The organism is Acidovorax sp. ST3, from assembly GCF_003231145.1.
In the GTDB taxonomy this organism is placed as follows: Bacteria; Pseudomonadota; Gammaproteobacteria; order Burkholderiales; family Burkholderiaceae_C; genus Acidovorax.
Genome location: NZ_QKVP01000001.1, coordinates 911,648 through 968,454 on the forward strand (window position 1 = coordinate 911,648; position 56,807 = coordinate 968,454).

Sequence of the window (56,807 nt, forward strand, 5' to 3'; positions counted from 1 at the left end):
TTTTCATGGTATTTCGCATCGGTTGGACGGGGACGACCCCCGTGCATGCATTGAACCGCTGCGGCCCCCACCCGGCCTTGCCTTACCTCAAGCCATCGGTAGTAACCCTTAGACCTAGATCAAGGAATACCCACTATCAGGCTGTGGACTTGCCCCGCAGGCGCTGCACCAGCGTCACCCCGGCCAGCACCAGGCCACCCGCCACGATGCCCACCACGGCGTTCAGCAGGTTGGGCACCAGCACCGCCCACAGCCCGCCCAACGGCCACTGCGCGGCCGCCGTACCTGTAGCCTCGACCGCGTGGTGCAGCACCGGCACTCCGTGCACCAGAATGCCGCCGCCCACCAGGAACATGGCAGCGGTGCCTGCAATCGACAGCCCCTTCATCAGCCAGGGCGCCGCGCGCAAGATGCCCGCGCCCAAGGCACGCGCCGCGCTGCTGGCCTTATTGCTGAGCCACAGGCCCAGGTCGTCCAGCTTGACGATGCCCGCCACCAGCCCATACACACCGATGGTCATGATGACCGCGATGCCCGACAGCACGGTCAACTGCTGCACAAAGGGCGCGGAGGCCACGGTGCCCAGCGTGATCGCGATGATTTCGGCCGACAGGATGAAGTCGGTGCGCACGGCGCCCTTGATCTTGTCCTTTTCAAACGCCACCAGATCCACCGCTGGGTTGGCATTGGCCTTGGCATGGCTCTCGCGTTCGGCCTCGTCCTCGTGCTGCGCGTGCAGCAGCTTGTGCGCCACCTTTTCAAAGCCTTCAAAGCACAGAAAGGCGCCCCCCACCATCAGCAGCGGCGTCACGGCCCAGGGCGCAAAGGCGCTGATCAGCAACGCGGCAGGCACCAGGATGACCTTGTTGATGAGCGAGCCCTTGGCCACCGCCCACACCACCGGAATCTCGCGCTCGGCGCGCACGCCGGTCACCTGCTGGGCATTGAGTGCCAGATCATCCCCCAGCACGCCCGCCGTCTTCTGCGCGGCCACCTTGGTCATCACCGACACATCGTCGGCCATGGCAGCGCTCTTCTTGGCCGCCACCTTGGTCATCAAGGCCACGTCGTCGAGGATGGTGGCGATGTCGTCGAGCAAAGCAAGCAGGCTGCCAGTGGCCATGAAGAGTCCTTGGGATGGGTCGTAAAAAAGCGGCCAACATGCCGCCGGTGTGCGCCGCACTATAGCAACGCACAGACACCCCAAGCGCCAGCAGCGGCGCCAGGTGTGCGTAGGAGAGCAGGAAAGCGCAGGCGACGTGCCCGCTCTGCCGCACCTCACCCAACGCGAGAAGGATGGTGCTAACCCTTGGCGCCTTTGGAAGCGTCCGCATGGAGGTCAAAAACCAGCGAGCGCAGCCACTGGTTCGCCGGGTCCTTGTGGAACTTGGCGTGCCAGAACATGTTGATGGCGATTTTGGGCAGCTTGACCGGGTGCGCCAGGTACCGCAGTTCAAAGGGGACGGCCATGCGCTCGGCCAGCCGCTCCGGCACCGTGGCCACCAGATCGGTGGACTGCAAGATGTGGCCCACGGCAACGAAGTGAGGCACTTTGAGTTTCACCTGCCGCTGCGGCGAGTGGTTGTCCAGTATCTCGTCCACCTGCCCATGGCCGGTGCCCGCAGAGACGATGGCCACATGGTCCGCACCGAAGAAGTCCTGCAGGCGGATCTTTTTCTGATCCAGCCGATGGCCTTTGCGAAACATGCAGACGTAGTTCTGCTCGAACAGACGGCGCTGAAAAAAGCCCGCCTTCAGCTGCGGCAGCAGGCCCACGGCCAGGTCCACCTGGCCCGACTCCATGGCGTCCTTCAGGTTGGTGGCCGTATTGCGCACGGTGCTGATGGTGACCGAGGGCGCGACTTCTTCGATGCGCTGCATCAGTTGCGGCAGAAAGTAGATCTCGCCAATGTCCGTCATGCCGACGGTGAAGCTGCGTTTGCTGGTGCGCGGGTCGAACGTGTTTCTGGCGTTCACGGCTCCATGAATCATGCCCAGCGCATACCCCACCGATTCCGCCAGTTGTTCTGCAAACGGCGTGGGCTGCATGCCGCTGGCCGTGCGGGTGAACAGCTCGTCGTCAAACAGCTTGCGCAGCCGCGCCAGCGCATTGCTCACCGCAGGCTGGCCAAGGCCCAGGTTTTCCGCCACCTTGGAAACCTTGCGTTCGGCCAGGAGCTGGTTGAAGACCACCAGAAGATTCAGATCAATGTCCTTCAGCTCCATCGATTGCCTCCGTAACTATTGATTTGGATGATATTCAACATTCACATCATCGCGTTGACTGATTTTCTCGCCGATCTGATCATCGCCTCCATCGACCCCTTCCCGGGGAATCGACCCACAAAAACATCAGAGACAACACCCGAGACAACGGACGATGGAAATCCACGTACGCCCCTTGCAGCGCACGCTCAACGTCGCTCCTGGCGCCAATCTGCTCGACGCGTTGCGCAACAACGATGTGCCGATTTCGCACAGCTGCATGGCCGGGCGGTGCGGCACCTGCCGCTGCAAGATCGTGGCAGGACAGGTGCTCGACTCAGGGCGCGAGGTCCAGCAACCGCTGACGGCACAAGACTCCTACGTCCTGGCCTGCCAGACCTTCGTGACGGAGCCCTGCACGGTAGAGATCCCCGAACCCGACGAAGTGGTCGTGCACACGGCACGCATCATCAAGGCCACGGTGGTGGCCATAGAAGATCCCACCCACGACATCAAGCGGCTGGTTCTCCAGCCCGCTAAAGCACTCGATTTTTCGCCCGGCCAGTATGCGCAGCTGCAGTTCACGCCAGCGCATGTGCGGCCCTATTCCATGGCGGGCACAGCCCAGGACGACATGCTGGAGTTCCACGTTCGACTGGTCCCGCAAGGCCGTGTCACCGGCTATGTGGCGAACGAGCTTCGCGTGGGCGATACGGTGCGCGTGAGCGGTCCGATGGGCTCTGCCTACCTGCGCCGCCAACACACAGGGCCCATGCTGTGCGTAGCAGGCGGCACAGGGCTGGCGCCGATTTTGTCCATCGTTCGCGGCGTGGTTGCCGCCGGCATGGGCAACCCCATCCACCTGTACTTCGGCGTGCGGTCCGAGCGCGATGTCTATGGCGTGGAATGGCTGCAAGCGCTACAGCGCCAGCACCCACAGCTTCAGGTGCACGTCGTGGTCGCGTCCGGCCCGGCACAAGGGCATCGCACCGGCCTGGTGACCGACGCCATTGCCCGGGACTGGCGCAGCCTGGAAGGCTTTCGCGCCTACCTCTGCGGCGCGCCGCCGATGGTCGAGGCCACTGCCTTGCTGGTAAGGCAAATGGGCGTGTTGCCAGAGCAGGTGTACGCGGATGCGTTTTATGCCAGTGGCACGTGAGCCCCACAAAACAACCCAGGAGACAGCAATGAGCACACCCGCCAAGGAAGTCTTTCCCAGCCAGATGCGATGGGAAACCGAAGGCAGCAGCCGAATACCGTTCATGGCCTACACCGGTGAAGACCTGCACAAGAAGGAGCTGGAGCGCTTCTTCTACCGGCAGCACTGGAACTATGTCGGGCTGGAGGCCGAGGTGCCGAACGTGGGCGACTTCAAGCGCACGGTAGTGGGAGAACGCTCGGTCATCATGGTCCGCGACGCGAGCGGTATCCAGGTGGTCGAGAACGTGTGCGCCCACCGCGGCATGCAGTTCTGCCGCGAGCGCCATGGCAACAAGAAGGACTTTGTCTGCCCCTACCACCAGTGGAGCTACACGCTACAAGGCGATCTGCAAGGGGTGCCCTTTCGCCGTGGCGTCAAGCAGGACGGCAAAATCAACGGGGGCATGCCAGCAGATTTCCAGACGGCGGACCATGGCCTCAACAAACTCAAGGTGGCCACCCGGGGCGGCGTGGTGTTTGCCAGTTTTGACCACGATGTGGAATCGCTCGAAAACTTTCTGGGGCCGGACATCCTGTCGTACTTTGACCGGCTCTTCAACGGCCGGCGCCTGACGATACTGGGCTACAACCGCCAGCGCATTCCGGGCAACTGGAAGCTCATGCAGGAGAACATCAAGGACCCCTACCACCCCGGCTTGCTGCACACCTGGTTTGTGACCTTTGGCCTCTGGCGGGCAGACAACAAGAGCGAGCTGAAGATGGATGCACGCCACCGGCATGCCGCCATGATCTCCACCCGGGGCCAAGCGGGAAAGGCCGAACAGGTCACCCAGGTGTCCAGCTTCAAGGAGAGCATGCAGCTCCACGACGCGCGGTTTCTGGACATCGTGCCCGAGCCCTGGTGGGGCGGGCCCACAGCGGTCATGATGACGGTGTTCCCCAGCGTCATCTTTCAGCAGCAGGTCAACAGCGTCTCCACGCGGCACATCCAGCCGGACGGGCACGGGGCCTTCGATTTCGTATGGACGCACTTCGGGTTTGAGGACGACAGCGCGGAGATGACACAGCGCCGTCTGCGGCAGGCCAACCTGTTCGGCCCGGCGGGGTTTGTGTCTGCCGACGACGGGGAGGTGATCGAGTTTTCGCAAGAAGGTTTTGAAAGCAAGCCCTACCACCGCGCCCTGGCCGAGTTGGGGGGAAAGACGGTGGAGAACACCGATCACATGGTGACCGAAACACTCATCCGCGGCATGTACGCTTACTGGCGTGAAGTGATGGAGGGCTGACCATGAGCACTACGCCCCACATTGCTTTTGATGATTACCTGGCCATCTCGCGCCTGTACTCCGAGTACGCACTGGCAGTGGACTCTGGTGACTGGGACCTGTGGCCCGAATTCTTCACGGAGGACTGCACGTACAAGCTGGTGCCCCGCGAGAACCACGAACGCGGATTCCCCCTCGCAACACTGCTGTTCGAAAGCAAAGGGATGCTCAAGGACCGCGTCTACGGCATCCGCGAAACGCTGTTCCACGACCCCTACTACCAGCGCCATGTGGTCAGCGCGCCCGTGGTCCTTGCCGCGAGCGAGAACCGTTTCGAGGCCCAGGCGAACTACGCAGTGTTCCGCACCAAGCTCTCGCGCGAGTCCACGGTGTTCAACGTGGGGCGGTACATCGACGTGATCGAACGCACCCCGGCAGGGCTCAAGTTCGCGACGCGCCTTTGTGTGTACGACAGCGAAATGATCCCCAACTCCATCATCTACCCCATCTGAACCACCATGAACGAAACCTCCTGGATCGACGCCGCCAGCGAAGCCGAAGTACCCGACGACGATGTCATCGGGTTGCAGGTGGGTGAGCACAACATTGCGCTGTACAAGGTGGATGGCAGTGTGTTTGCGACCGACAACATCTGCACCCACGGGCACGCGCGCCTGTGCGATGGCTTTCTGGACGGCCATGAAATCGAGTGCCCCCTGCACCAGGGGAAGTTCGATGTCCGCAATGGCAGCCCCACCTGCGCACCGGTCACCGAGCCATTGAAGTGTTACCCCGTGCGCATCGACGGAGGGCGCGTGTTTCTTCAGATGGACGACAGGGCATGAACCCCACCTGAAGAAAACTGTAGCCGCTGAACCTGCGGTGTTCAGCGGCTACTGATATCAAGCATGAGCACCCTGCAGCGCAGGGTGCCTCAGCCCATCACCCCACCCACTTGCGCGCGTTGCGCCAGATGCGCATCCAGCCGCTGTACTGGGCCTTGTCCTCGCTGGTCCAGCTCATCTGCACGTTGCGGAACACGCGCTCGGGGTGCGGCATCATGGCCGTGAAGCGGCCGTCAGCCGTGGTCACGGCCGTCAGGCCGCCCGCACTGCCGTTGGGGTTGAACGGGTACTGCTCCGTGGCGCGGCCGTGGTTGTCCACGTAGCGCATGGCGGCGATGGCCTTGTCGGCATTGCCACGGTACTTGAAGTTGGCATAGCCCTCACCATGCGCCACGGCGATCGGCAGACGGCTGCCCGCCATGCCTTGCAAGAACAGGCTGGGGGATTCGAGCACTTCCACCAGCGACAGGCGGGCCTCGAAGCGTTCGCTCTGGTTGGTGGTGAAGCGCGGCCAGTCTTGCGCGCCGGGGATGATGTCGGCCAGCTCGGCAAACATCTGGCAGCCATTGCACACGCCCAGACCAAACGTGTCCGTGCGGCCAAAGAAGCCCTGGAACTGGGCTGCCAGCACGGGGTTGAAGGTGATCGAACGCGCCCAGCCGATGCCCGCGCCCAGCGTGTCGCCGTAGCTGAAGCCACCGCAGGCGACCACGCCCTTGAAGTCTTCGAGCTTGACGCGGCCGGTCTGCAGATCGGTCATGTGAACGTCGTAGGCCTCAAAGCCCGCCTCGGTGAAGGCGTAGGCCATTTCGATGTGCGAGTTCACGCCCTGTTCACGCAGGATGGCGACCTTGGGTTTGGCAAGGCTCAAATACGGCGCGGCCACATTGTCAGCGGCGTCGAACGTGAGGTGCACATGCATGCCCGGGTCGGTGGGCTCACCTGCCGCCGCGTGCTCGGCGTCGGCGTTGGCGGGGTTGTCGCGCTGCTGGCAGATCTTCCAGCTCACGGCATCCCACACCTGGTGCAGGTCGGCCAGCGAGGCACTGAAAACGGCCTTGGCATCGCGCCACACCTGCAGCTCGCCCTTGCCCGCATCGATGGACGACGAGGCGGGGCGGGTCTTGCCGATGAAGTGGCTGAACTTGGACAGGCCGTGCTCGCGCAGGGTCTGCATCACCTCATTGCGCTCGCTGGTCTTGACCTGCAGCACCACGCCCAGTTCTTCGTTGAACAGGGCTTTGAGCGTGAGTTCTTCGCGGCGCGCGCTGACTTGGCCCGACCAGTTTTTGGCATCGCCCACTTCGGCGCGGCTGTCGCTGATACCGTCGCCTTCGGTCACCAGCAGGTCCACATTGAGCGACACACCCACATGGCCTGCAAACGCCATTTCTGCCACTGCGGCCAGCAGGCCACCGTCGCTGCGGTCGTGGTAGGCCAGGATTTGGCCCTTGGCGCGCAGTGCGTTCACCGCGTTGACGAGGTTGACCAGGTCTTTGGGGTCGTCCACATCAGGCACCACATCGCCGCTCTGGTCCAGCGTCTGGCCCAGAATGCTGCCGCCCATGCGGTTCTGGCCCTTGCCCAGGTCGATCAGCACCAGGGTCGTGTCGGCCTCGGTGGCGTCGAGCTGGGGTGTGAGCGTGCCGCGCACGTCGGACAGTGAAGCGAATGCGCTCACGATCAGGCTGACGGGGGATGTGACTTTCTTCTTGTCCGCGCCTTCACTCCACTGCGTGCGCATGGACAGGCTGTCCTTGCCCACGGGGATGGAGACGCCCAGCGCGGGGCACAGCTCCATGCCCACGGCCTTCACGGTTTCGTAAAGCGCGGCGTCTTCGCCGGGTTCGCCACAGGCGGCCATCCAGTTGGCCGACAGCTTCACGCGCGGCAGCTCGATGGGTGCGGCCAGCAGGTTGGTGATGGCTTCTGCCACGGCCATGCGGCCAGAGGCAGGGGCGTTGATGGCGGCCAGCGGGGTGCGCTCGCCCATGCTCATGGCCTCGCCTGCAAAGCCTTTGTAATCGGCCAGCGTCACGGCGCAATCGGCCACGGGCACCTGCCAGGGGCCGACCATCTGGTCGCGGTGGCTGAGGCCGCCCACGGTGCGGTCGCCGATGGTGATGAGGAAACGCTTGGACGCCACCGTGGGGTGGGCCAGCACGTCGATCACGGCCTTTTGCAGCGGCACGCCGGTCAAGTCCATGGGTGCGAATTCGCGTATCACGGTCTTCACGTCGCGGTGCATCTTGGGCGGCTTGCCCAGCAGCACGTTCATGGGCATGTCCACGGGCAGCTTCTGGTCTTCAGCCGTCGCAGCGGGGTCGTGCAGCACCAGCTGACGCTCTTCGGTGACGGTGCCGATCACCGCAAACGGGCAGCGTTCGCGTTCGCAGAATGCCTGGAACAGGGGCAGCGACTCGGGCGCAATCGCGAGCACGTAGCGCTCTTGCGACTCGTTGCTCCAGATTTCCTTCGGGCTCATGCCCGACTCTTCGAGCTGCACGGCACGCAGGTCAAAGCGTGCGCCACGGCCCGCGTCGTTGGTCAGCTCAGGGAAGGCGTTGGACAAACCACCTGCGCCCACGTCATGGATAGCCAGGATGGGGTTGGCCGCGCCCTGCGCCCAGCAGTGGTTGATGACCTCTTGCGCACGGCGCTCGATCTCAGGGTTGCCGCGCTGCACCGAGTCAAAGTCCAGCTCAGCCGCATTGGTGCCGGTGGCCATGGAGCTGGCCGCGCTGCCGCCCATGCCGATGCGCATGCCGGGGCCGCCCAGCTGGATCAGCAGCGAGCCTGCAGGGAATTCGATTTTCTTGGTCAGCTCGGCATCGATCACGCCCACGCCGCCCGCGATCATGATGGGCTTGTGGTAGCCACGCTGCACGCCGCCCACGTTCTGCTCGTATTCGCGGAAGTAGCCGTTCAGGTTGGGGCGGCCGAACTCGTTGTTGAAAGCGGCGCCGCCCAGGGGCCCTTCGACCATGATCTGCAGCGGGCTGGCAATGTGCTCAGGCTTGCCCACGGTGCTGCCCCAGAGCTTGGACACGGTGAAGCCTGTGAGGCCGGCCTTGGGCTTGGAGCCCCGGCCGGTGGCGCCTTCGTCGCGGATCTCGCCGCCTGCACCCGTCGATGCGCCCGGGAAGGGGGAGATGGCCGTGGGGTGGTTGTGCGTTTCCACCTTCATCAGCACATGCTGGGTGACGCTACTTTTCTGATAGCTATTAGCGCTTGATTCACTAGCGCTTGCGGCCATTTTGGCTACAAAACGCTCGACCTGATGGCCTTCCATGACCGAGGCGTTGTCCGAATACGCAATCACCGTGTGCTGGGGCGCCAGCTGGTGCGTGTTGCGGATCATGCCGAACAGGCTCTTGTCCTGCGCCACACCGTCGATGGTGAACTGGGCGTTGAAGATCTTGTGGCGGCAGTGCTCGCTGTTGGCCTGCGCGAACATCATCAGCTCCACATCAGTGGGGTTGCGCTTCAGGCCCGTGAAGGCGGTCACGAGGTAGTCGATTTCATCGTCGGCCAGCGCCAAGCCAAAGCGGGTGTTGGCGGCTTCCAGAGCCTTTCGTCCTTGTTCGGGGCCACCGGCCAGCACGTCCACATGCTCCATGGGGGCAGGCTGCAGTTCGGTGAACAGGGCTGCGGCAGCGCTGCGGTCGGCCACCACGGATTCGGTCATGCGGTCATGCAGCAGCGCGGCGACTTGGCCCAGTTGCCCGGCGGTCAGCTCGGGCGTCTTGCCCAGCAGGCCCGATTTCAGGCTGATGCGGTATTCGGTGATGCGCTCGACGCGGCGGATGGCGATGCCGCAGTTGCGCGCAATGTCCGTGGCCTTGGAGGCCCAGGGTGACAGCGTGCCCAGGCGGGGCGTGACGATGAGCACGGCGCCGTCTTCGGGGCCTGCGTAGGGGTCGCCGTAGGTCAGCAGCGCGGCCAGACGTTCTTGTTCGGCGGGCGTGGGGGCCGCATCGGTGGCGACCAGATGCACGAAACGCGCTGCAATGCCACTGATCTTGGGGTGGATCGCCTCCAGGGCGGGTTGAAGTTGCTGGGCGCGGAAGGTGCTGAGGGCGTTGCCGCCCGCCAGCGTGGTCATGTGCAAGGTCACGGTAGCGGCCTGTTGGGGGGTGTCAGGGGTAGAGGGTGGCTCCGGGCGCCAGCGTGCAACCAGCACCGGAGCCCTCCATTTTACCGGGCAAGCCCAGGCCGCCTGCGCGGCTGGGGGGCCGATGGGATAATTGCGGCATGAGCATCACCATCAAAAGCGCCGAGGACATCGAGGGCATGCGCGTGGCCTGCCGCCTGGCCTCCGAAGTGCTGGACTACATCACGCCGCACATCAAGCCCGGCATCACCACCAAAGAGATCGACCGCCTGGGCGCCGAATGCATGGCCCAGCAGGGCACCATCTCGGCCACCGTGGGCTACCAGCCGCCGGGCTACCCGCCCTACCCGGCCTCGCTGTGCACCTCGGTCAACCATGTGGTGTGTCACGGCATCCCCAACGACAAGCCGCTCAAGAAGGGCGACATCGTCAATGTGGACGTGACCGTGATCACCAAGCACGGCTGGTACGGCGACAACAGCCGCATGTTCCTGATCGGGGAATGCTCCATCGCCGCCAAACGGCTGTCAGCCCTGACCTTTGAAGCCATGTGGCACGGCATCGTGCAGGTCAAGCCCGGCGCACGGCTGGGGGATATCGGCCACGCAATCCAGAAGTTTGCCGAAGGGCACGGCTTCTCGGTGGTGCGCGAGTTCTGCGGCCACGGCATCGGCAAGAAGTTCCATGAAGAGCCGCAGGTGCTGCACTACGGCAAGCCCGGCACGCTCGAAGAGCTGCTGCCCGGCATGGTGTTCACTATCGAGCCCATGATCAATGCGGGCCGCCGCGAGGTGAAGGAACACGGCAACGACGGCTGGACCATCGTGACCAAGGACCACAGCCTGTCGGCCCAGTGGGAGCACACGGTGCTGGTCACGCCCACGGGGTATGAGGTGATGACGCTGTCGGCTGGATCGCCCCCCCTGCCGTCCTTTGTGACAGCCACCAAGACCTGACGCGGCGGCGGGGCCACCGGGTCCCGCGCCGCTGGCTGCCGCTTGCACAACTCTTGCATGGCTTTTTCATGGCCTCCCACGATACTTACCGACCATGACTGAACTCCATGCCCTGCGCGATGCCTACCGCAGCGACAAGGCCGCGCTGCTGGCGGCCATGCAATCCACCGGCGCATCGACGCGCGGTATCCGCGTGCTGCTGCGCAAGCTGTCGTCGCTGGCGGGCAACCTGCTGCAAACCCTGTGGCAGCGCGCCCAGCTGCCCAATGACATGGCCCTGGTGGCGGTCGGTGGCTTTGGGCGCGACCAGCTGTTCCCCTACTCCGATGTCGATGTCCTGCTGCTGCTGCCCGACGGCACGGCGCCCGAGGCCGGCAGCGCCTTGCGCACCAAGCTCGAAGGCTTCATTGGCAGCTGCTGGGACACGGGCCTGGAGATCGGATCGAGCGTACGCACCGTGGCCGAGTGCCTGGCCGAGAGCGCGGGCGATGTCACCGTACAGACCTCGCTGCTCGAATCCCGTCTGGTGTGCGGCAATGCCGCGCTGTTTGCCGAGTTCCAACGCCAGTACCGGGCGCAGATGAACCCCCAGGCGTTTCTGGTCGCCAAGACGCTGGAGATGCGCCAGCGCCACACCAAGTACGAGAACACGCCCTATTCGCTGGAGCCCAACTGCAAGGAGTCGCCCGGCGGTCTGCGCGACCTGCAGATGATCCTGTGGGTGTCCCAGGCGGCCGGTCTGGGCAGCAACTGGAAGGAGCTGGCTGCCAGCGGCATGGCCACGGCCTTCGAAGTGCGCCAGATCGAGCGCAATGAGGCGCTGCTCTGCCTGATCCGTGCCCGCCTGCATGCGGCGGCCGGGCGGCACGAAGACCGCCTGGTGTTCGACCTGCAGACGGCCGTGGCCGAGTCGTTCGGCTACCGCTCGCAGGCACCCGACGGCTCGCGCCTGCCCATGCGGGCCAGCGAAAGCCTGATGCGCCGCTACTACTGGGCAGCCAAGGCGGTGTCGCAACTCAGCCAGATCCTGCTGCTCAACATCGAGGAGCGCCTGAACCCATCGACCCACGAGCCACGTCCGATCAACGAGCGCTTCTTCGAGAAGGCGGGCCTCATCGAAGTGGCGAGTGACGACCTCTACACCCGCGACCCGCATGCGATCCTGGAAACCTTTCTGCTGTACCAGACCACGGTCGGGCTCAAGGACCTGTCGGCGCGCACCCTGCGCGCGCTGTACAACGCACGCGGCGTGATGGACAGCGCCTTCCGGCGCGACCCGGTCAACCGCGATGCCTTCATGCGCATCCTGCAGCAACCCTCGGGTATCACCCATGCCATGCGGCTGATGAACCAGACCTCGGTGCTGGGGCGCTACCTGTGGCCGTTTCGCCGCATCGTGGGGCAGATGCAGCATGACCTGTTCCACGTCTACACGGTGGACCAGCACATCCTGATGGTGCTGCGCAACGTGCGCCGCTTCTTCATGGCCGAGCACGCGCACGAATACCCGTTTTGCTCGCAGCTGGCGGGCGGCTGGGACAAGCCGTGGATTCTTTACGTGGCCGCGCTGTTCCACGACATTGGCAAGGGGCGAGGCGGCGACCACTCACAAATCGGCGCAGAGGAAGTGCGGCGCTTTTGCCGCCAGCACGGGGTGGACCGCGAAGATGCCCGACTCATCGAGTTTCTGGTGCGGGAGCACCTGACCATGAGCACCGTGGCGCAAAAGCAGGACCTGAGCGACCCGGATGTGATCGGCGCCTTTGCGCAACGTGTGGGCAACGAGCGCAACCTCACGGCGATGTACCTGCTCACGGTGGCAGACATCCGCGGCACCAGCCCCAAGGTCTGGAACGCCTGGAAGGGCAAGCTGCTGGAAGACCTGTACCGCGCCACGCTGCGCACCCTGGGTGGCCGTGCACCCGACGCAGCCGCCGAGATCGAGGCCCGCAAGCGCGAGGCACTGGTGCTGCTGGCGCTCAACGCCCTGCCCTTTGAAGCACACAAGGCGCTGTGGGCCACGCTCGACGTGAGCTACTTCATGCGTCATGACGCGGCCGACATTGCCTGGCACACACGCCATCTTTCGCGCCACGTGGGCGCGGCCAAACCGGTGGTGCGCGCCCGGCAGTCGCTGGCGGGCGATGGCCTGCAGGTGATGGTCTACGCCGCTGATCAAGCCGACCTGTTCGCGCGCATTTGCGGCTACTTCGACCGCGTCGGCTTCAGCATCCTGGACGCGCGGGTGCACACCGCCAACAACGGCTATGCGCTGGATACCTTCCAGGTGGTGGCCTCTTCGGCATCTGAACAGCCCGGGCACTACCGCGAGCTGACCCACATGGTCGAGAGCGACCTAATGCGCGTGATTGAGGAAGGCGGCCCGCTGCCCGAGCCCACCCGCAAGCGGGTATCACGCCGGGTCAAGAGCTTCCCGGTCGCGCCCCGCGTGACCCTGCGACCCGACGAAAAGGCGCAGCGTTGGCTGCTGGCTATCTCTGCCAGCGACCGTGCGGGCCTGCTGTATCTGGTGGCCCGCATCCTGGCGCAGCATCACCTGAGCGTGCAACTGGCCAAAGTGAGCACCCTGGGCGAACGGGTGGAAGACACCTTCCTCATCCAGGGCCCTGAGCTGCAGAACAACGCGCGCCAGATCCAGATCGAGACCGAGCTGCTGCAGGAACTGTCGTCCTGACCCGGCGGGCGTGGGTCAAGCGTGTAGGTCAGGCTCAGTCGTCCTCGTTGGCGCTGATCTCCGGGAACAGCACCTCGGTGAATCCGAACTGCGTGAAATCACGCACCCGCATGGGGTATAGCTTTCCGATCAGGTGATCACACTCATGCTGTACGACACGCGCATGAAAACCGTCTACCGTCCGGTCAATGGGATCGCCATACAGGTCGAAGCCTGTGTAGCGGATGCGTGACCAGCGGGGCACCTTGCCACGCAAACCCGGCACGGAAAGGCACCCTTCCCAGTCTTCTTCCTCTTCTGCCCCCAGAGGCGTGATCACCGGGTTGAGCAGGACGGTGGGTGGCACCAGCGGCCGGTTCGGATAACGCGGGTTGCGGTCGTTGGAGCCAAAGATGACCAGTTGCAGATCCACCCCGATCTGCGGTGCGGCCAGCCCGGCTCCGTTCACCGACGCCATGGTCTCGAACATGTCGCGCACCAGCTGGTGCAATTCATCGGTATCGAATACGGTCACTGGCTGGGCCACGCGCAGCAGGCGGGGGTCGCCCATTTTCAGAATGGTATGGATGGTCATGTCGTGAGGGAGTTGGATGCAGCACAAGCCGCTCGCGGGGCGGCATGCCATTCAGCATAACGCGCAGTACGACTCCACGGCGCTGCACGAGTTTGTGAATGGACAGGGCTGTTTTTCGATTCGGGCCCAATTTTGTGTATATAATCTAAGTCTTGTTCCTCGATAGCTCAGTCGGTAGAGCGCCGGACTGTTAATCCGTAGGTCCCTGGTTCGAGCCCAGGTCGAGGAGCCAAGAATTTGCAGGCCCTGCATGAGTAAAGCGGGGCCTTTCAATTAGTTAATCGATAGATACCGATCATTCCTCGATAGCTCAGTCGGTAGAGCGCCGGACTGTTAATCCGTAGGTCCCTGGTTCGAGCCCAGGTCGAGGAGCCAATCAAAAAGCCCTGCACTTCCGAAGTGCGGGGCTTTTTTTTCGCCATCCCCGCCGCGGCGTGGAAAACGCTGCATGCCAGACAATGGTGGATTTGCGCCCCCCCCAGCATGCCCCCACAACTGCCCTGGCTCGAACCCCACGCCCCCTTTCCCACACCAACCCTTGCGTGGGGGGAAGGCGATCCCGCGCCGGGCCTGCTGGCAGCAGGCGGCGCGCTGGATGTGGCCAGCCTGTGCGCTGCATATGCACAAGGCACGTTTCCCTGGTATGGCCCCGGGCAGCCCATCCTGTGGTGGGCACCTGATCCTCGCATGGTGCTGCCAGTGGCTGAGTTCAGGTTGCGCCGCTCGCTGCGCAAAAAGCTGCAGGCATTTCGCAGACAGGCGGCGCACTGCGAAATCCGCATCGACAGCGCGTTCCGGGACGTCATCACCGCCTGCTCCACCAAGGAACGCGAAGGCCAAGCTGGCACCTGGATCGTTCCGGAGATGGTCGAGGCCTACACCGAACTGCATCTGGCAGGCCATGCCCACAGCGTGGAAACCTGGGTCGATGGGCAACTCGTCGGGGGCCTGTACTGCGTGGCGCTGGGTCGCGCGGTGTTCGGAGAGTCCATGTTTGCACATGAAACCGACGCCTCCAAGATCGCCCTGTCGGCCCTGGTCTGCCTGTGCCGCCGTCATGGCATCACCTTGATTGACTGCCAGCAAAACACGCAGCACCTCGCCTCCCTGGGCGGACGGGAGATACCCCGGGCCGATTTCCTGCAGCATGTGGACAGCGCGCGACAGCAGCCCCCCACCCCCTGGCAATTTGAGCCCGTATACTGGGACGAGCTGCTGCCACCCAAGACCGATCCGGCATGACGCAACTCAACGACCTTCCGCTGCAAACCCTGCAGTTTTACGCGACAGCGCCCTACCCCTGCAGTTACCTGCCGGACCGGCAGGCACGGTCGCAGGTCGCCACCCCCAGCCACCTGATCCAGAGCGACCTTTACTCCGATCTGGTCGCCAAGGGGTTTCGCCGCAGCGGCATGTTCACGTATCGCCCCTATTGCGATGGCTGCCAGGCCTGCACCCCGCTGAGGGTTCTTGTCAACGAGTTCAAGCCCGACCGCAGCCAACGGCGCGCTGCTGCACGCCACGGCCAACTCCAGGCCCGGGTGTTGCGGCTGTGTTTTGTGCCCGAGCACTACCAGCTGTACCTGCGCTACCAGAACGGCCGCCACGCGGGCGGCGGCATGGACCATGACAGCATCGACCAGTACACGCAATTTCTGCTGCAAAGCAGGGTGAACTCCAGGTTGGTGGAGTTTCGCGAGACCGACGCGTCCGGCGAACCCGGGGCGCTCAAGATGGTCTCCATCCTCGATGTGCTCGATGACGGCCTGTCTGCCGTATACACGTTCTACGAGCCTGAACCCCATTGCAGCTATGGCACCTACAACGTCATTTGGCAGATCGCGCAAGCCCATTCACTGGGTCTGCCCCATGTGTACCTGGGTTACTGGATCGAAACCAGCCCCAAGATGAGCTACAAAGCACGCTTCCTGCCCCATGAAATCCGCACCGAAGGGGCTTGGCGCCGGGTCCCAGGCGCCGCGCAAGCGAGTCCCTGAACACGCGTTCACATTTCACAAGATAAAATGCAGCGGCCTTTGCACCATTGCCGCTCATGAAAAAAACCGATCCCAGCATCTCCCCCAAACCCAGCGTTCAGGTGCTTGAGCGCATGTTCACACTGATCGACGTTCTGGCCTCACGGGAAGAAGCGATTTCCCTCAAGGAGATCAGCGAAAAAACCGGGCTGCATCCCTCCACCACCCACCGCATCCTCAACGACCTGACCATCGGCCGTTTTGTTGACCGCCCCGAATCAGGCAGCTACCGATTGGGCATGCGACTGCTGGAGCTGGGCAACCTGGTGAAAGCACGCCTGAGCGTTCGTGATGCGGCGCTCACCCCCATGCGCGCACTGCACAAACTGATCCAGCAGCCCGTGAACCTGAGCATGCGCCAGGGCGATGAGATTGTGTATGTGGAGCGGGCCTACAGCGAGCGGTCGGGCATGCAGGTGGTGCGCGCCATTGGCGGCAGAGCGCCTCTGCACCTGACCTCGACAGGCAAGCTCTTCCTTGCGCTGGATGACCCCCAGCGCGTCCGCGCCTATGCCACCCGTACCGGTCTGGCAGGCCACACTCGCAACAGCATCACGCAGCTGCCGTTGCTGGAGCGAGAACTGGCCAAGGCCCGCCAGTACGGTATTGCTCGCGACAACGAAGAGCTGGAGCTGGGCGTGCGCTGCATGGCGGCCGGTGTGTATGACGATCAGGGCAAACTGGTCGCAGGCCTCTCCATTTCGGCCCCTGCGGATCGTCTGGATGAAGGCTGGCTGCCCAAACTGCAGGCTACAGCGAATGAGATTTCACTGGCCTTGGGCTATACGCCACCGAGCGTCGAAGCCAGTCACACGCCCCTCACCAGCCAACGTACCGAATTGCGCTGACGCTCCAATAGGGCTAGGCAACGCTGTTCTGAGCGAGGCAACGGCAATGTATTGATGCAGGCGGTCCAATAGCCGGTGCCGTCTGGCCGTCACTGCTACACCCTTTCACACTGACAAGGCGCACACAGCCCCGGCCGTCAGCTGCATGCACAAGTGCATACCTACCCAGGGCTCGCAAACGCAAAATAAAAACGCCTGACAGAACAAGCCTGCCAGGCGTATGTCGTGCATTCAGCGAATCAGCCGTTGGTGCTACGTGCCGCCTGCAAAGGAGCTGCCAGCGCCGGGTTGGACTCCACCCAACGACGAACCCGCTCAGCATCACCCAGTCGGCTGAACTTGCCCGCGGAGTCAAGGAACACCATGATCAGCTTGCGCCCTGCCACTTGGGCCTGCATCACGAGGCAACGGCCCGCCTCGGAGATATAGCCGGTCTTTTGCAGGCCGATATCCCAGGTGGGGTTCTTCACCAGTCCGTTGGTGTTGTTGTACTGCAGCGTCTTGTGTCCCACGGCCACCTCAAAGCCGGGCGATGTTGACAGTTCGCGCAACAAGGGATCTCCGTGCGCCACGCCAACCAGCGTTGCAAGGTCGCGGGCACTGGACTGGTTGCGGCTGGACAGACCGGTGGGCTCGACGTAGTGGGTGTCGTTCATTCCCAGCGACTTGGCTTTGGCATTCATCAGGGCCACAAAAACTTCCAGGCCACCCGGGTAGGTGCGGCCCAGCGCATGGGCAGCGCGGTTCTCGCTGGACATCAGCGCCAGGTGCAGCATTTCGCCACGCGTGAGCGTCGTGCCCACTGTCAGGCGAGACCGGCTCCCCTTTTCGGTATCCACATCATCCTGGGTGATCGTGACAGGCTCATCCATGGGCAACTTGGCCAGGGAGATCAACATACCCGTCATGAGCTTGGTCAACGACGCAATCGGAAGCACCGCCTGATCGTTCTTGCGCAGCAAGACCTCGTGCGTATCTTGGTCTACCACCAAAGCCACGCTGGACTTGAGATCCAGCGGGTCATTGACTTCATGCAAGCCCGCCATCTGACCAAAAGAAGGCTTGGCAGGCACATACGCTACCTTGGTGGGTGCTTTGGCTGTGCGGGCGGCGACACGGGTAGGCTTGACGCTGGCAGCCACCTTGCGCTGTGCGACGGTACGCTTGGCGGTGGCGGCACTGACCTGCTGCTTTTTGGCCCCTTGTTTTTTGACATCTGCCGCGTGTGCGGCGGGCGAAATGAGGGCAGCGCTCACAAGCGCGAAACCCACCCACTGGAAAAATCGATTCACTGCAACGTTGCGGCGATGGTGCATCAAAGTGCTCCAAACGGTAAGAATTATGGGGCAGTGTACAGAATCAAAAAAAGTCGCACAAGATCAATACCTTGCGCGACTTTCCGAGAAAGTGAGTGAATTATAAAGAGATCGTTCAGCCTTGTGCGGCCACGCGATCTGCTTTACTTTGTAACTTGTTCAAAGCGCTGAGATAGGCCTTCGCCGATGCCACGACGATGTCCGGATCTGCGCCCACCCCGTTCACGACACGCCCGCTGTTCTGCAACCGCACAGTGACCTCGCCCTGGCTCTCGGTGGAGCCGCTGATGGCGTTGACGGAATACAGCACCATCTCGGCACCGCTTTTCACGTGCGATTCGATGGCCTTAAGCGAGGCATCAACCGGGCCGTTGCCCTCCGCCTCGCCGCGCACCTCTTGTCCATCCACCGTGAACACGATGCGCGCACGCGGCTGCTCTCCGGTTTCACTCTGCTGGAACAACGAGACAAAGCCGTATTGCTCCTTCTCAGCCGTCACGCTCTCGTCGCTGACCAGCGCGAGGATGTCCTCGTCAAAAATCTCGCTCTTGCGGTCGGCCAGCTCCTTGAACTTGGCAAAAGCCACATTGATCTCGGTTTCGCTGTCGAGCTGCACACCCAGCTCCTGCAAGCGCTGCTTGAAGGCGTTGCGACCGCTGAGCTTGCCCAGCACGATCTTGTTGGCACTCCAACCCACGTCTTCGGCGCGCATGATTTCGTAGGTGTCGCGGGCCTTGAGCACGCCGTCCTGGTGGATGCCACTGGCGTGCGCAAACGCATTGGCGCCCACCACAGCTTTGTTGGGCTGCACCACAAAGCCCGTCGTCTGGCTCACCATCCGGCTGGCGGCCACGATGTGCTGGGTGTCGATCCCCAGATCCAGCCCGAAATAGTCCTTGCGGGTCTTCACTGCCATCACAATCTCTTCGAGCGAGCAGTTGCCAGCGCGCTCTCCCAGGCCGTTGATCGTGCATTCCACCTGGCGTGCGCCACCGATCTTCACACCTGCCAGCGAATTCGCCACAGCCATGCCCAGATCGTTGTGGCAGTGCACGGACCAGATGGCCTTGTCGCTGTTGGGAATGCGTTCGCGCAGCGTCTTGATGAAGTTGCCGTACAGTTCGGGCACGGCATAGCCCACGGTGTCGGGCACGTTGATGGTGGTGGCGCCTTCGGCGATCACCGCTTCGAGCACGCGGCAGAGGAAGTCTGGGTCGCTGCGGTAGCCGTCTTCGGGGCTGAACTCGATATCGGCAACAAGGTTGCGGGCAAAGCGCACGGATTGTTTGGCCTGCTCCAGCACCTGCTCCGGCGTCATGCGCAGCTTCTTCTCCATGTGCAGTGCGCTGGTGGCAATGAACGTGTGGATGCGCGCGCTGTTGGCACCCTTGAGCGCTTCGGCCGCCCGCGAGATGTCGCGGTCGTTGGCACGCGAAAGCGAGCAGATGGTCGAGTCTTTGATCGCATTGGCAATGGCCTGCACTGCCTCGAAATCACCGTTGGAGCTGGCGGCAAAGCCAGCCTCGATCACATCCACCTTAAGACGCTCCAGCTGGCGCGCAATGCGCAGCTTTTCGTCTTTGGTCATCGAGGCGCCGGGGGACTGCTCGCCATCGCGCAAGGTGGTATCGAAAATGATCAGTTTGTCAGCCATGTTGTTCTCCTGGTATCGGTGGGGGGGACCCGCAACGTCAAAAATCTGGCGCCCAAAACAAAAGGCCCGTTGCGGGTGCATACGGGCCTTTGTGGAAAAAGTGTGCGCGTGCGCCTACTGTCTCCGCCCGTGGGGAGGTAGCAGTAGAGCCAGTGCAAACTTGTTCATGCAACGCAATGTAGCACAACTGCGCGGCAGCGGAGGCGATGGTCACTTGTGCAACCCGCGCTCGTCGGGCTCATCGGTCGAGGTGCTGATCACGCTGCTGTGCTGGCCCTTGGCCTTGCGCCAGGCATACACGGCGTAACCAGACAGCCCATAAAAAACAAACACGCCAAACAGCACGACGGGGGGATGGATGTTGATGACGGCAATGCCTAGCGCTATGAGCACGATGGCTGCAAAGGGCACGCTCTTTTTCATTTGCACGTCCTTGAAGCTGTAGAACGGCACATTGGTCACCATGGTGAGTCCCGCATACAACGTGAAGGCAAACATGATCCATGTCACCTGACTCCAGGTCAGCCAATGGTCTTCGCCTGGACGCACGCCCAGCTCGGTCATCAACCAGATGAACCCCGCCACCAGAGCCGCAGCCGCCGGCGAAGGCAACCCCTGAAAGTAGCGCTTGTCCACCACGCCAGTGTTCACGTTGAAGCGAGCCAAGCGAAGCGCTGCACACGCACAGTACACGAAAGCGGCAATCCAGCCCCAGCGGCCCAGGCCCTGAAGTGACCACTCATAAGCAATCAGGGCCGGCGCAGCGCCAAAAGACACCATGTCCGACAGTGAATCCATCTGCTCGCCAAATGCACTCTGTGTGTTGGTCATGCGGGCCACGCGGCCGTCAAGGCTGTCGAGCACCATGGCGCAGAAAACGCCTACGGCCGCTTGGTCAAAGCGGCCATTCATCGCCATGACGATGGAATAAAAGCCACCAAATAGAGCCGCCAGCGTGAACAGGTTGGGAAGGATGTAGATGCCTTTGCGCCTTTTGCGCACCATCACACCGGGGTTCTCGGTGGACTCATTGCCGTCATGCATCAAACAGACCTCCAGTGCCCACGCAAATTACGTAAGCAGCTATTAAATTTATAGTGTTAAGCCATCCGCTGCGGGGAAGCAGGCCGTCCAGCGCGCAAAAGGCAAAGGCCGCAGTGTAGCGCCTGCGCATGGGCCGCCTGGCAACGAAAAAGGCCACCGAAGTGGCCTTGGGATGCTTCGCTCGGAAGTATCAGTTGCGGGTCTGGTCGACCAGCTTGTTCTTGGCGATCCAGGGCATCATGGCGCGCAGCTGGCTTCCCACCTTTTCGATGCTGTGGTCGGCCGTGTTGCGGCGGCGGGCCGTCATCGATGGGTAGTTCAGGCGACCTTCCTGGATGAACATCTTGGCGTAGTCGCCGTTCTGGATGCGCTTCAGGGCATTGCGCATGGCGGCGCGCGACTGCTCGTTGATCACTTCAGGGCCGGTCACGTACTCGCCGTACTCGGCGTTGTTCGAGATCGAGTAGTTCATGTTGGCAATGCCGCCTTCGTAGATCAGGTCCACGATGAGCTTGAGCTCGTGCAGGCACTCGAAGTAGGCCATTTCAGGAGCGTAGCCAGCTTCGACCAGGGTTTCGTAACCCATCTTGATCAACTCGACGGCACCGCCACACAGCACGGCCTGTTCGCCGAACAGGTCGGTCTCGGTTTCTTCCTTGAAGTTGGTCTCGATGATGCCGGCCTTGCCGCCGCCGTTGGCAGCTGCGTAGCTCAAGGCCAGGTCACGGGCCTTGCCGGACTTATCCTGGTGCACAGCGACCAGGTGGGGCACGCCGCCGCCTTGGGTGTAGGTGTTGCGCACGGTGTGGCCTGGGGCCTTGGGGGCCACCATCCACACGTCCAGGTCAGCGCGGGGCACGACCTGGTTGTAGTGCACGTTGAAGCCATGGGCAAAGGCCAGCGAAGCGCCTTGCTTGATGTTGGGTTCCACGTTGTTCTTGTACACGGCTGCGATGTCTTCGTCGGGCAGCAGGATCATGACCACGTCAGCGGCCTTCACGGCGTCGTTGACTTCCATCACCGTCAGGCCAGCCTTGCCAACCTTGTCCCACGATGCACCGCCCTTGCGCAGGCCGACCACAACCTTCACGCCGCTGTCGTTCAGGTTTTGTGCGTGGGCGTGGCCTTGGCTACCGTAACCAATGATGGCCACGGTCTTGCCCTTGATCAGGCTCAGGTCGGTGTCTTTGTCGTAGAAAACTTTCATGGGTCGCTCCGGTTGAAATGCGTTGTTAGGGGTTGAAATGGGAAAAAACGGGGTGAATTGTCTTACACGCGCAAAATGCGCTCGCCGCGGCCGATGCCGCTGGCCCCCGTGCGCACGGTTTCGAGGATGGCCGTGCGGTCAATGGCCTGCAGGAAGGCGTCGTTCTTGGACTGGTCGCCCGTCAGCTCGATGGTGTAGCTCTTCTCGGTCACGTCGATGATGCGGCCACGGAAGATGTCGGCCATGCGCTTCATCTCCTCGCGCTCCTTGCCCACGGCGCGCACCTTCACCATCATGAGCTCGCGCTCGGTGTAGGCGCCTTCGGTGAGGTCTACCACCTTCACGACTTCGATCAGGCGGTTCAGGTGCTTGGTGATCTGCTCGATCACGTCGTCGGAGCCCGTGGTCTGGATGGTCATGCGCGACAGCGATGCATCCTCGGTGGGCGCCACGGTGAGCGATTCGATGTTGTAACCACGGGCCGAGAACAAACCCACGACGCGGGAAAGAGCGCCAGGCTCGTTTTCCAGCAAGACAGCAATGATGTGTTTCATGATGAAGAGATTCCTCTTTTCGCTGCCCTCCCCCATGCACGGTAATGCATGGGCTTGGCAGGCAATAGATTCGTCAAAAAAATGGGCGCTATCTATTCGATAGCTGATAGCGCATGAAAAACGTGCGCTTGGGGCTGATTTGGCTTAAAGGTCTTCCGACCCCAGCAGCATTTCGGTGATGCCCTTGCCGGCCTGCACCATCGGGAACACGTTCTCGGTGGGGTCGGTGCGGAAGTCCATGAATACCGTACGGTCCTTGAGCTTGCGGGCCTCGCGCAGCGCTGGCTCCACGTCTTGAGGACGCTCGATCAGCATGCCCACGTGGCCATAGGCCTCGGCCAGCTTCACGAAGTTGGGCAGCGCGTCCATGTAGCTGTGGCTGTAGCGGCCGGAGTACTCGATCTCTTGCCACTGGCGCACCATGCCCAGGTAACGGTTGTTCAACGAGCAGATCTTGATCGGCGTGTTGTACTGCAGGCAGGTGGACAGTTCCTGTATATTCATCTGCACCGAACCTTCGCCGGTGATACAGAACACTTCGGACTGTGGCTTGGCCAGCTTGATGCCCATGGCGTAAGGGATGCCCACGCCCATCGTGCCCAGGCCACCGGAGTTGATCCAGCGGCGCGGCTCGTCAAAACGGTAGTACTGCGCCGCCCACATCTGGTGCTGGCCCACGTCGGATGTGATGTAGGTATCACCATCCTTGGTCATGTTCCACAGCGTTTCGACCACGTACTGGGGCTTGATGACGTCGCCGCTGCCCATGCTGTACTTCAGGCATTCACGCTTGCGCCAGCCCTCGATGGTGTCCCACCAAGCAGCCAGGGCACCGGCGTCGGGGCGGGTGCTGCTCTCGCGGATCATGGAGATCAGCTCGGTGAGCACATCCTTCACGTCGCCGACGATCGGAATGTCCACCTTCACGCGCTTGGAGATGCTCGACGGGTCAATATCAACGTGGATGATCTTGCGGTCGTTCTGTGCGAAGTGCTTGGGATTGCCGATCACGCGGTCGTCAAACCGGGCGCCCACAGCCAGCAGCACGTCGCAGTTCTGCATGGCGTTGTTGGCTTCGATAGTGCCGTGCATGCCCAGCATGCCCAGGAACTTGCGGTCGCTGGCAGGGTAGGCGCCCAGGCCCATCAGCGTGTTGGTGACAGGGTAGCCCAGCATGTCCACCAGCGTACGCAGCTCGTTCGTGGCATTGCCCAGCAACACCCCGCCGCCGGTGTAGATATAGGGGCGCTTGGCAGCCAGCAGCAGTTGCAGCGCCTTGCGGATCTGGCCGCCATGCCCCTTGCGCACGGGGTTGTACGAGCGCATTTCCACCGTCTGGGGGTAGCCGGTGTATGGCACTTTCTTGAACGACACGTCCTTGGGCACGTCCACCACCACAGGGCCGGGGCGGCCGGTGCGTGCGATGTGGAAGGCCTTTTTCATCGTCGCGGCCAGATCGCGCGGGTCCTTGACGAGGAAGTTGTGCTTGACGATGGGACGGGTGATGCCGACCGTGTCGCACTCCTGGAAGGCATCCAGCCCGATCGCGGGCGTGGGCACCTGGCCAGAGATGATCACCATGGGGATCGAATCCATGTACGCGGTGGCGATGCCGGTCACGGCATTGGTCAGACCGGGGCCAGATGTCACCAGCGCTACGCCCACCTCGCCTGTGGCTCGGGCATAGCCGTCCGCAGCATGCACGGCCGCCTGTTCGTGGCGCACCAGCACGTGCTGGATGGTGTCTTGCTTGTACAGCGCGTCGTAGATGTACAGGACCGCACCGCCGGGGTAGCCCCAGATGTACTGGACGTTCTCGGCCTGAAGCGACTTGATGAGGATCTCGGCACCCATGAGGTCCTGAGATGCGGAAGCGGGGGATGCGTTGCCCTGCGAAGCAGCGGCTGCTGAAGAGATTTCAGCTTTGGAGATTTCCATGATCGATCAACCTTTGTGAATTTCTCTGACGAAAAACCTTGGGTGCCCCTCGCACGCGCTCTTGTGAAGCCAGCTTGGGACTTGAGGCCAAGGACATGGGCGGGATGATTGCCGCGCCGGACCGTGACCCGTTTGCCTTTTGAATTGCAACCTCAATTATCGCACTGCAACACACACAAAATGCAGCGCCGCCGAAAAAAACTCCGGCGGGTGCGATAATCAGTGGTTTTACGGCGCCATGCAGTTGCAAAACTGCGGACTTTTGCGTCGATCTCCTCCCGGGCTGACCCGTCTTGGCAACCGAACAAGAACTCTCCGATTTCCTCAAAAGCGTAGAAAAGCGCGCATTCAAGCGCTCGGTCTACCACGTTCGCAACGAGGAAGCGGCGCTGGACATTGTGCAAGACAGCATGCTCAAGCTGGCTGAGCACTACGGCGACAAGCCGGCAAGCGAATTACCCATGCTGTTCCAGCGGATTCTTTCCAACTGCACCCTGGACTGGTTCCGGCGCCAGAAGACGCGCAATGCACTGTTTTCGAGCATGAGCGACTTCGAGGGCCCGGGCGAAGATGGCACGGATTTTGATCTACTCGAAGCGTATTCAGGAACAGAGGACGGGGACAAGGCCGAAAGCGCGGAAGACCTGACCCGTCGCGCCCAGATATTCCAGGGCATTGAGGAAGAAATTGCCGAATTGCCTCCGCGTCAACGGGAAGCGTTCCTGATGCGTTACTGGGAGGAAATGGACGTCGCAGAGACAGCCGCCGCCATGGGCTGCTCTGAAGGCAGTGTCAAAACCCACTGTTTTCGCGCCATACAAACCCTCAGCAAGGCACTGAAGGCCAAAGGAATCGAGCCATGAATAACACTGCACAGACACCATCGACCCAAGCTGAAGCAGCCGCAGAGCGCTTCGCGCTGCGCGTCACGGCCCGACTGTCCAGCGGGACCGAGGCTCTGCCCTACGACATTTCTGAGCGACTGCGTGCCTCGCGCATGCAGGCCTTGGCCAAACGCAAGGTCACCGTGCCGGTGCGCCGTACGGCGCCGGCTGCCGTAGTGGTCAACGCAGGCAACACCGCCACCCTGGGGCGTGGCGGCGAAGGCGGCGGCTGGTGGAATGCCCTGGTTTCGGCTGTTCCGCTGCTGGCCTTGGTGGTGGGCCTGGTGGTCATCAACATTGCCCAGGACGAACGCGCCGCCAATGACGTGGCCGAAGTTGATGCCGCGTTGCTGACCGACGACCTGCCGCCTGCCGCCTACTCGGACCCAGGCTTCGTACAATTCCTCAAGACTTCCGCGCAGTCGAACTGACTGCCTGACTCTGGACTGCATGCACCCAAGCCCCACCGAAGCCCCCTCCACGCCGCCAGCCTTTGTGCTGGCATTGGCGCTTCTGGGCGCCCTCACCGCGGGTGGCTGGCAGGCATGGGTGCAGATGCGCATGGCTCCGAGCACCGTGCTGCAGGCGGGCGCCGAGGCCGCCGTGGCACGCCCCAACAATGCCCGTGCGGACTTGTCTGCCGTCAACTTGCGTCCCGCCACTGAATCGGGACCGGGCTGGGGCACGCTCAACACAGCACAAAAGCTGGCGCTGTATCCGCTGGCAGAGCGCTGGGCGCTGATCAGCGAAGCCCAAAAACGCCGCTGGCTCGATCTGGCCGCCAACTACCCCAACCTTTCGGAAGAGGAACAGCGCAAGTTCCATGACCGCATCACCGACTGGGCGAGCCTGAGCGCCCAGCAACGCAACCAGGCGCGCCTGAACTACGCCGTCACCAAACGCCTGGCCGGCGATGACAAGCGGGCCCAATGGGAGGCCTACCAGGCACTGTCGGACGAAGAGCGCAAGGCCCTGGCTTCCAAGGCAGCCCCCAACCCGCATGGTGCAGCCCCAGCCCTGCGCCCGGTGTCTCCCAAGAAGCTGGTGCAGGTGCCAGCGGCCACCCAGGCCAGCCCTGACCGGCCGAATGCCCCCAAAATTCCACCGGTCGTAGACCATTCGCCCCGCGTTGCAGCACCCGTGCCTGCGCCAGCAACCGTTGCTGCCCCGGCATCCCCAGCGCCAGCGGCCTCCACAGCCGGGGTGGAAACGGCCCCCGTGGCGATCCCCAGCGCGGTGCCGGCTGCGCTCCCCCCTCTGGGCAGCAGCGGCACGGAAGGCGCCAGCTCGCCAACGCCTCCCCCGGTGACCCCTGACACCTCCGGCCTGTATCCTCAGTAGGTTTGCAACCTGCCCCCGGCCCGACGGGCCTGACCTGGAATGTCCGTTTCTCCCCCTCCCCTCACGCCGCAAGCGGCGGCCCCCGCCTCCTTCGGCACCACCCTCGCGGGCGCCCCTACGCCCAATCTGTGGCGGCGCATGGCTTGCTGGCTGTATGAAGGCATGCTCATGTTCGGTGTGGTCTTCATTGCGGGCTACCTGTTCGGCACATTGAGCCAGACCCGGAACGCGATGGACAACCGCCACGCGCTGCAGGCCTTTCTGTTCGTAGTATTCGGCATTTATTTCACCTGGTTCTGGGCCAAAGGACAGACCCTGGCGCAGAAAACCTGGCACATCCGCGTCGTCGGCACCGCCGGTCAACCCATCAGCCAGCCCCGTGCCTTGCTGCGCTATGTCTTGAGCTGGCTGTGGTTTTTGCCGCCTCTGGCGGCGATTGCACCGTTCTCCCTGTCGGGCGGTGAGTCTGCGGTGATCGTGCTGGGCTGGGTGGCCGTCTGGGCGTTGCTCAGCCGCTTCCACCCCACCCGCCAGTTCTGGCACGACGCGCTGGCTGGCACGCGTCTGGTGCACTACGAAATCCCCAAAAAATAAGCGCATGCAACCCTCTTCCACCCCATCGGCAGCCCCCGCCAACCCCCAGAAGGCCCGCACGGGCCTCAACCGCATCTGGCATGCGGCAGGCTATTCCCTGGAAGGACTGCGGGCCGGCTGGAACGAGAAAGCCTTCCGCCAGGAGGCCATCGGGGCCATGGTGCTGCTGCCGCTGTCGCTCTGGCTGGGCCGCAACTGGATGGAAGTGGCCCTGCTGGCGGGCTCCGTGGTCATCGTGATGATTGTGGAACTGCTCAACACCGGCATCGAAACCGCCATCGACCGCATCGGGCCCGAGTGGCATGACCTGTCCAAGCGTGCCAAGGACATGGGCAGTGCGGCAGTTTTGCTGGCTTTGCTGCTGTGCATCGGCATCTGGGCCGCCGCGTTATTTCAGAGGTTTTTCCATGGCTGAACCCGCTTTTTCTGTGTGCGTGTACTGCGGCTCGCGCCCTGGCGACAACCCGGCCTATACCCAGGTTGCGCAAGCGGTGGGCCAATGGATTGGCGCTCACCAGGGGCAACTGGTGTACGGCGGTGGCCGCAGCGGCCTGATGGGCACCGTGGCCGAAGCCACGCGGCTGGCGGGTGGCCGGGTGGTGGGTGTGATCCCGCAGGCGCTGGTGGACAAGGAACTGGCCAACCGACAGTGCGACGAGTTGCACATCGTGCAGACCATGCACGAGCGCAAGGCGATGATGGCCGAGCGCAGCGACGCCTTCCTGGCCCTGCCCGGGGGCATCGGCACGTTTGAAGAACTGTTTGAAGTGTGGACCTGGCGCCAGCTGGGCTACCACGACAAGCCGCTGGGCTTGCTGAACGTGACGGGCTACTACGACGGCCTGCTGGGCTTTCTGCAGACCAGCGTGGCCAGTGGCTTCATGGGCGAGTGGCAGATGGGCCTGCTGCACTCTGGCAGTGACGCCAGCGAGCTGCTGCAATCCCTGGTGGAACAGGCTGGCACCAATGCCCGCCAGATCCCGCTGCGCTCAGTGATCTGACTGCCCGCCAGGCGCTGGCTTGTGCTGGTGCGCCCCACGCCAGCAACCGCAGCTCATGGGCGGCACCGCTGTACAGGCGATGCCTCTTCCTGGATGGCGCCCCCTATGGAAAGGTGGAACACGCCAAGCGGCTCAGAGGGTGACCACCTCAGACCGCAGCGTCATCCAGATCGCCCGTGCGGATGCGCACCGTGCGCTCCACAGCGGTCACAAAAATCTTGCCGTCACCGATCTTGCCCGTGCGCGCCACATTCACGATGGCGTCCACGCAGCGGTCCACATCCTCGGACTTCACGACGACCTCAACTTTCACCTTGGGCAGAAAGTCCACCACGTATTCCGCGCCACGGTACAGCTCGGTGTGGCCCTTCTGGCGGCCAAAACCCTTCACTTCGGTCACGGTGAGGCCAGTCACGCCGCATTCGGCCAGGGCTTCGCGGACTTCTTCGAGCTTGAAGGGCTTGATGACGGCGGTGATCATTTTCATGGCGGGTCTCCTGGAGGATGTAAAAAAGGGGTCTGAAGGCACGGCGCGAACGCGTCACGCCCTGAATTTGCTGGTGATAGGGTAACGCCAGTCCTTGCCGAAGCTGCGGCGCGTGACACGAATCCCTACGGGAGCCTGGCGGCGTTTGTACTCGTTGAGCTTGATAAGCCGTGTCACGCGCTCCACATCGGCGCGCGCAAAGCCGCTGGCAATGATGGATTCGATGGGCTCATCGTTCTCCATATAGCGGGCCACGATGGCGTCCAGCACCTCGTACGGCGGCAGGCTGTCCTGGTCTTTCTGATCGGGCCGCAGTTCAGCGCTGGGCGGGCGGGTGATGATGCGTTCCGGAATGGGGTTGGCACCCGTGCCATACGGGTCGTTGGCATTGCGCCAGCGGGCCAGGTCGAACACCCGGGTCTTGGCCACGTCCTTGATCACCGCAAACCCGCCGGCCATGTCGCCGTACAGCGTGCAGTAGCCGGTGGACATTTCGCTCTTGTTGCCAGTGGTCAGCACGATGGCGCCGAACTTGTTGGACAGCGCCATCAGCAGCGTGCCCCGGATGCGCGCCTGCAGGTTTTCTTCGGTGGTGTCTTCGGGCAAGCCAGCAAACTCGGTGGCCAGCGCGGCCTTGAAGGCCTCGAACTGCGGCTTGATCGAGATCTCGTCGTAGCGCACGCCCATGCGCGTGGCCATGTCGCGCGCGTCGATCCAGCTGATGTCGGCGGTATAGGGCGACGGCATCATCACTGTGCGGACCTTGTCGGCCCCCAGTGCGTCCACCGCAATCGCCAGCACCAGCGCCGAGTCAATGCCGCCCGACAGCCCCAGCAGCGCGCCCGGGAAGCCGTTCTTGCCTACGTAGTCGCGCACGCCCAGAACCAGGGCGTCCCACAGGTCCGCCTCCAGCGTGCGCTCGGGGGCCACCTCTGCTGTAATTTTGATAGCGCCCTGGGCAGATTCGACTATCGCATAGACCAGTTTTTCCACAAAAGCAGGCGCCCGCGCCGCCACCGAGCCATCGGCCGCCAGCGCAAACGACCGGCCTTCAAACACCACCTCGTCCTGTCCACCCACCAGGTGGGCGTAGACCAGCGGCAGGCCCGTCTCGACCACACGCGCGCGCATCGTGGCCTCGCGCTCCGTGCCCTTGCCCAGGTGGAAAGGCGATGCATTAATGACCGCCAGCAGCTGCGCCCCGGCGGCGGCCGTGTCGCGCGCGGGGGTGGCAAACCAGGCGTCTTCGCACACCAGCACGCCCACCTTCACGCCCTCCACCTCGAACACGCAAGGCTTGCTGCCCGGCACGAAGTAGCGCCGCTCGTCAAACACCTGGTAGTTGGGCAGCTCGCGCTTGGCGTACGTCTGCTCGATCTTGCCGTCGCGCACCACGCTGGCGGCGTTGAAGCACACGCTGAAGGCCTGCGCGCCAGGGGCCATGGCCTGCGGGTGGCCCAGCACGATAGCGAGGCCTTTCAACCCCGCAGTCTCGCGGGCCACGGTTTTCACGGCATCATCGCAAGCCGCAATGAAGGCGGGGCGCAGGAACAGGTCTTCGGCCGCATAGCCGCAGATAGCCAGCTCCGGCGTCAGCAACAGGCGGGCCCCCTGGGCATAGGCTTCGCGGGCTGCCGCAATGATCTTTTGGGCGTTGCCGGGCATGTCGCCCACAACAAAGTTGAGCTGCGCAGTGCAAATGGAGAGCGTCATGGAACTGGAATCGGCCCCTGCGGCCGGGTTGAATACCGCCTTTGCAGGCCCGCCATCAAGGGAGCATCACAGGGGCCTGCATGGCTGAAGCTGACATTATCGCCCGCGTGCTCTCCTCCGCGCTGGACGTGGACGCTGCGGCCTGGAACCGCCTGCTGGCGCAGCAAAGCCACCCCACGCCCTTCATGCGGCATGAATACCTGGCGGCGCTGGAAAGCAGCAGCAGCGCCACGCCCCGCACAGGCTGGACGCCCCGCTTCATGACGCTGTGGCAAGGCGACACCCTGGTGGCCGCGTGCCCGCTGTACCTCAAGAGCCATTCGTACGGCGAATACGTCTTCGACTGGGCCTGGGCCAGCGCCTACGAGCAGCATGGCGTGCCCTACTACCCCAAGGCCGTCATCGCCGTGCCCTTCACGCCCGTGCCGGGCAGCCGCCTGCTGGCGCGGGATGCAGCCACGCGGGCCCTGCTGGTGCAGGCGGTGTGCCAGTGGTGCGAGCAAGAGAACGTGTCATCCGTGCACGTGCTGTTTGCCAGCGATGACGATGTGCAGACCAGCGTGCAGCAAGACCTGATGCTGCGGCACACCGTGCAATTTCATTGGAAGAACGAGCCCCCCACGCTGGCTGCTGCGCAAGGGGAGGCGGCCAAGTATGGACAAACCCCGCGCTACCGGGACTTTGACCACTTTCTGGCCAGCCTGTCGCAAGACAAGCGCAAAAAGATCCGCCAGGAGCGCCGCCGCGTGGCCGATGCAGGGGTGACCTTCCGCTGGTCGCTTGGGGCCGACATCAGCACTGCAGACTGGGACTTTTTCTACCGCTGCTACGAGCGCACCTACCTGGAGCACGGCAACCCACCCTACCTCACGCGCGACTTCTTTGCCCGCATGGCCGCGCACATGCCGGAGGCCTGGCTGCTGTTTGTGGGAGAGCGGGACGGGCGGCCTATTGCTAGCAGTTTGATAGCTATCGGCGCATATGAATCTCGCGCTACAGGCCCAAATGACTCTGATTCAGGCTCTGAATCAGGCTATGAACCAAGCTCCGGACTGGTGGCCTACGGCCGCTACTGGGGGGCCCTGGAGCGTGTGGACTGCCTGCATTTCGAGGCCTGTTACTACCAGCCGCTGCAGTGGTGCATCGCCCACGGCGCCGTGCGGTTTGAAGGGGGCGCCCAGGGCGAACATAAGATGGCCCGCGCCCTGCTGCCCGTGCAGGCCACCAGCGCGCACTGGCTGGCGCACCCGGCGTTTGCAGAGGCGGTACAGCGTTTTCTGGACCGCGAAGGGGCCGGGGTGGAGAACTACCTGGAGTCCCTGCACCAGCGCCTGCCGTTCAAGCAAGCGCCGTAAGAACCTCGTCAAAGGGCTCAGAACGATTCCCAATCGTCGTCCCCCGCAGCGCTTGTGACCTTGGGGCGCGGCGCACTGGCCAGAGCAGCAGGCTGCGCAGGCCGGGGTGCCGCAGCCTGGGACGAGCCCGCCAGACGCACCTTGAGTTCCTTGGCCAGCTGGATCACCGCCGTGGCGACCTTTTGCGAAGCGCGGGAGAACGCGGTGTCGTTGGCCAGCTGCTTTTCTGCGTGGTCATAGGCCCCCTGATTGATCATGCGCGCCACCTTGCCCGCCTCCTCGTGGAACTGGCGGTGAGCACCCAACAGGTTCACAAAAGACGGCTTGCCACCGTATTGCGAGCTGCCCGCGCCATGCAGCCATTGGCCCAGTTCGCAGCAGTCGTCGCGGCCCACTGTGTCCGCATCCAGCCGCTCCTTCTGGGTGACGGCGGTGCGCAGCTTGGCGCGCCAGTTGGCGTGTGCCTGGATGGCAGTGTCCAGGTTGATGCCCAGCGCTGCGCCCGCGTTGCCCGAAGGAGCAGCGCCAAGGGCGCGCTGGGACGGCAACGGTGCATAGGCCGGTGCGGTGCCCACGCGCGCCGCTGGAGCAAAGGAAGCACGCTGCGTGCTGCCGCTGGCCGTCTGCGTTGGCGCTGCCCCTTGGGCGCCCAGTTTGAAGAAGGCCACCGTGCTCACCAGGTCCTGCGCCTGGGTGTTGAGGCTGCTGGCGGCTGCGGCCATTTCTTCCACCAGGGCGGCGTTCTGCTGTGTGACCTGGTCCATCTGCGTGACGGCCTCGCCCACCTGGGCCACGCCCTGGCTTTGTTCAGAGCTGGCGGCGCTGATCTCGCCCATCAGGTCCGTCACCCGCTTGATAGCGCCCACCACCTCGGTCATTGTTGCCCCGGCCTGATCGACCAGTGTGGTGCCCGCAGTCACGCGCTCCACGCTGTCATTGATCAGGGCCTTGATCTGCTTGGCTGCGTCGGCCGAGCGGCCCGCCAGGCTGCGCACCTCGGACGCCACGACCGCAAAGCCCCGGCCCTGCTCGCCGGCACGCGCCGCTTCCACGGCCGCGTTCAGCGCGAGGATGTTGGTCTGGAAGGCGATGCCATCGATCACGCCGATGATGTCGGCGATCTTGCTGCTGCTGTCGTGGATGCCCTTCATGGTGTCCACCACCTGGCTCACCACCTCGCCCCCATGCACGGCCACGGCGGACGCACTTTGCGCAAGCTGGTTGGCCTGCCGGGCGTTGTCGGCGTTCTGGCGCACGGTCGAATTGAGCTGCTCCATGGATGCCGCCGTTTCCTGCAGTGCGCTGGCCTGCTGCTCGGTGCGCGCACTCAGGTCGTTGTTGCCCTGGGCGATCTCGGACGATGCCGTGGCCACGTTCTCGGAGCCCGAGCGCACATGCCCCACGATGCGCGACAGGTTCTGCTGCATCTCGTTCAGCGACCGCAGCAGGTGTGCCATCTCATTGCGACTTTCACCCATATCGGGAATGTGGACCGACAGGTTGCCATGGCTGATTTCATCGGCCGCGTGCACAGCCCGCTGCACAGGCCCCACGATGGAGCGCGTGGTCCACAGCGCAAACAAGGCGCCCAGCACCAGCGATGCAACTGCAGCCAGTGCCAGCACCCATTGGCTGGTCACTGCATCCTGGATGATGGTGCCTTCGAACTGGTCGAGCTGCTTGTGCGTGTTGTCTGCCACATCGGCCAGCGATTGCAGGTAGGCGGTGGCCAGCGGCTTGAGGTCGCTGTCGACCAGCGCAAAAACATCCTCGCCCGCCTTCTTGCGGTCCAGCAGCTTAGCGCGGGCATCCACATAAGCCTTGCGGGTGACAGCCACGCGCTCCATCAGCGCCTTTTCGGTCGGGTCGTCCACCAGCGCTTCCAGCTTTTTCTGTGCCTCGCTGGCACGCTGCGACGTGGTGGCCATGTCGGCCGTCAGCGACTGGATATAGCCAGCGTCCGTGGCCTTGAGCGATGCAGAGGCCCGCACCCAGTTCAGGTCGATGGCGGCCTTCCATTCCTGCGCAAGCGCGTTGCGCTCCATCTCGACAGTGGCGATGCGGCTGCTGGCCTCTTTCAGTACTGCCAGCCGCCAGACGCCGGTGGCGGCGATGGCGGCAGTGATCAACAGGATGAGGCCAAAGGCCAGGCTCAGGCGTACTCCGATTTTGAGGTTGTTCATGGACTCTTTCGTGGGACTTGTAGGTTTTTGCCAGCCGCAGGACCCGGGTGTCTGAGGGACGGCGCACTAAAGGAGGGAGCAGCCTTAACCGGGGTCACATTTGCTTTCGAAGCAATTGTATCACTATTTTGATAAAAATGATTTTATCAATTGATAAGCGAAGGCGCTGGCGCGAGGAGGGTCGAACACCCTGCTCTGCGGAAGAGGGAAAGTGGAGCACGTACTGCGAATGCGATAAACAGTACGCAAAAAAGCACGCAAGATCCGTTGCGTGCTTTTGGAGGCTCACCTGCCGAAAGGGGCCGATAGCCCTAGCGGTGCGAGCAGCAGATAAAGTTTATGCCCTGAAAAGGTGCAGAAACCTTACAAACGACCGGTCCCCCTGCTCCAAGTCAAAAACTTTCCCAATCGTCCTCGGCACCTGCGACGACGGGCTGGGCTAATTTGGGGGACGCACCTGCCGATTTGGGTATGGACGGCGCTGCAGGGGCAGACGCTTTTTTGGGAGCAGCCGCAGCGGCAACCTTAGACAGCGGAGTGGAGGCCGCTCTGCCAGACTGTCCGCTCAACGTGGACTGGGTTGCTGTCGCGCCGGGTGCGGGACGCTGGGCCCCATTTGCGGCTCCTCCCGGCACCACAGGCCGTGCCTGATCCGCTGTGAGTTTGAACACGGCCACGGCACCCACCAAAGCCTGTGCCTGATGACTCAAGCTGCTGGCGGCAGCAGCCATTTCCTCGACCAGCGCCGCGTTCTGCTGGGTGACTTGGTCCATCTGCGTGACGGCCTCGCCCACCTGCGACACGCCGGTGCTCTGCTCGCTGCTGGCGGCGCTAATCTCGCCCATGATGTCCGTCACGCGGCGAATGGCGCCGACCACCTCGGTCATGGTGGTGCCAGCCTTGTCCACCAGCTGCGAGCCCTGCTCCACCCGCTCCACGCTGGCGGTGATGAGCGACTTGATCTCCTTGGCTGCTTCGGCGCTACGCTGGGCCAGGTTGCGTACCTCGCCCGCCACCACAGCAAAGCCCCGGCCCTGCTCGCCCGCGCGGGCTGCCTCCACGGCGGCGTTCAGCGCGAGGATGTTGGTCTGGAACGCGATGCCGTCGATGACCGAGATGATGTCGGCGATCTTCTTGCTGCTGTCGTTGATGCCCTTCATGGTGGTCACCACCTTGGCCACCACGTCGCCGCCCTGCCCCGCCACGGTGGATGCACTCATCGCCAGCTGGTTGGCCTGGCGCGCGTTAGCGGCGTTCTGCTTGACGGTGGAACTCAGCTCCTCCATCGACGCTGCGGTTTCCTGCAGCGCGCTGGCCTGCTGCTCGGTACGGATGGACAGGTCGTTGTTGCCCGAAGCGATCTCGGCACTGGCAGACGCCACCCCTTGGGCGTTGCTGCGCACGCCCGACACCACATGCGCCAGGTTATCGCGCATGGTGGTGAGGCCACTGAGCAAATGGGCGATCTCGTCCTTGCCCCGGGCATGGATGGCCACGGTCAGGTCACCTTGGGCTACGGCGTCGGAGATCCGAACTGCATCGCCCAGCGCACGAGAGATCTGTCGGATCATGGCGCCGCCCATCAGCACGGCCAGCGCGATGCCCGCCACCACAGCCGTGACTGCCAACGCGCGGATGGTCTGGTAGCTGGCGGCCGCGCTGTCGTACTCGGCCTTGGCACGGTCCAGCTGCACCTGCATCAGCTGGCCCAGCACCTCCTGCAATGGGTCGATGGCGGGGTACATCTCCTTGGCGGCGAAAGCGGTCAGCGCCGCCACATCGCCCGACTTGAAGTGCCCTGCCAGCACGTCGGTCGCCGCATCGGCCTTGGCCTGCAGCGGCTTGAAGCGCTCAACCAGCTGCGTCTCCTCCGGCACCAGCTGCGTGGCGAGGTAGGCCTTCCAATTGAGATCAATGGCTTTGCGCGCAGCGGCCACCGACTGCAGGCCCTGCGCAGGGGTCAGCGCGCCATCGCGCACCTTGTGGGCTGTGTCCACCACGTTGACGGCGTACATGTCTGCCACCACCTTGATCTGCTTGAGCGGCACCACCCGGTCGTCGTACACCGTTTTGAGCCCGGCATTGGAGTTACCCATGCCATACAACCCCGCCATGCCCACCAGCAGGACCAGCAGGCACAGCGCCGCAAGCAGACCCGCCAGGCGGGTGGAAATCTTGAACTGGTTCATGACAACACTCCTGAGGGAAACGAGACAAGAAGCTGAGCCCAGCTAGTGGCTCCACAGCGGTGAAGAGAAACCTGTGAAAAGCGGATCACGGTGCCAGCGGTGACCGTGGCGCCGAGGCCAAGAGCCAGAACGGCAGAGGACGAAAACCTTGCACGGTACGTCCGATGCTGGGCGTTGAAGGAGGCGGGGTGCAGGAAGCGGTCAAACCACGGCCCATGGCGGAACTCCTGTCGATACCGGCGCAGAAACGAAAACACCCATTTGTGAAAAGGGCCGCGCGCCGTGGCAATGTCGTTCAGCATAGCGCTTTCCGTTACGTTTGCGTACATGTTGCCTCCATGCGCCAGTGCGCTGCAGCTTGATTGGGCAACGGCCCAATGAGCGCACAGCAAACATCGCGCCAGCAGGCAGTTCGGGCGCTCCAACTGCCCCTAGGACCTACCAACACGCCGCCTGGGCACCAAAAGGAAGAAGCACGCAGAAGGTGCCCCCTCTGCGTGCTTCTTTACTTCTGTTTTGATAGCTGTCAGCGCATGTTCCACCTGCGCCTGCAGCCGTTTTGACCTGAACTCTGCATCCAGGGGCCTGTCTGGCCCTCGTCAGAAGCTCTCCCAGTCGTCGTCGTTGCCCCCTGCCTTGGCCGGTGCCGGGCTGGGCGCTGCCGGTTTGGGGGCTGCGGCGCTGGCTGCACTGGCTACAGGGGCCGCTGGCGCTGCGCTGCTGGCCTTGGGCGCTGCCAGGCTGGCGGCGGGTTTGCTGCTGCTGCTCTTGGCGCTGCTGCCCAGGCTGCTGCGGGCCGGGGTTTTGTAGCTGGGCGCTGCAATGGGGGCGCGGGCGGGGGCTGCGCTGGTGCGCGCCGGGCTGTGGCTTGACGTGCTGTTGGCGTCGAGCTTGAACACGGCCACGGCGTTGACCAGTTCGCCAGCCTGGGCGTTCAGGGCGCTGGCAGCTGCGGCCATTTCTTCCACCAGGGCGGCGTTTTGCTGGGTGGCCTGGTCCATCTGGGTGACGGCTTCTCCCACCTGGCCGACTCCTGCGCTTTGTTCGCTGCTGGCGGCGCTGATCTCTCCCATGATGTCGGTCACGCGGCGGATGGCGCTGACGACTTCGGTCATGGTGGCTCCGGCTTTGTCCACCAAGGCGGTGCCTTGTTCCACGCGTTCCACGCTGGCGGTGATGAGGGCTTTGATTTCTTTGGCGGCTTCTGCGCTGCGCCCTGCCAGGTTGCGCACTTCTCCGGCCACCACGGCAAAGCCCCGGCCTTGTTCGCCGGCGCGGGCGGCTTCGACGGCTGCGTTGAGGGCCAGGATGTTGGTCTGGAAGGCGATGCCGTCGATGACGCTGATGATGTCTGCAATCTTGTTGCTGCTGGCGTTGATGCCTTTCATGGTCTCGACCACTTCGGCCACGACGTCTCCGCCTTGCACGGCCACGGTGCTGGCGCTCACGGCCAGCTGGTTGGCGGCGCGCGCGTTGTCGGCGTTCTGGCGCACGGTGGAGCCCAGTTCTTCCATCGACGCTGCCGTCTCTTCCAGGGCACTGGCCTGCTGTTCTGTGCGCGCACTCAGGTCGTTGTTGCCGGAGGCTATCTGCGCGCTGGCTGAGGCTACGCCTTCGGCGTTTTGGCGTACCGTGCTGACGGTGTTGACCAGGCTTTGCTGCATGCGTTGCAGGGCGCTGAGCAGGTGCCCGGTTTCGTCCTTGGACTGCACGACGATCTGGCCGCTCAGGTCGCCACCGGCCACGCGGTCGGCCGCCTCCACCGCCTGTGCCAGGGGGCGGGTGATGGAGCGGATGATGGTGATGGCCAGAAAGATTGCGATGCCGATCGCCAGAGCACCGGCGATGAGCACGTCGCGCTGCAGGGAATCGGCTTCGGCTTCCGCTCGACGGCCCGCCTCCACAGTCACCTGGGCCTGAAACGCCACCTGCTCCTGAATGGTGGCTTGATAAGCCTGCTGCAGCGGGCGCAGCTGCTCTTCCAGCAATTTCAGCGCTTCGTCTTTCTGCCCCTGCTTGACCAGCGCCAGGTATTGGTCCCCCACTTTCAGAAACTCTGCGCGCTGCTTTTCCATGCGCATCAGGATCTCTTTGCCCTTCTCTGAGGTGATCTGGCGCTCCAAGCTCTTGTAGATTTCAGACACCTTGGACCGGGCTTCAACCAAACGATCCTGGGAGGCCTTGATGATTGACTCATTGGAGAAGATCGCGAGGTTTCGATACTGGATGGCCTGCACATTGACACCATCCGCCAGAGCACCCAGCTCTTTGGTAATGGGTATGCGGACATCAATCACGTCCTTGAGCTCAGCGCGCTGACTGGCAGAACGCACCAGACTGACCGCCCCTAACGCAACCAGCAAGAGCACCAAGACGGCAAATGCCACAGTCAGCCGGGTTGAAATCTTGAGCTGATTCATCCTTCTTCTCCTCTGTGTGTTGATCTTGTGTAGTGGGTTGTCACATTACCTGTGCGCCGCGGATCTCACCAGCCCTATTTCGTCACTGCTCAGCAGGGCCTCGATGTCCATCACGATCAGCATGCGTTCGCCCAGGCTGGCAATGCCGGTGACAAAGGCAGGGTCCACATGGCCTTGCCGCTCGAACTGGGGCGTGGGCTTGATGAGGTCGGGGGTGAGCGAGACCACATCGGCCACCGCGTCCACCACCGCCCCCACCAGGGTGGAGCCGATGTCCAGAATGATGACCACGGTGAAGTCGGTGTAGCTGGCTTCAGGGCACTGCAGCTTCACGCGAAGGTCCAGGATGGGGACGATGCGACCGCGCAGGTCGATCACCCCCTTGATGAAGTCGGGCGAATGCGCCAGGCGAGTCGGCCGTTCGTACGAGCGGATTTCCTGCACCCGCAGGATGTCGATGCCATATTCCTCCGCGCCCAGGCGAAAGGTCAGGAATTCACGCGCGGCGGCCGCCGCGCTGGACGCCGGCCCCGGTGTTACAGAGCGAGCGTTGGCAGGGACGGCGGAGTCGACAAAAGCGGTCATGGCACGGGGCTTTCAGGCGGTGGGGGATGCGAGGGACGCCAGAACGCGGAATGCGCAAAAGCTATTCAAAGCATAGCAGTCATAGGTTTCATTTCGTGACATTTTTTGACAATCCCCCACGCCAGTGCAAGGGGACTGAGGCCGCGACCGACCGGGCAATTGGAGAGCTTGCTCCATTTCGCGCCCCGCCCTGGTGCGCAAAAACTGCTACCGTCGCACCACCCGTGTGCCTTGCTTGGCACGCGCCGTTTTGGAACGACGAATCGATGCCCCTCTTCTCCGACCGCAAATCCGCCGCCCCCGACCACATGCCCCCGCCGAGCCTGCCTCTGCTGGCCCTGGAGCTGCGCGCTCCGTGGGAGTTTGGCGCCGTGCTGCCTGCCTGGCCTGTGCTGCAGCGCGCCCCCCTGGGGGACGGACACACGGTCATCGTGTTCCCGGGCCTCACGGCGGGTGACACCACCACCCTGCCCCTGCGCCGCTACCTCGAATCGCGCAACTACAACACGCTGGGCTGGGGCCAGGGCCTGAACCTGGGGCCCCGCGAGGGCGTGCTGGAAAACGCCAAGGCCCAGTTGCAGCAAGCGGCGGATGCCAGCGGCAACAAGGTCAGCCTGGTGGGCTGGAGCCTGGGCGGCATCTACGCCCGCGAGCTGGCCAAGGAAATGCCCGACCTGGTGCGCTGCGTGGTGACACTGGGCACGCCGTTTGCCGGCCCCCACACCTCTACCAACGCATGGCGCATCTACCAGTTCGCCAGCGGCCGCAGCATCGAGCGCGAAACCGAGAACTACAACCTGCCCGAGGCGCCCCCAGTGCCCACCACCAGCATCTACTCGCGCACCGACGGCGTGGTGGCCTGGCGCGGCAGCATCCAGGCGCCCGCCGACCACAACCCCCACACCGAGAACATCGAAGTGGTGGCCAGTCACTTTGGCATCGGCCTGAACCCGAGCGCCTGGTGGGCTGTGGCCGACCGCCTGGGCCAGCCGCACGGCCCGGGCGTGGTGTGGCAACCCTTCCAGCGCCCGCAGCTGCCAGGGCTGCATCTGGTGTATCCCAACCCGCACCGCTGAGAGCAGTACGGAAAAGTCCCCTGCCGTACCTGAATGGACGGCGGATTCCCAAGTGCTACGCAAAAAAACACGCAGAAGGTGTCCCCTCTGCGTGCTTCTTTACTTCTGTTTTGATAGCTGTCAGCGCATGTTCCACCTGCGCCTGCAGCCGTTTTGACCTGAACTCTTCATCCAGGGGCCTGTCTGGCCCTTCTCAGAAGCTCTCCCAGTCGTCGTCGTTGCCCCCTGCCTTGGCCGGTGCCGGGCTGGGCGCTGCCGGTTTGGGGGCTGCGGCGCTGGCTGCTGGGGCCGCTGGTGCTGCGCTGCCGGTCTTGGGCGCTGCCAGGCTGGCGGCGGGTTTGCTGCTGCTGCTCTTGGCGCTGCTGCCCAGGCTGCTGCGGGCCGGGGCTTTGTAGCTGGGCGCTGCAATGGGAGCGCGGGCGGGGGCTGCGCTGGTGCGCGCCGGGCTGTGGCTTGACGTGCTGTTGGCGTCGAGCTTGAACACGGCCACGGCGTTGACCAGTTCGCCAGCCTGGGCGTTCAGGGCGCTGGCAGCTGCGGCCATTTCTTCCACCAGGGCGGCGTTTTGCTGGGTGGCCTGGTCCATCTGGGTGACGGCTTCTCCCACCTGGCCGACTCCTGCGCTTTGTTCGCTGCTGGCGGCGCTGATCTCTCCCATGATGTCGGTCACGCGGCGGATGGCGCTGACGACTTCGGTCATGGTGGCTCCGGCTTTGTCCACCAAGGCGGTGCCTTGTTCCACGCGTTCCACGCTGGCGGTGATGAGGGCTTTGATTTCTTTGGCGGCTTCTGCGCTGCGCCCTGCCAGGTTGCGCACTTCTCCGGCCACCACGGCAAAGCCCCGGCCTTGTTCGCCGGCGCGGGCGGCTTCGACGGCTGCGTTGAGGGCCAGGATGTTGGTCTGGAAGGCGATGCCGTCGATGACGCTGATGATGTCTGCAATCTTGTTGCTGCTGGCGTTGATGCCTTTCATGGTCTCGACCACTTCGGCCACGACGTCTCCGCCTTGCACGGCCACGGTGCTGGCGCTCACGGCCAGCTGGTTGGCGGCGCGCGCGTTGTCGGCGTTCTGGCGCACGGTGGAGCCCAGTTCTTCCATCGAGGCTGCCGTTTCTTCCAGCGCGCTGGCCTGCTGTTCTGTGCGCGCACTCAGGTCGTTGTTGCCGGAGGCGATTTGCGCGCTGGCTGAGGCTACGCCTTCGGCATTGCTGCGCACGCCGGACACCACCCGCGCCAGGTTGGCGCGCATGTCGCCCAGTGCGTTGAGCAGCTGGCCCATTTCATCCTTGCCACCCGAAGGCACTTCGGTCGCCAGGTCGCCATCTGCAATGGCGCGGGCAGCCTGCACAGCATGGTGGGCCGGACGGGTCACGGCGCGGGTGATGGCCACGCCCAGCACGGCGGCCAATGCCACACACAGCGCGAGCGTGCCCAGCACCCAGGCGCGCGCCACGCTGAACACCGTCTTCGCTTCCTCGTTGGCTTGCAAGGCGGCGTCCGCATTGATCTTTTGCAGCTCGCCCAGCGTTTCGGCAGTGGCCACAAAAGCCGACTCTGACTCGCCCGAATACAGCATGCTCAAGGCGTCAGCGGTCAGCTCCATGGTCTCGGCGGTGCTGAAGTCCACGCCCTTGGCAATGTCTGCCAGCTTGTCCTGCAGGGCCACATAGGCCGCCTTGCGGGTCTTGTAGGCGTTGAATACCTCACGTTCCTTGGGCATGTCGATGAGCGGCTCGTAGACCGCCTCGACGCGGCTGAGGTCCTTGTGGCGCGCGGCGACTTGCTCGGCAAACGCCTTGACCTCGGCCGCGCTGCGCGCGCCGACCATGCCCGCCTCGGCACGGCGCATGCGGTTGAGCAGCACGCGCAGCTCGCCCGTTTGCGTGACGCTGGGCAGCAGGTTGGTAGCGATCTCCTCGGCGTTGGCGTGGATGCGGGACATTTGCACCAGCGCAATGGCGCCGAGCAAGGCGGTCAGCAACACGACCGCCAGGAAACCCGCCGCCAGCTTGACGCCAATGCGCAGATCAGAAATTTTCATGAATCACCTCAAAGTACCTCGAAACACCGGGACAGCCGCAGCCATGTAACAAAATGCAGTCTATCAGCGCGCCCAGCCGCACATGGCGCGGCTTTTCCCTACCCTGGCAGGGTGCCGCCCAAAAAAACACGCCACCCGAGATGGATGGCGTGCTTTTATTTTGATAGCATCTGGCGCATATCGCACCAGCGCTACGGGCAGAAATCGCCCAAAGGCTATCAGGCTTGCGACTTCTTGTAGTTGTCGATGCCGTCGGTGATTTCCTTCTTGGCAGCGTCGATGCCTTCCCAGCCCAGCACCTTGACCCACTTGCCCTTTTCCAGGTCCTTGTAGTGCTCAAAGAAGTGGGCGATGGCGTTGCGGCGCATGGCGTTCACATCGTCGATGGTCTTCCAGTGGTCATACATGGGCAGGATCTTGGACGTGGGCACAGCAATCACCTTGCCATCCACACCGGCCTCGTCTTCCATCATCAAGATGCCCAGGGGGCGGCAGGGCACGACCACGCCGGGGAACAGCGGGTAAGGCGTGATCACCAGCACATCCACCGGGTCGCCGTCGCCCGACAGCGTCTGCGGCACATACCCGTAGTTGGTGGGGTAGTGCATGGCGGTGGTCATGAAACGGTCCACAAAAATGGCGCCCGACTCCTTGTCCACTTCGTACTTGATCGGATCGGCGTTCATCGGGATTTCGATGACGACGTTGAAGCTGTCAGGAACGTTCTTGCCTGGGGGGACGTTGTTGAGGGACATGTCTTTGGATAGTGGTTTGTTGACGATAACCCGCGAGGCCTTCGGCACTGATGCAGCGCAACGAAGCGTCGGGATTAACCCTGATTTTAGGCGCACGCCCCTTTCTGCCCGCTTGCAAACCGGCGTTTGCCTGTAAATTGGGTCTGTTGGCCAATCGGCTCCTGCGCGAAACGCATGGGTAGCACGAGGAAGCAACGCAGCGGGGAAACCACCGATGCGTTGGTCCCCCTCCGTGCAACACACCAAGGAGAATTGAATGGCTGCAAGCTCAGCACTGACATCCCCTCTCATCCTCGCCCTCGTTTGCGGGCTCATCGCGGTGGCCTACGGCATCTGGGCCCGGGGCTGGATTCTTTCCAAAGACCCGGGCAACGCCCGCATGCAGGAGATTGCCGCCGCCATCCAGGCGGGCGCAGCCGCTTACCTCGCCCGCCAGTACAAGACCATCGCCCTCGTAGGCGTGGTGCTGGCCGTGCTGATCGGCGTGTTTCTGGACGGCACCACGGCCGTGGGCTTTGTGGTGGGCGCCGTGCTCTCGGGCGCCTGCGGCTTCATCGGCATGAATGTGTCGGTGCGCGCCAACGTGCGCACTGCGCAAGCGGCCACCCACGGCATCGGCCCCGCGCTGGATGTGGCCTTTCGGGGCGGGGCCATCACCGGCATGCTGGTGGTGGGCTTGGGGTTGCTGGGTGTCACGGGCTTTTACTGGTTTCTGGCGGGCAACGGCAACCACACACCCACGGCCCACCTGGCCACCTTGCTCAACCCATTGATCGGCTTTGCGTTCGGCTCGTCGCTGATCTCGATCTTTGCGCGCCTGGGCGGCGGCATCTTCACCAAGGGCGCTGACGTAGGCGCCGACCTGGTGGGCAAGGTGGAGGCCGGCATCCCCGAGGACGACCCGCGCAACCCGGCCGTGATTGCCGACAACGTAGGCGACAACGTGGGCGACTGCGCGGGCATGGCGGCCGACCTGTTCGAGACCTATGCCGTGACGCTGATCGCCACCATGGTGCTGGGCGCCCTGATGGTAGCCACGGCTCAGGTCAATGCCGTGGTCTACCCGCTGGCGCTGGGCGCCGTGTCCATCGTGGCGTCCATCATCGGCTGCTTCTTTGTGAAGGCCTCGCCCGGCATGAAGAACGTGATGCCCGCGCTGTACAAGGGGCTGGCGATTGCGGGCGTGCTGTCACTCATTGCCTTCTACTTCGTCACGCTGTGGATCATGCCGGACAATGCCGTCACGGCCACGGGCTCGCAGCTGCGGCTGTTTGGCGCTTGCGCTACCGGCTTGGTGCTGACGGCCGCACTGGTCTGGATCACCGAGTTTTACACCGGTACGCAATACGCGCCCGTGCGGCACATCGCCCAGGCATCCACCACCGGCCACGGCACCAACATCATTGCGGGCCTGGGCGTGTCGATGCGCTCTACGGCCTGGCCCGTGGTGTTTGTGTGCACCGCCATCATCGTGGCCTACGGCCTGGCCGGCCTGTATGGCATTGCGGTGGCGGCTACGTCCATGCTGAGCATGGCGGGCATTGTGGTGGCGCTGGATGCGTATGGCCCCATCACCGACAACGCGGGCGGCATTGCCGAAATGGCCGAGCTGCCCAGCAGCGTGCGCGACATCACCGACCCGCTGGACGCCGTGGGCAACACCACCAAGGCCGTGACCAAGGGCTACGCCATCGGCTCCGCCGGCCTGGCCGCACTGGTGCTGTTTGCCGACTACACCCACAAGCTGGAAACCTATGGCCGGGCGGTGAGCTTCGACCTGTCAGACCCGATGGTCATCGTCGGCCTGTTCATCGGCGGGCTGATTCCGTACCTGTTCGGCGCCATGGCCATGGAAGCGGTGGGCCGCGCCGCAGGCGCCGTGGTGGTGGAGGTGCGCCGCCAGTTCAGCACCATCAAGGGGATCATGGACGGCACGGGCAAGCCCGAATACGGCAAGGCCGTGGACATGCTGACCACCGCCGCCATCAAGGAAATGGTGATCCCCAGCCTGCTGCCCGTGGTGGTGCCGATTGGGGTGGGCTTGCTGCTGGGCCCGAAGGCGCTGGGGGGCCTGCTGATGGGCACCATCGTCACGGGCCTGTTTGTGGCCATCAGCATGTGCACCGGCGGCGGCGCCTGGGACAACGCCAAGAAGTACATCGAAGACGGCCACCACGGCGGCAAGGGCTCCGAGGCGCACAAGGCCGCCGTGACCGGCGACACCGTGGGTGACCCCTACAAGGACACGGCCGGCCCGGCCATCAACCCGCTGATCAAGATCATCAACATCGTGGCGCTGCTCATCGTGCCGCTGGTGGTCAAGTTCCATGGCGGGTGAATCCACGCCACCGCTAGCAGAAAGGGGCCTCGGGCCCCTTTTTGACGCGTAACATCGCACCCATTGCAGCAGTTTCCGGTCCTCCGTCCTACTGAAGATGGCCTTGACACACAACACCCCGTCCGCCACGGCCCCGACCGGCAGCATCGTTGCCCCCCAGCAGCGCATCGTCCAGATCGCGTTGACCCAGGCCCGGCCTGTGGTGGAACGCGTGATAGAGACCACACGCATGTCCCTGCAAGCGCGCCTAGACAGTGCACGCACCCCCGGCGAGCACAACGCCATGCAGGAGGCCCGCCAGCAACTGGTGCGACTGGCCTCGGTGATGGCCGAGCGTTACCCCGATGCACTGCGCAAGGCCTTGGACGAGGACACCGCGCAAGGCGACGACAAGCCCACGCGCTCCCTGTTCACCGTGAACTTTGACGACCTCGAACTGATGGACGAGGCGCAGATCAACGACAGCGTGGAGCGAGCCCGCGCACGGCAGGTGCTCGTCACGGCCGTGGAAGGTCCCCTGGCTGACCTGGACGCACTGGTCTGCGCCGCACAAGGCCTGCCCCGGGTGCAGCCAGAACACAACCCGCTGCGCCCCGACGTCTTCTTGCAGGCCCTGCAGTCCGTGGTGTCTCAGATGCAGGTCACGCCCCAGGTGCGCCACGACTGGATGGGGCTGATGGCCCAGGCACTGGGTACCGAGCTGCGCAGCCTGTACCTGGCGCAGATCGACCAGCTCAAGCAAAGCGGCGTGAAGCCGGTGGGCTATGCCATGCGGCAGGCCACAGGCGAGGTGGTCTATGTGGCGCCTGCCGAGGCCGGGGTGTCCCCCGGCTTCGCCGCCGATAACGATTTGTATGTGGCGTCATCCACCAGCGCAGGCGACCCGCTGCTGACGCTGGACCGCCTGCGCCGCCTGCTGCTGGGCGAGTTCAATGACGCAGCCGCCCCTGCAGAAACACATGCCCCGGCCAACGACAGCCAGGAATCGTTTGCAGACCGGTTTGCGCGGGAATTTGAAGACCCGGCACAAGGCTTGCCGCACATCAACCCGCCCGCCACTGACTTTGCGATGACGGTACCTGCTGCGTTTGAGGCGCTGCAAGAGATGAACCAGGTGGGCCAGATGATGGAGCGCCTGGGCACGCCACGCACGCTAGCAGCCCCTGGCGCAGACGGCCACTCCGCCGCCGCGCAGCGGGCGCAGGTGCAGGGCCTGGGCCAGGCCTTGAGCATGGAGGTGGTGGCGCTGATGGTGGACAACATTGCGCGCGACACGCGGCTGCTGTGGCCGGTGCAACAGTTCATCCGCGCGCTGGAGCCGGCGCTGATGCAGCTGGCACTGTCCGACCCGCGCTTCTTCAGCCACAAGGAGCACGCCGCACGCCGTCTGTTGCAAGACATCACCGACCGCAGCCAGGCCTTCAACAGCCCCGAAGCCCCGGGTTTCCAGAGCTTCATGCGGTCGCTCATGCACATTGCGGGGCCGCTGGCCACCGCCACCATTGAAAGCGCTGATGACTTTGAGCAGGTGCTGCAGCAGCTGCACGCCAAATGGGCAGAGAAAGACCAGGCGCTCAGGCAGGAGCGCCAGCGCGCGATCGAGGCCCTGCAGCATGCCGAGCAGCGCCACCTGCTGGCCGCACAGATATCCCGCGAGCTGTGGTTGTTGCCCAGCATGGGCAAAGTGCCCGATGCGATCTCCCGCTTTCTGCTGGGCCCCTGGGCCCAAGTCATGGCCGAGGCCCGCCTCTCAGCCAAACCCGGCACCACAGACCCGGGCCGCTATCAGGAGCTGGTAGATGCGCTGATCTGGAGCGTGCAACCCGAGCTGACGCGCGCCAACACCGGCCAGCTCGCCCGCCTGCTGCCCAAGCTGCTGCCCAAATTGCGCGAGGGCCTGGCATCCATCGACTACCCTGCCGACCGCACAGAGGCTGTCTTCGAGTTGCTGATGCAGCTGCACCAGCAGGCCTTCACCCCCGGGCCCAGGGTCGCGGCGCCAGCCCCTGCTGCACCGGTCACTGCAGCACCGATGGCAACGCCCGCTGCAGAGCCAGCACAACCAGCCCCTCTCGACGACGACGATCCCTGGGTGGCGCCCTCCGAAGCGCGGGAGTCCGGCTACATCGACATCTCGCAGTCCCCCGAGAGCGAAGGCGCAGACTCTGCACCCGAGGCTGCACCCAGCAACGCTGCGCCCCTGCAGCTGCCCGCGTCCACCATCACCGTGGGCACATGGGTCAACCTGCAGGTGGCGGGCCAGTGGGAGCGCACGCAGCTCTCCTGGATCGGCTCGCACGGCAACCTGTTCCTGTTCACCAGCGCCTCGGGCCGCACCCAGTCGATGACCCTGCGGTTGCTGGACCGGTTGCTGCAACAAGGCGCCCTGCAAGTTCTGGCCGAGCAGACCGTGGTGGACAACGCCCTGAACGCCGTGGCCCAGACCGCCATGCAAAACAGCGTGGAAAGCCGGCACTGAACGCCGCTTGCACAACAGGAGTGGTCAAACACCGCAGACGGTGATAACCTGTTTTCATTACTCCAAGGCTTTGCAGAATTCAGGGGGAATTTGTCAGGGCCTTAGCCCGCTTTGGCGGGCTTTTTTCATGGATTTCCGCTTTGGCGGGCTTTTTCTGTGCATCCCGCTGTGACAGTTTTTGGGGGCACTTCGCAGCGAGGGTCGCTGCGGCTCAATGAGCGTTTGCAGCCGGCAGGGTGAGCGTCGCCCGCAAACCGCCAAGGCCTGCAGGCTCCAGATCCAGCCGCCCGCCGTACAACGCCGCCAGGTCCTGCACGATGGCCAGACCCAGCCCCGTTCCGGGCACGGTTTCGTCCAGGCGCACGCCGCGCTCCAGTGCTTGTGCACGCTGCGCGGCATCAATGCCGGGGCCGTCGTCCTCCACCGCAACCACCAGTTGGGGCTGCGCAGGTTCAGATCCTGCGGGCAGCAGCTGCGCCTGCAAGCGCACTGCGGACCGAGCCCACTTGCAAGCGTTGTCCAGCAGGTTGCCCAGCATTTCCTGCAGGTCCTGCGCCTCGCCCGCGAAGAACAACGGCACCGGAGGCGGCGCAACGGTAATGTCCAGCGCCCGGTCCGCATGCACCTTGTTCATCACGCGCACCAGGCCCTCCACCACCGGCTGCAGCGCGGTGCGCTGCCCGGGCAAGTGCGCAGACGCCGCCACCCGCGACCGCGCCAGGTGCCAGTCGATGTGCCTGCGTGCCACCACCACCTGCTCGCGCACCAGCGCCGCCAGTTCCGGCCCATCCGCGGGCGGTTGCACACAGGCCGCGTTGTCCAGCACCGTGAGGGGCGTCTTAAGCGCATGGGCCAGGTTGCCCGCCTGGGTGCGTGCGCGCTCCACCACCTCGCCATGGCGGCGCAGCACGGCATTGAAGTCGTCGACCAGTGGCTGCACTTCGGCAGGGAAGCTGCCCTGCAATTGCGAAGCCCGAGCCTCTTGCACGTCTTGCACCGCACGCTGCAGGGCCTGCAGGGGCTTGAGCCCTAAGGAGACCTGCGCCCAGGCGGCGGCGGCCAGCAGCACCAGCAGCACCGCCAGCGACAGCGCCAGCACGCCCGTAAACCGGGCGGTGGCCGCCTGCGTGGCATGCAGGTCGGCGGCCACCATCAAGCGCCAGCGCGCTGCATGCGCGCCCTCTGCGCGCACCGTGCGCTCCAGCACCAGCAAAGGCGCGCCCTGCGGTCCGGGCATCTCGTGCACATGCACGGCGCCATCGGCCAACGCATCCACCTGCAGCGCCAGGCTGGTGTCCCACAACGAGCGCGAGCGCAACACACCTGCCCGCTCCCGCCCGTCGGGCGCCATCGCATCCACCTGCCAATACAAGCCAGAGTAAGGCTTGAGCCAGCGCGGGTCCGAGAGCGCCTCGGCCGCAATCACCGGCTGCCCCTGGGCATCAAACTCCAACCGCGCCGTGATCTGGTCCAGCTGCAGCTGCAGCGCGGCTTGAAACTGCTGCTGCACATGCTCGCGGAACAACCCGCTCAGTACCAGCCCGGCCAGCACCATGGCCACGGCCACCCCCGCCAGCGTGACGGCCAGCAGCCGCACCCGCAACGACCGGGACCAGTGCACAGGCGGCGCAGGTGACGTACCACGCACGCTCATGGCGGCACCAAGCGGTAGCCCATGCCACGCACGGTCTCGATGCGGGCCGAAGCCGCCGGGTCCGCCGACGAACCGGCAGAGGGCGACATCTTTTTGCGCAGGCGCCCCACAAACACCTCGATGGTGTTCGAGTCCCGGTCAAAGTCCTGCGCGTAGATGTGTTCGGTCAGCTCGGCGCGCGAGACCAGCACGCCGGGACGGTGCATGAGGTAGTCGAGCACCTTGTATTCATGGGCTGTCAGCGTCACCGGCTGGCCCGCGCAAGTCACGCGGCCACTGCGGGTGTCCAGCGACCAGTCTCCGCACTGCAGCACGGCCGACGCCTGCCCGCTGGCGCGGCGGATGAGTGCGCGCAGGCGCGCCAGCAATTCTTCGAGGTGAAAGGGCTTGGTCAGGTAATCATCGGCACCGGCGTCGATGCCTGCGACTTTTTCGTGCCAGTTGTCGCGCGCGGTGAGGATCAGCACCGGCATGTTGCGCCCCGCAGCCCGCCAGCGCTTGAGCACCGTGAGCCCGTCCACCACTGGCAGGCCCAGGTCTAGCACCACGGCATCCACCGCCTCGGTCTCACCCAGAAATTGCGCGTCGCGGCCGTTGTCGGCCTCGTCCACGGTGTAGCCCGCGCCTTGCAGTGTCGTGCGCAACTGGGCGCGCAGCAGGGTGTCGTCTTCTACCAGCAGGATGCGCATGGAGGTGTTGGGGTCGGAAGGGTGTCAGCGAGTGTCCCGGCTTCTCGACTGATCTTCGCGCGATTCTCGGGATCGCACACGCAGCACCTCGGCCGTGCGCGCATCGAGCTTGACCTTGGTCAACTGCCCGGCGGGCGTCAGCAGCTTGATCTCGTAAATCCAGCGCTCGCGCTCCTGCTCCAGCTCCACTTCCAGCACCTGGCCGGGCACCTCGCGCTGCAGGCGCTCCAGCACCGCGGGCAGCGGCAGTACCTGGCCCGCCTGCACAGCCTGCCGCGCCCGGTCATGGTCGTCCTTGCCGCTGGCCCAGGCAGGGGGCACGGCCAGCGCAGCAGCGCATAGCACACAGGCCGCCAGACGCGAGCGCCGGTCAGGGCAGCCCGCTGTAACAGGAAGGAAGGGGAAAAACATGGCCGCATTGTCCCGCGCGAAATCTGAACGGCCGATGAACGGGCCTTTCACACGCCGTTCAGGCAAGGATTTCAACAATGGCCGCACAAGACAAAACCCACGAGGACCCTGGCATGACTTCCCTTCGCACCCTGACCTTGGCCGCGCTCTGCGCACTGGCAGCCGCTGGCACGAGCCAAGCCGCCGACACCACAGCCGCCCAACAGCTTGCCCACTGGAGCGCGCAGGCCGGCAGCCCGGGCAACGCCGACAAGGGCAAAGTGTTCTTCACCACGCGCCATGGCGGCGAGTGGTCTTGCGCATCCTGCCACGGCACACCGCCCACCGCGCAAGGCAAACATGCCAGCACCGGCAAGCCGATCGCGCCCCTGGCCCCAGCCTTCAACCCCAAGGCCTTTACCGATACCGCCAAGGTGGACAAGTGGTTCCGGCGCAACTGCAACGACGTGCTGAGCCGTGAATGCACCGCGGTGGAAAAGGCCGACGTGCTGGCCTACCTCAACGCCCTCAAGCCCTGAGACCGACACCATGAAAAAACCTGTCCCCCTGCGACTTGCAGCCCTGGTCGCCGCTGCGTGCGCGCTGACCCTGCTGTCCCTCTCTAGCGCCAACGCGGACAGCGGGCGTGCTATGCCCCGCAATGTGCCCAACGCCTACACGCAGGAATGCGCCGCCTGCCACACCGCCTACCCGCCCGGCCTGCTGCCCGCAGCGTCGTGGAACCGCGTGATGACGGGCCTCGACAAGCACTACGGCACCGACGCATCGCTGGACGCTGCCACCGTGCGCCAACTCAACCAGTGGTTGCAGGCCCACGCCGGCACCTACAAGCGCGTGAACGAAGAGCCGCCCGAGGACCGCATCACCCGCTCGGCCTGGTTTGAACGCAAGCACCGAAAGATCGAACCCGCCACCTGGAAGCTCGCCAGCGTGAAAAGCGCCGCCAACTGCGCGGCCTGCCACACCGGGGCAGACCAGGGGCAGTTTGACGAACACAACCTGCGCATGCCAGCGGGGCTGGATGCCCGCTCCCGCCGCGCCTGGAACGACTGATCGCCACGCACAGCCAACCTCTGGAGCCGACACAAGGAAAACACGATGACCAACACACCCACCCTCCATCCCGCCAACGCCTCATCGCAACCCGCGCCCGCGAAGGCCCCCAGCCGCCGGGTGACCGATGCGCCCACCCGCATGTTCCACTGGCTGTTTGCACTGTGCTTTGCCGGGGCCTACGCCACGGCCGATGGCGAGCACTGGCGGCTGCTGCACGTCACGCTGGGCTACACCATGGCGGGGCTGCTGGGCTTTCGGCTGCTGTACGGCATCTTCGGGCCGCGCACCTCGGGCCTGGGCCTGCTGGGGCGCAAGCTGGCAGGGGCGCCCGCATGGCTGCGCTCCCTGCCCCAGGCCACATCGGTCACGCAAATCAACTGGCGCCAGGGCCAGAACCTGCTGATGGCGCTGGCCATCATGCTGCTGCTGGCGCTGGTGGTGCCCCTCACCCTCAGTGGCTACGCCACGTACAACGACTGGGGTGCTGCGCTGGGTGGCAACTGGATGGGCGAGGCGATGGAAGAAGTGCACGAGTTCTTCGGCAACGCTTTTCTGTTTGTGGTGTTGGTCCACATCGCGCTGATTGCTGGCTTGAGCGTGCTGCGCCGCAAGAACCAGGCCCTGCCCATGCTCACCGGCCGGGTGGAGGGCAAGGGACCCGACCTGGTCCGCAAGAACCGCACATGGCTCGCCGCCCTGCTGCTGATCGCAACCCTGGCCTTTGGTGCCTGGCAGTGGCAGCAGTCGCCCGGCGGCTGGGTGGCCAGCAGCACATCGACCGAACGCCAGCGGCACCACGATGACGATTGAGTCATAGCCACCGAAAACGAAGGAACCACCACATGAAAATCTATATGTGTGCCGTTTGCGGCTGGATCTACGACGAGGCTGCGGGCCTGCCCGACCATGGGATCGCACCCGGCACCCGCTGGGCCGACGTGCCCGACGACTGGCGCTGCCCCGAATGCAATGTTGGCAAGGCTGACTTTGTGATGTGCGAGGTGTGAAGGAGAGGTATCGGGTGCGGCCTACTGCGCTGCGTCAGGGCTGCAGACATCGGTGCGCGGTATAACCGTTACACCATTGCGCCCTCTGTGCAACTCAGCCTCACACACCCCATGCCACCGACCGACTCCCCCACCGGGCTCGACCCGGCCCTGGCCGCCCAGCGCCTGCGCGACGAGGGACCCAACGAACTGGGCATCGGCCAGCGCCGCACCCTGCGCGACATGGCCTGGGATGTGGTCACCGAGCCCATGTTCCTGCTGTTGCTGGGCGCAGGCGCCATCTACCTCGCCATGGGCGACGCGCACGAGGCGCTGATCCTGCTGGGCTTTGTGGTCATCATCATGGCGATCACGGTGCTGCAGGAGCGCCGCACCGACAACGCGCTGAACGCCCTGCGCGACCTCTCCAGCCCCCGCGCGCTGGCGTTGCGCGGCGGCAGCCTCGTGCGCATTGCAGGCCGCGACGTGGTGCGCGAAGACCTGCTGATGATTGCCGAGGGCGACCGCATCCCCGCCGACGGCACGCTGCTGCAGGCCCACGAGCTGGCCGCCAACGAGTCGATGCTGACCGGCGAATCCGAGCCCGTGGCCAAACAACCGGCCGACAAGGTGTTTGCAGGCACGCTGGTGGTCAGCGGCCAGGGCCTGCTGCAGGTGACCGCCGTGGGCCGCCACACGGAGCTGGGCCGCATTGGCCAATCGCTCGACACCATTGCCCTGCAGGCTTCGCCGCTGCGCGAAGAAATGGCGCGGCTCACACGCAAGCTGGTGGTCATCGGCCTCTCACTGTGCGCGCTGCTGGTTGCCTTATTCTGGGCGCTACGCGGTGACTGGCTGCAGGCCGTGCTGGCGGGCATCACGCTGGCCATGGGGGTGCTGCCGCAAGAGCTGCCAGTGATCATGATCATCTTCCTGGCCCTGGCCGCGCGGCGGCTGGCGGCGCAGCAGGTGCTCACGCGGCGGCTCAATGCCATTGAGACGCTGGGCCAGACCACCGTGCTGTGCGTGGACAAGACCGGCACCCTGACGCAAAACCGCATGGCCGTGGCAGCGCTCTGCATCTCAGGCCAGGAGCTGGATGTGCAGAACCTGCCCGCCGCAGCGGACGGCAGCGCGCTGCCCGATGCCTTCCACGAGCTGCTCGAATACGCCGTGCTGGCCAGCGAGATCGAGCCGCACGACCCCATGGAGCAGGCCTTTCACCGCCTGGCGGCCGACCACCTGGTGGACACCGAGCACCTGCATCCCGCATGGTCGCTGGCGCGCGAGTACGAGCTGTCGCCCCAGCTGCTGGCCATGAGCCACCTGTGGCGCGACGGCACCTCGGCGCACGACACGGTGGCCACCAAGGGCGCGCCCGAAGCCGTGGCCGACCTTTGCCACCTGCCCGACGCCGAGCGCGCCGCCGTCAGCGCCCAGGCCGCACGCCTGGCCGACCGGGGCCTGCGGGTGCTGGGCGTGGCCAAGGCCCAGCACCGCACGCAAGACACCTGGCCCGACGCCCAGCACGACTTTGACTTTGAATGGCTGGGCCTGGTGGCCCTGGCAGACCCGCTGCGCCCCGAGGTGCCCCAGGCCGTTGCGCAGTGCCGCCAGGCGGGCATTCGCGTGGTGATGATCACCGGCGACCACCCCCGCACCGCGCGCGCCATTGCCGCCCAGGCGGGCATCGCCAACGACCGCGTGATCACCGGCGACGAGCTGGCACAGATGCCACCACAGGAGCTGGCCGACCAGGTGCAGCAGGTCAGCGTGTTTGCACGCATCAAGCCGCACCAGAAGCTCGCGCTGGTCGAAGCCCTCAAGGCCCAGGGCGAGGTGGTGGCCATGACCGGTGACGGCGTGAACGATGCCCCCGCCCTCAAGGCCGCCCACATCGGCATCGCCATGGGCCAGCGCGGCACCGATGTCGCGCGCGAGGCCGCCGCACTGGTGCTGCTGCACGATGACTTCGCCGCCATCGTGCTGGCGATTCACCGGGGGCGGCAGACCTTTGCCAACCTGCGCCAGGCCATGGTCTACACGCTGGCGGTGCACGTGCCCATCATTGGGCTGGCGCTGCTGCCGGTGCTGTTCGGGCTGCCGCTGGTGCTGGCGCCGCTGCACATCGCGTTTCTGGAGCTGGTCATCGACCCGGCCTGCTCCATCGTGTTCGAGGCCGAAGAAGGCGCTGCCGACCTCATGCAGCAGCCGCCCCGCGCGGCCAACGAGCCACTGCTGTCCGCCCGCCACATCCTGCTGAGCGTGCTGCAGGGCAGCGTGGTGACGGCCGCCGTGGTGGGCCTGTATGCCTGGCTGTTGAGCCAGCCCGCACATGCCGCCACCGCTAGCACGGCCGCGTTTGTGGTGCTGGTGGCCGCCAACGCCGCACTCATCCTGCCCAGCCGCAGCAGCAAGACGGGCTGGCGCAGCCTGTGGGCAGGCCTCACCCCGGTCAGCCTGTGGGTGGCGGGAGGCACGCTGGCCGCGCTGGCGGCCATCACCACCGTGCCGTGGCTGGCCAATGCTTTCCGGTTTGTGCCGCTGTCGCCCCTGCACTGGTTCATGGCCTTGCTGGCCGGGCTGCTGCTCACGGTGGTGTTTGCTGCCAACAAGCGGTGGCTGCAGCCCACGCCACCGGCCCTCCATCCTTCACCCGCCTGACGCTCTGCCCCACACCATGCCCATCGTCCTGGATTCACTCGACCACGTCGTGCTCACCGTCGCCAGCATCTCCAAAACCATTGCGTTTTATGAGCGTGTGCTGGGCATGACCGCGCGGGAGTTCAAGCCCCAGCGGTACGCGCTGCACTTCGGCACGCAAAAGATCAACCTGCACGAAGTGGGCACGGTGGTGGATCCCAATGTGCGCCATGCGACGGCGGGCTCGGGCGACCTGTGCTTTCTCACCCGGATGCCGCTCGAAGACGTCATCGCCCACCTGCAGGCCGAAGGCGTCGCCATCGTGCAAGGCCCGGTGGGAGCAACGGGCGCCCGCCACCGGCTGCGCTCGGTCTATATCTACGACCCGGACGACAACCTGATCGAGATTGCCAACGAGGTGTGAGGCGCTCGCTGCGCGGGCAGCGGTAAGCATTACCCCAACAGATTCAAAACTCTGCAGAGATTGCCGCCCGCAACAACGTGGAAGCGGGCTCCACCAGCTCTTGCAGCTGCCCGGCCCGGTCCTGCTCGATGGAGTGCAGCACCATTTCATTGATGCCCCCCACCACGGCCATGGCCATCATGGGTTGCAGCGGGGCCTTGCGTTTGCGCTCGCCCGGGCGGTTGTTCACCACGTCCAGCATCAGGTCGGCCAGTTGCTGGTTGGCGCGGCGGCGCGCGGCCAGGCCCGTGGGGCCCAGGCCCAAGATGTCGATGAACAAGGTGCGCAGCAGCACGGGGTTGCGGGCCAGCACGCCAAAGTAGGCCGCCATGGCCTGCTCCACCTGGGCCTCCCAGTCGCTGAGCGGGTCAATGGCTGCGCGCAGCACGGCTATCGCGTTGCCACTGGCCGCTTCGTACAGTGCGGTCAGGCATTCGGCCTTGTCGACAAAGTTTTCATAAAAGGTGCGGCGCGACACGCTGGCTTCGCGCACGATGTCGGCAATGGTGGTGTCGGCATAGCCCTTGGCGGCCACGGCGCGCGCCATGCCTTCCAGCAGGCGGGCGCGGTGTTCGGTGCCTGCAACGGGCGCAGCGGGCGCAGCAGTTGGGGCGGTGACTTCACTCATGGAGGCAGATCGCAAGGCAGAAAATTTGACGAGGTACTTGACAGTACCATAGTTGATCTGCATCATACAAACCCAATCGGTACTACAAAGTACCAAACCTGTGCACCACCGTGCGGCACCCCTTTGCGCCAGGAGCCTTCTTCATGACCGAACTCGTTGTCCGCCGCCTGCTGATCGACCTGGAGACGCCGTTTGCGCGCCACTGGTGTGGTGGCGACGCGTTTCGCTCGGCGCTGTTCAATGCGCTGTCGATGAGCTTTCCGGTGGGCGAGCAGTTCTTCATCGACGCCGTGCGTGACGGCCACAAGGCCCTGCCCCCCGACAAACAGGCGCAGTTTGCCGACGAGGTGCGCGGTTTCATCGGGCAAGAGGCCACGCACCGCCGCATCCACGCGCTGTTCAACGGCCACCTCGACCAGCAGGG

General features: G+C 64.3%; 50 protein-coding genes and 2 tRNA genes (2 of these 52 running past the window's edge). 28 read left to right on the top strand and 24 right to left on the bottom strand.

Annotated features, from left to right (window positions below; translation table 11 throughout):
* The 3 genes from DNK89_RS04045 to DNK89_RS04055 all read right to left on the bottom strand — a co-directional run.
* Positions 1-7 carry the start of an OmpW family protein gene (locus DNK89_RS04045; protein WP_015013729.1) on the bottom strand. Its footprint begins 584 nt before the window's first position, so the window shows 7 of its 591 coding nt (coding positions 1-7); its start codon is at positions 5-7; its stop codon lies beyond the left edge, outside the window.
* A 129-nt stretch (positions 8-136) separates the two neighbouring features.
* Entirely contained in the window at positions 137-1,123 is a 987-nt protein-coding gene (locus DNK89_RS04050) for a DUF808 domain-containing protein (protein ID WP_015013728.1), read from the bottom strand.
* Positions 1,124-1,302: 179 nt separating this feature from the next.
* Positions 1,303-2,226: a LysR family transcriptional regulator gene (locus DNK89_RS04055; protein ID WP_015013727.1), complete on the bottom strand. Its 924-nt coding sequence runs from the start codon at positions 2,224-2,226 to the stop codon at positions 1,303-1,305.
* Positions 2,227-2,380: 154 nt separating this feature from the next.
* Between DNK89_RS04055 and DNK89_RS04060 the strand changes: the two genes are divergently transcribed.
* From DNK89_RS04060 to DNK89_RS04075, 4 genes are read left to right on the top strand one after another with little or no spacing between them, the layout of a single operon-like run.
* Positions 2,381-3,364: a 2Fe-2S iron-sulfur cluster-binding protein gene (locus tag DNK89_RS04060; protein WP_060987730.1), complete on the top strand. Its 984-nt coding sequence runs from the start codon at positions 2,381-2,383 to the stop codon at positions 3,362-3,364.
* 28 nt (positions 3,365-3,392) lie between these two features.
* Entirely contained in the window at positions 3,393-4,652 is a 1,260-nt protein-coding gene (locus DNK89_RS04065) for an aromatic ring-hydroxylating dioxygenase subunit alpha (protein WP_015013725.1), read from the top strand.
* Positions 4,653-4,654: 2 nt separating this feature from the next.
* The gene (locus tag DNK89_RS04070; RefSeq protein WP_203422186.1) at positions 4,655-5,143 is read left to right on the top strand and encodes an aromatic-ring-hydroxylating dioxygenase subunit beta; all 489 of its coding nucleotides are present in this window, start codon (positions 4,655-4,657) and stop codon (positions 5,141-5,143) included.
* A 6-nt stretch (positions 5,144-5,149) separates the two neighbouring features.
* Positions 5,150-5,476 (top strand): non-heme iron oxygenase ferredoxin subunit, encoded by a 327-nt coding sequence (locus DNK89_RS04075; protein WP_110958991.1) that lies wholly within the window; start codon positions 5,150-5,152, stop codon positions 5,474-5,476.
* 97 nt (positions 5,477-5,573) lie between these two features.
* Here DNK89_RS04075 and purL read toward each other — a convergent pair whose 3' ends face one another.
* Positions 5,574-9,593, bottom strand: coding sequence for a phosphoribosylformylglycinamidine synthase (gene purL / locus DNK89_RS04080; RefSeq protein ID WP_110958992.1), 4,020 nt, complete (start codon positions 9,591-9,593; stop codon positions 5,574-5,576).
* Between the two features lie 137 nt (positions 9,594-9,730).
* On the opposite strand from purL, the gene map reads away from it, so the two are divergent.
* Both map and DNK89_RS04090 read left to right on the top strand, forming a co-directional pair.
* Positions 9,731-10,546: a type I methionyl aminopeptidase gene (gene map / locus DNK89_RS04085; protein WP_110958993.1), complete on the top strand. Its 816-nt coding sequence runs from the start codon at positions 9,731-9,733 to the stop codon at positions 10,544-10,546.
* 94 nt (positions 10,547-10,640) lie between these two features.
* Positions 10,641-13,241: a [protein-PII] uridylyltransferase gene (locus tag DNK89_RS04090; RefSeq protein WP_110958994.1), complete on the top strand. Its 2,601-nt coding sequence runs from the start codon at positions 10,641-10,643 to the stop codon at positions 13,239-13,241.
* A 34-nt stretch (positions 13,242-13,275) separates the two neighbouring features.
* Here the strand turns inward: DNK89_RS04090 and def are convergent, their stop codons facing one another.
* Positions 13,276-13,815, bottom strand: a complete 540-nt coding sequence (def, locus tag DNK89_RS04095) for a peptide deformylase (protein WP_110958995.1) — start codon at positions 13,813-13,815, stop codon at positions 13,276-13,278.
* 156 nt (positions 13,816-13,971) lie between these two features.
* Between def and DNK89_RS04100 the strand changes: the two genes are divergently transcribed.
* The 5 genes from DNK89_RS04100 to DNK89_RS04120 all read left to right on the top strand — a co-directional run bounded on the left by DNK89_RS04100 (position 13,972) and on the right by DNK89_RS04120 (position 16,699).
* Positions 13,972-14,047, top strand: a tRNA-Asn gene (locus DNK89_RS04100).
* 67 nt (positions 14,048-14,114) lie between these two features.
* Positions 14,115-14,190: transfer RNA gene (locus DNK89_RS04105), tRNA-Asn, on the top strand.
* Positions 14,191-14,298: 108 nt separating this feature from the next.
* A complete protein-coding gene (aat, locus tag DNK89_RS04110; RefSeq protein WP_110959195.1) occupies positions 14,299-15,057 on the top strand; it encodes a leucyl/phenylalanyl-tRNA--protein transferase in 759 nt (252 codons plus the stop codon).
* A complete protein-coding gene (locus tag DNK89_RS04115; RefSeq protein ID WP_110958996.1) occupies positions 15,054-15,812 on the top strand; it encodes an arginyltransferase in 759 nt (252 codons plus the stop codon). The genes aat and DNK89_RS04115 overlap by 4 nt, the downstream gene beginning before the upstream one ends.
* 56 nt (positions 15,813-15,868) lie before the next feature.
* Positions 15,869-16,699 (top strand): IclR family transcriptional regulator, encoded by an 831-nt coding sequence (locus DNK89_RS04120; RefSeq protein ID WP_110958997.1) that lies wholly within the window; start codon positions 15,869-15,871, stop codon positions 16,697-16,699.
* A gap of 239 nt (positions 16,700-16,938) precedes the next feature.
* Here the strand turns inward: DNK89_RS04120 and DNK89_RS04125 are convergent, their stop codons facing one another.
* The 6 genes from DNK89_RS04125 to DNK89_RS04150 all read right to left on the bottom strand — a co-directional run bounded on the left by DNK89_RS04125 (position 16,939) and on the right by DNK89_RS04150 (position 24,412).
* On the bottom strand, positions 16,939-18,015 hold the full coding sequence (locus DNK89_RS04125) for a serine hydrolase (RefSeq protein WP_110958998.1): 1,077 nt from the start codon (positions 18,013-18,015) through the stop codon (positions 16,939-16,941).
* 115 nt (positions 18,016-18,130) lie between these two features.
* On the bottom strand, positions 18,131-19,669 hold the full coding sequence (locus DNK89_RS04130; protein ID WP_060985654.1) for a 2-isopropylmalate synthase: 1,539 nt from the start codon (positions 19,667-19,669) through the stop codon (positions 18,131-18,133).
* Positions 19,670-19,879: 210 nt separating this feature from the next.
* Positions 19,880-20,713, bottom strand: coding sequence for a CDP-diacylglycerol--serine O-phosphatidyltransferase (gene pssA, locus DNK89_RS04135; protein ID WP_015013661.1), 834 nt, complete (start codon positions 20,711-20,713; stop codon positions 19,880-19,882).
* A gap of 190 nt (positions 20,714-20,903) precedes the next feature.
* Positions 20,904-21,920, bottom strand: coding sequence for a ketol-acid reductoisomerase (ilvC, locus tag DNK89_RS04140; protein ID WP_015013660.1), 1,017 nt, complete (start codon positions 21,918-21,920; stop codon positions 20,904-20,906).
* Between the two features lie 62 nt (positions 21,921-21,982).
* A complete protein-coding gene (gene ilvN, locus DNK89_RS04145) occupies positions 21,983-22,474 on the bottom strand; it encodes an acetolactate synthase small subunit (protein ID WP_015013659.1) in 492 nt (163 codons plus the stop codon).
* Between the two features lie 144 nt (positions 22,475-22,618).
* Positions 22,619-24,412, bottom strand: coding sequence for an acetolactate synthase 3 catalytic subunit (locus tag DNK89_RS04150; RefSeq protein ID WP_110958999.1), 1,794 nt, complete (start codon positions 24,410-24,412; stop codon positions 22,619-22,621).
* Positions 24,413-24,705: 293 nt separating this feature from the next.
* Between DNK89_RS04150 and DNK89_RS04155 the strand changes: the two genes are divergently transcribed.
* Genes DNK89_RS04155 through DNK89_RS04180 form a run of 6 tightly spaced genes read left to right on the top strand, consistent with a single transcriptional unit; the run spans position 24,706 to position 28,232 of the window.
* Positions 24,706-25,275, top strand: coding sequence for an RNA polymerase sigma factor (locus DNK89_RS04155; RefSeq protein ID WP_015013657.1), 570 nt, complete (start codon positions 24,706-24,708; stop codon positions 25,273-25,275).
* Positions 25,272-25,727, top strand: coding sequence for a DUF3619 family protein (locus tag DNK89_RS04160; RefSeq protein WP_110959000.1), 456 nt, complete (start codon positions 25,272-25,274; stop codon positions 25,725-25,727). Before DNK89_RS04155 ends, DNK89_RS04160 begins: the two co-directional genes overlap by 4 nt.
* Before the next feature lie 19 nt (positions 25,728-25,746).
* Positions 25,747-26,637, top strand: a complete 891-nt coding sequence (locus DNK89_RS04165) for a DUF3106 domain-containing protein (protein ID WP_110959001.1) — start codon at positions 25,747-25,749, stop codon at positions 26,635-26,637.
* Positions 26,638-26,676: 39 nt separating this feature from the next.
* Positions 26,677-27,231: an RDD family protein gene (locus DNK89_RS04170; RefSeq protein ID WP_110959002.1), complete on the top strand. Its 555-nt coding sequence runs from the start codon at positions 26,677-26,679 to the stop codon at positions 27,229-27,231.
* 4 nt (positions 27,232-27,235) lie between these two features.
* Positions 27,236-27,646 carry a diacylglycerol kinase gene (locus tag DNK89_RS04175; protein WP_110959003.1) on the top strand — a complete coding sequence of 137 codons (411 nt, stop codon included), beginning with the start codon at positions 27,236-27,238 and terminating at the stop codon, positions 27,644-27,646.
* The gene (locus DNK89_RS04180; protein WP_110959004.1) at positions 27,639-28,232 is read left to right on the top strand and encodes a TIGR00730 family Rossman fold protein; all 594 of its coding nucleotides are present in this window, start codon (positions 27,639-27,641) and stop codon (positions 28,230-28,232) included. The genes DNK89_RS04175 and DNK89_RS04180 overlap by 8 nt, the downstream gene beginning before the upstream one ends.
* Positions 28,233-28,380: 148 nt before the next feature.
* Here DNK89_RS04180 and DNK89_RS04185 read toward each other — a convergent pair whose 3' ends face one another.
* Positions 28,381-28,719 (bottom strand): P-II family nitrogen regulator, encoded by a 339-nt coding sequence (locus DNK89_RS04185; RefSeq protein ID WP_015013651.1) that lies wholly within the window; start codon positions 28,717-28,719, stop codon positions 28,381-28,383.
* Positions 28,720-28,773: 54 nt separating this feature from the next.
* Entirely contained in the window at positions 28,774-30,432 is a 1,659-nt protein-coding gene (locus DNK89_RS04190; RefSeq protein ID WP_110959005.1) for an NAD+ synthase, read from the bottom strand.
* A gap of 80 nt (positions 30,433-30,512) precedes the next feature.
* Between DNK89_RS04190 and DNK89_RS04195 the strand changes: the two genes are divergently transcribed.
* Positions 30,513-31,787: a GNAT family N-acetyltransferase gene (locus DNK89_RS04195; RefSeq protein ID WP_110959006.1), complete on the top strand. Its 1,275-nt coding sequence runs from the start codon at positions 30,513-30,515 to the stop codon at positions 31,785-31,787.
* A gap of 17 nt (positions 31,788-31,804) precedes the next feature.
* On the opposite strand, the gene DNK89_RS04200 is transcribed toward DNK89_RS04195, so the two are convergent.
* The 5 genes from DNK89_RS04200 to DNK89_RS04215 all read right to left on the bottom strand — a co-directional run bounded on the left by DNK89_RS04200 (position 31,805) and on the right by DNK89_RS04215 (position 39,164).
* The gene (locus DNK89_RS04200; protein WP_110959007.1) at positions 31,805-33,970 is read right to left on the bottom strand and encodes a methyl-accepting chemotaxis protein; all 2,166 of its coding nucleotides are present in this window, start codon (positions 33,968-33,970) and stop codon (positions 31,805-31,807) included.
* A 392-nt stretch (positions 33,971-34,362) separates the two neighbouring features.
* Complete coding sequence (locus DNK89_RS04205) at positions 34,363-36,159, bottom strand: methyl-accepting chemotaxis protein (RefSeq protein WP_110959008.1); 1,797 nt, start codon at positions 36,157-36,159, stop codon at positions 34,363-34,365.
* Complete coding sequence (locus DNK89_RS24170; protein WP_153064241.1) at positions 36,156-36,461, bottom strand: hypothetical protein; 306 nt, start codon at positions 36,459-36,461, stop codon at positions 36,156-36,158. The genes DNK89_RS04205 and DNK89_RS24170 overlap by 4 nt, the downstream gene beginning before the upstream one ends.
* Positions 36,462-36,758: 297 nt before the next feature.
* On the bottom strand, positions 36,759-38,579 hold the full coding sequence (locus tag DNK89_RS04210; protein ID WP_110959009.1) for a methyl-accepting chemotaxis protein: 1,821 nt from the start codon (positions 38,577-38,579) through the stop codon (positions 36,759-36,761).
* A 45-nt stretch (positions 38,580-38,624) separates the two neighbouring features.
* Positions 38,625-39,164 carry a chemotaxis protein CheW gene (locus tag DNK89_RS04215; RefSeq protein ID WP_110959010.1) on the bottom strand — a complete coding sequence of 180 codons (540 nt, stop codon included), beginning with the start codon at positions 39,162-39,164 and terminating at the stop codon, positions 38,625-38,627.
* A 266-nt stretch (positions 39,165-39,430) separates the two neighbouring features.
* Here DNK89_RS04215 and DNK89_RS04220 point away from each other — a divergent pair, with 266 nt between their 5' ends.
* Positions 39,431-40,240 carry a triacylglycerol lipase gene (locus DNK89_RS04220; protein ID WP_015013644.1) on the top strand — a complete coding sequence of 270 codons (810 nt, stop codon included), beginning with the start codon at positions 39,431-39,433 and terminating at the stop codon, positions 40,238-40,240.
* A 193-nt stretch (positions 40,241-40,433) separates the two neighbouring features.
* On the opposite strand, the gene DNK89_RS04225 is transcribed toward DNK89_RS04220, so the two are convergent.
* Positions 40,434-42,281, bottom strand: a complete 1,848-nt coding sequence (locus DNK89_RS04225; RefSeq protein WP_110959011.1) for a methyl-accepting chemotaxis protein — start codon at positions 42,279-42,281, stop codon at positions 40,434-40,436.
* 218 nt (positions 42,282-42,499) lie between these two features.
* Positions 42,500-43,036, bottom strand: a complete 537-nt coding sequence (gene ppa, locus DNK89_RS04230) for an inorganic diphosphatase (protein WP_015013642.1) — start codon at positions 43,034-43,036, stop codon at positions 42,500-42,502.
* 256 nt (positions 43,037-43,292) lie between these two features.
* On the opposite strand from ppa, the gene DNK89_RS04235 reads away from it, so the two are divergent.
* Both DNK89_RS04235 and DNK89_RS04240 read left to right on the top strand, forming a co-directional pair.
* Positions 43,293-45,374, top strand: a complete 2,082-nt coding sequence (locus tag DNK89_RS04235; RefSeq protein WP_015013641.1) for a sodium-translocating pyrophosphatase — start codon at positions 43,293-43,295, stop codon at positions 45,372-45,374.
* Positions 45,375-45,471: 97 nt separating this feature from the next.
* Positions 45,472-47,853, top strand: coding sequence for a DUF1631 family protein (locus tag DNK89_RS04240; protein ID WP_110959012.1), 2,382 nt, complete (start codon positions 45,472-45,474; stop codon positions 47,851-47,853).
* Between the two features lie 211 nt (positions 47,854-48,064).
* On the opposite strand, the gene DNK89_RS04245 is transcribed toward DNK89_RS04240, so the two are convergent.
* The 3 genes from DNK89_RS04245 to DNK89_RS04255 are packed head-to-tail and all read right to left on the bottom strand — an operon-like array spanning position 48,065 to position 50,607.
* Positions 48,065-49,507, bottom strand: a complete 1,443-nt coding sequence (locus DNK89_RS04245; RefSeq protein WP_110959013.1) for a sensor histidine kinase — start codon at positions 49,505-49,507, stop codon at positions 48,065-48,067.
* A complete protein-coding gene (locus DNK89_RS04250) occupies positions 49,504-50,196 on the bottom strand; it encodes a response regulator transcription factor (RefSeq protein WP_110959014.1) in 693 nt (230 codons plus the stop codon). The genes DNK89_RS04245 and DNK89_RS04250 overlap by 4 nt, the downstream gene beginning before the upstream one ends.
* A 24-nt stretch (positions 50,197-50,220) precedes the next feature.
* Positions 50,221-50,607 (bottom strand): PepSY domain-containing protein, encoded by a 387-nt coding sequence (locus tag DNK89_RS04255; RefSeq protein WP_110959196.1) that lies wholly within the window; start codon positions 50,605-50,607, stop codon positions 50,221-50,223.
* 113 nt (positions 50,608-50,720) lie between these two features.
* Between DNK89_RS04255 and DNK89_RS04260 the strand changes: the two genes are divergently transcribed.
* The 6 genes from DNK89_RS04260 to DNK89_RS04285 all read left to right on the top strand — a co-directional run bounded on the left by DNK89_RS04260 (position 50,721) and on the right by DNK89_RS04285 (position 55,716).
* Complete coding sequence (locus tag DNK89_RS04260) at positions 50,721-51,125, top strand: DUF1924 domain-containing protein (protein ID WP_110959197.1); 405 nt, start codon at positions 50,721-50,723, stop codon at positions 51,123-51,125.
* A gap of 10 nt (positions 51,126-51,135) precedes the next feature.
* Positions 51,136-51,660, top strand: coding sequence for a diheme cytochrome c (locus DNK89_RS04265; protein WP_110959015.1), 525 nt, complete (start codon positions 51,136-51,138; stop codon positions 51,658-51,660).
* 45 nt (positions 51,661-51,705) lie between these two features.
* Positions 51,706-52,473: a cytochrome b/b6 domain-containing protein gene (locus DNK89_RS04270; protein WP_110959016.1), complete on the top strand. Its 768-nt coding sequence runs from the start codon at positions 51,706-51,708 to the stop codon at positions 52,471-52,473.
* Between the two features lie 32 nt (positions 52,474-52,505).
* Positions 52,506-52,670, top strand: a complete 165-nt coding sequence (locus DNK89_RS04275) for a rubredoxin (protein ID WP_015013633.1) — start codon at positions 52,506-52,508, stop codon at positions 52,668-52,670.
* 111 nt (positions 52,671-52,781) lie between these two features.
* The gene (locus tag DNK89_RS04280; RefSeq protein ID WP_110959017.1) at positions 52,782-55,313 is read left to right on the top strand and encodes a cation-translocating P-type ATPase; all 2,532 of its coding nucleotides are present in this window, start codon (positions 52,782-52,784) and stop codon (positions 55,311-55,313) included.
* Positions 55,314-55,329: 16 nt separating this feature from the next.
* Positions 55,330-55,716 (top strand): VOC family protein, encoded by a 387-nt coding sequence (locus DNK89_RS04285; protein ID WP_110959018.1) that lies wholly within the window; start codon positions 55,330-55,332, stop codon positions 55,714-55,716.
* A 43-nt stretch (positions 55,717-55,759) separates the two neighbouring features.
* Here the strand turns inward: DNK89_RS04285 and DNK89_RS04290 are convergent, their stop codons facing one another.
* On the bottom strand, positions 55,760-56,383 hold the full coding sequence (locus DNK89_RS04290) for a TetR/AcrR family transcriptional regulator (RefSeq protein WP_110959198.1): 624 nt from the start codon (positions 56,381-56,383) through the stop codon (positions 55,760-55,762).
* A 143-nt stretch (positions 56,384-56,526) separates the two neighbouring features.
* Between DNK89_RS04290 and DNK89_RS04295 the strand changes: the two genes are divergently transcribed.
* Positions 56,527-56,807, top strand: the 5' portion of a protein-coding gene (locus DNK89_RS04295; protein ID WP_110959019.1) for a metal-dependent hydrolase. 541 nt of this gene lie beyond the right edge of the window; 281 of the gene's 822 nt are visible here — the first part of the coding sequence; the start codon lies at positions 56,527-56,529; its stop codon lies beyond the right edge, outside the window.

Bases quoted from the DNA above. Each gene is read 5' to 3' on its own strand.
- aat (WP_110959195.1), top strand. From the start codon at position 14,299: ATGCCCCCACAACTGCCCTGGCTCGAACCCCACGCCCCCTTTCCCACA.
- DNK89_RS04075 (WP_110958991.1), top strand. From the start codon at position 5,150: ATGAACGAAACCTCCTGGATCGACGCCGCCAGCGAAGCCGAAGTACCC.
- DNK89_RS04065 (WP_015013725.1), top strand. From the start codon at position 3,393: ATGAGCACACCCGCCAAGGAAGTCTTTCCCAGCCAGATGCGATGGGAA.
- DNK89_RS04060 (WP_060987730.1), top strand. From the start codon at position 2,381: ATGGAAATCCACGTACGCCCCTTGCAGCGCACGCTCAACGTCGCTCCT.
- DNK89_RS04200 (WP_110959007.1), bottom strand. From the start codon at position 33,970: ATGAACAACCTCAAAATCGGAGTACGCCTGAGCCTGGCCTTTGGCCTC.
- DNK89_RS04220 (WP_015013644.1), top strand. From the start codon at position 39,431: ATGCCCCTCTTCTCCGACCGCAAATCCGCCGCCCCCGACCACATGCCC.
- DNK89_RS04215 (WP_110959010.1), bottom strand. From the start codon at position 39,164: ATGACCGCTTTTGTCGACTCCGCCGTCCCTGCCAACGCTCGCTCTGTA.
- DNK89_RS04280 (WP_110959017.1), top strand. From the start codon at position 52,782: ATGCCACCGACCGACTCCCCCACCGGGCTCGACCCGGCCCTGGCCGCC.
- DNK89_RS04165 (WP_110959001.1), top strand. From the start codon at position 25,747: ATGCACCCAAGCCCCACCGAAGCCCCCTCCACGCCGCCAGCCTTTGTG.
- DNK89_RS04150 (WP_110958999.1), bottom strand. From the start codon at position 24,412: ATGGAAATCTCCAAAGCTGAAATCTCTTCAGCAGCCGCTGCTTCGCAG.
- ilvN (WP_015013659.1), bottom strand. From the start codon at position 22,474: ATGAAACACATCATTGCTGTCTTGCTGGAAAACGAGCCTGGCGCTCTT.
- DNK89_RS04255 (WP_110959196.1), bottom strand. From the start codon at position 50,607: ATGTTTTTCCCCTTCCTTCCTGTTACAGCGGGCTGCCCTGACCGGCGC.
- DNK89_RS04170 (WP_110959002.1), top strand. From the start codon at position 26,677: ATGTCCGTTTCTCCCCCTCCCCTCACGCCGCAAGCGGCGGCCCCCGCC.
- DNK89_RS04235 (WP_015013641.1), top strand. From the start codon at position 43,293: ATGGCTGCAAGCTCAGCACTGACATCCCCTCTCATCCTCGCCCTCGTT.
- DNK89_RS04210 (WP_110959009.1), bottom strand. From the start codon at position 38,579: ATGAATCAGCTCAAGATTTCAACCCGGCTGACTGTGGCATTTGCCGTC.
- DNK89_RS04185 (WP_015013651.1), bottom strand. From the start codon at position 28,719: ATGAAAATGATCACCGCCGTCATCAAGCCCTTCAAGCTCGAAGAAGTC.
- DNK89_RS04120 (WP_110958997.1), top strand. From the start codon at position 15,869: ATGAAAAAAACCGATCCCAGCATCTCCCCCAAACCCAGCGTTCAGGTG.
- DNK89_RS04160 (WP_110959000.1), top strand. From the start codon at position 25,272: ATGAATAACACTGCACAGACACCATCGACCCAAGCTGAAGCAGCCGCA.
- DNK89_RS04070 (WP_203422186.1), top strand. From the start codon at position 4,655: ATGAGCACTACGCCCCACATTGCTTTTGATGATTACCTGGCCATCTCG.
- map (WP_110958993.1), top strand. From the start codon at position 9,731: ATGAGCATCACCATCAAAAGCGCCGAGGACATCGAGGGCATGCGCGTG.
- DNK89_RS04090 (WP_110958994.1), top strand. From the start codon at position 10,641: ATGACTGAACTCCATGCCCTGCGCGATGCCTACCGCAGCGACAAGGCC.
- DNK89_RS04055 (WP_015013727.1), bottom strand. From the start codon at position 2,226: ATGGAGCTGAAGGACATTGATCTGAATCTTCTGGTGGTCTTCAACCAG.
- DNK89_RS04180 (WP_110959004.1), top strand. From the start codon at position 27,639: ATGGCTGAACCCGCTTTTTCTGTGTGCGTGTACTGCGGCTCGCGCCCT.
- DNK89_RS04175 (WP_110959003.1), top strand. From the start codon at position 27,236: ATGCAACCCTCTTCCACCCCATCGGCAGCCCCCGCCAACCCCCAGAAG.
- DNK89_RS04250 (WP_110959014.1), bottom strand. From the start codon at position 50,196: ATGCGCATCCTGCTGGTAGAAGACGACACCCTGCTGCGCGCCCAGTTG.
- ppa (WP_015013642.1), bottom strand. From the start codon at position 43,036: ATGTCCCTCAACAACGTCCCCCCAGGCAAGAACGTTCCTGACAGCTTC.
- DNK89_RS04225 (WP_110959011.1), bottom strand. From the start codon at position 42,281: ATGAAAATTTCTGATCTGCGCATTGGCGTCAAGCTGGCGGCGGGTTTC.
- DNK89_RS04050 (WP_015013728.1), bottom strand. From the start codon at position 1,123: ATGGCCACTGGCAGCCTGCTTGCTTTGCTCGACGACATCGCCACCATC.
- DNK89_RS04195 (WP_110959006.1), top strand. From the start codon at position 30,513: ATGGCTGAAGCTGACATTATCGCCCGCGTGCTCTCCTCCGCGCTGGAC.
- DNK89_RS04190 (WP_110959005.1), bottom strand. From the start codon at position 30,432: ATGACGCTCTCCATTTGCACTGCGCAGCTCAACTTTGTTGTGGGCGAC.
- pssA (WP_015013661.1), bottom strand. From the start codon at position 20,713: ATGCATGACGGCAATGAGTCCACCGAGAACCCCGGTGTGATGGTGCGC.
- DNK89_RS04275 (WP_015013633.1), top strand. From the start codon at position 52,506: ATGAAAATCTATATGTGTGCCGTTTGCGGCTGGATCTACGACGAGGCT.
- DNK89_RS04240 (WP_110959012.1), top strand. From the start codon at position 45,472: ATGGCCTTGACACACAACACCCCGTCCGCCACGGCCCCGACCGGCAGC.
- DNK89_RS04125 (WP_110958998.1), bottom strand. From the start codon at position 18,015: ATGCACCATCGCCGCAACGTTGCAGTGAATCGATTTTTCCAGTGGGTG.
- DNK89_RS04265 (WP_110959015.1), top strand. From the start codon at position 51,136: ATGAAAAAACCTGTCCCCCTGCGACTTGCAGCCCTGGTCGCCGCTGCG.
- DNK89_RS04115 (WP_110958996.1), top strand. From the start codon at position 15,054: ATGACGCAACTCAACGACCTTCCGCTGCAAACCCTGCAGTTTTACGCG.
- DNK89_RS04290 (WP_110959198.1), bottom strand. From the start codon at position 56,383: ATGAGTGAAGTCACCGCCCCAACTGCTGCGCCCGCTGCGCCCGTTGCA.
- DNK89_RS04270 (WP_110959016.1), top strand. From the start codon at position 51,706: ATGACCAACACACCCACCCTCCATCCCGCCAACGCCTCATCGCAACCC.
- DNK89_RS04245 (WP_110959013.1), bottom strand. From the start codon at position 49,507: ATGAGCGTGCGTGGTACGTCACCTGCGCCGCCTGTGCACTGGTCCCGG.
- DNK89_RS04260 (WP_110959197.1), top strand. From the start codon at position 50,721: ATGACTTCCCTTCGCACCCTGACCTTGGCCGCGCTCTGCGCACTGGCA.
- DNK89_RS04205 (WP_110959008.1), bottom strand. From the start codon at position 36,159: ATGAACCAGTTCAAGATTTCCACCCGCCTGGCGGGTCTGCTTGCGGCG.
- DNK89_RS24170 (WP_153064241.1), bottom strand. From the start codon at position 36,461: ATGCTGAACGACATTGCCACGGCGCGCGGCCCTTTTCACAAATGGGTG.
- def (WP_110958995.1), bottom strand. From the start codon at position 13,815: ATGACCATCCATACCATTCTGAAAATGGGCGACCCCCGCCTGCTGCGC.
- ilvC (WP_015013660.1), bottom strand. From the start codon at position 21,920: ATGAAAGTTTTCTACGACAAAGACACCGACCTGAGCCTGATCAAGGGC.
- DNK89_RS04130 (WP_060985654.1), bottom strand. From the start codon at position 19,669: ATGGCTGACAAACTGATCATTTTCGATACCACCTTGCGCGATGGCGAG.
- DNK89_RS04285 (WP_110959018.1), top strand. From the start codon at position 55,330: ATGCCCATCGTCCTGGATTCACTCGACCACGTCGTGCTCACCGTCGCC.